Origin of the sequence: Microcoleus sp. B7-D4, from assembly GCF_036705125.1 — a bacterium.
Lineage (GTDB): Bacteria > Cyanobacteriota > Cyanobacteriia > Cyanobacteriales > Microcoleaceae > Microcoleus.
Genome location: NZ_JAUBTT010000055.1, coordinates 1 through 57,671, shown reverse-complemented (window position 1 = coordinate 57,671; position 57,671 = coordinate 1). Strand labels below are relative to the sequence as shown.

Here is a 57,671-nt window from a genome sequence, read left to right as displayed (position 1 = left end):
CAAAGTTTGACAGCGACTGCGTTCAAAAATCTTTGGGCCAAAACTGGCAAAAATAGACTTATAGCGGTTCTCAAGCGTGGTGAGGTATGCCCTATGCCCTATGCCCACGGAGGCCTATGCCCTATGCCCACGGAGGCCTATGCCCTATGCCCATGAGTACCTCATATGAGAGCTCGAAAGGCTATAAGTCTATTTTTGCCTTTGATATCATTCTCGGCGGGCGACTTGGCAGGCGTTTTTGTAAAGTTTGTATAAAGCTAGCCTTTTGTTAACCATAATATTTGGTAAAGGTGGATCTGCTAGGACAGAATAGGCTAAAGACATCAGCTTGAAATTTGAAACCAGGACTTCATGGTCAGTCAAACCCCAGAGGCAGATTTTCGGGTAACGTACTCGGACGAGATTCCCTCAGTTCACATACCCGTGCGCTTGAGCGTACTTGAAGCCGTAAACTTCAAGACAACCTGCCAGCAACTTTTTTCGGGAAGCACCGTTCCCAGCAAGATTGTCCTAGACTTTAGTCAGACGACATTCATCGACAGTAGCGGGATCGGTGCTTTAGTCAGCAATCTGAAATTTGCCAAACAGCGTGGCAGCGACTTGGTGCTCCGAAGTCTCAAGCCACAGGTGATGGCAGTATTTGCTCTCACCAGCCTAGATCAAGTGCTGACGATCGAGCAGCCCTCTGCAACCTCAACTCCCACAGAGACCAACCCCTCGGACAATCACCTACCGATGACCCACCCTTCAGTGCAATCGTGGGTGAAGCGGCTGATAGACATTGTTGGGGCAATCGTCGGTTTGGTGATTACAGGAATTTTGCTTGTACCCATAGCTGCAGCCATCACTATCAACGATCCAGGCCCGATATTTTTCGGTCAAACCCGCTGTGGCTGGATGGGCAGACAATTTCGGATTTGGAAATTTCGATCGATGTGTACCAACGCCGAAGCCATGAAAGACCAAATCAAAAACCAAGCTTCTGGCGCATTTTTCAAAAATGACAACGACCCGCGGATTACCAAAGTCGGGCGCATCTTACGCAAAACCAGCCTCGACGAACTGCCGCAGTTTTGGAACGTGCTCAAAGGCGAAATGAGTCTAGTCGGCACTAGACCGCCTACCCCAGACGAAGTTGAGCGCTACGAAGTCCCTCAGTGGCAGCGTTTGGATGTCAAACCCGGGATGACCGGGGAATGGCAAGTCAACGGTCGCTCTCAAGTCCGCGATTTTGAAGATGTCATCCGTTTAGATTTAAAATACCAACAAAACTGGAGCCTGGTGTATGACTTGAAACTAATTGTTAAAACTGTAACAGTCCTTTTTAACAAAAATAGTGGCGCTGTGTAGGAGCCCTCAACAACCCAGCCCTGAACTTTCAGGTGCTGTTGCCGACGGGCGGCGGGAACTCAAACTTGATACTTAGTCAAGCAGACGATCGCTAGCAATACCTACGTTAGCATTAAGTGTTAAAATTCACACGCCCAGAAAATGCACAGCTAGTTGCCAGCTCTGCAATCAGAGCATTAATAATTAGCAATTAGCCAGTTCCAGTCATACTCAAATGCTCCCAGCATGATTTTCGAGGACGAGAAGAACTCACCTGTGTTTAGAAAAGTAGCGACTGCTAACACGGTCGAAGCTTAAATCACTGCCTCGCAAGCTGACTCGGAAATTTTCCCTATTTAAACGCCCTACCGAGGCGGCTTACAGTATCGGAAGTCTCTCATTTGCTGTGCGAGTAAATGGTGCGAAAGGAATGCTCACCTTGAGGCAAAACGGGCTTCTTCAACTCAAGCTTGACTTAACTAATATGTTGCCAAGACCTTGCCCTCCTTTTTCTCTCCCTCCGGCGCTGAGTACAGCGGTGGTGGGGGCCGACCTGGGGGAAGAAAGATGAAAGACAAGCAACCAAAGGCCGAGTGGCACCTGCAGGTTGAAACAGACCTGAATGCTTTAACATCCGTTTTGGAATGGTTGGAGAATATCGTTTTGCCAATGATACCAGCGGATTTCTGGTGGCAGTGTCGGCTGATAATCAACGAAGGCTTTACAAACGCTGTCCGCCACGCTCACCAGAACTTGCCCCCCACGACGCCCATAGACATTGAGGTAAAAGTGTTTGCCGATTACTTAGAAATTAGGATTTGGGACAGGGGTCAACCCTTCAACTTAGAAGCAAAGCTGCACTCGATCATGCAAGAGCAGCGCGATCCTTTGGACAGAGACGGAGAAAGGGGACTGGTGTTCATGTACAAGCTCACAGACGAGCTTCGGTATATCCGTACCGACGATCGCCGCAACTGCCTGGTAATGCGAAAAAACATTAGCTGAGGGCGCGATACCCGCCCGGTAAGGGCGGCTTCTTTCCCAAGCAGTGAAAGATCCCTCGCCCCTTATTGTCCTACCCGGAACCCAACCACATCCTCTGCAATTCTGCGGGTGCAGGCTCGATGCAAGCGGCTGCAGGACAATTTGCTTCAAAATAAATATTATGCGTATTCTAATTTATTCCTATAACTATTATCCAGAGCCGATCGGCATTGCCCCCCTGATGACAGAACTAGCGCAAGGCCTAGTCAAGCGCGGGCACCAAGTCCGAGTCGTCACAGGAATGCCCAACTATCCCCAGCGCCGGATTTATCCGCCATATGAGGGCCAATTTTACCTTACCGAAGAACACAACGGCGTCACAATTCAGCGCAGCTATCTGCGCGTCAACGGCCCCCACCCCAGCCTCCTAGACCGACTTGTGCTAGACGGCAGTTTTGTTGTCTCCAGCGCCGTCCAAGCCTTCAGAGGCTGGCGTCCCGACGTGATTTTCTCGACAATGCCCCCTTTACCGATTTGCGTCCCAGTCGCCTTTTACGGCTGGATTCGCGCTTGCCCGATCGTCCTCAACGTTCAGGATATCGTCTCAGAAGCAGCCGTGCGCGTCGGCTTGGTCAAAAAAAACGGACTGCTAGTTCGCATTGCTGACGCTTTGGAAAAATTGGCATACTGCACAGCCAGCCAAGTCAGCGTCATCGACAGCGGTTTTGTCAAAAAATTGCACTCTCAGGGAGTACCCCCGGAAAAAATAGTTTGCGTTCCCAATTGGGTTGATGTCAATTTCATTCGGCCGTTACCCAAGGAAAGTAACTCATTTCGAGAAACTCACAAACTCAAGGGCAAATTTGTCGTTCTCTATGCTGGCAATATTGCCCTAACTCAAGGCTTGCAAACAGTTGTCCAAGCAGCGGCTCGTTTGAAACACATACCCGAAATCGCTTTTGTAATTGTGGGGGAATCAACAGCCTTGGCGCGCTTGCAACAAGATTGCGAAACTTACAAAGCTAATAATGTAATGCTGCTACCATTTGAACCGCGAGAAAAATTGCCAGAATTGTTAGCTGCTGCTGATGTTAGTTTAGTTGTACAAAAGCGCCGCGTTACTAACTTCAATATGCCTTCAAAAATTCAAGTAATTCTCGCCAGCGGCAGGGCTATTTTGGCGTCGGTTCCCGAAACTGGTACTGCCCACAAAGCTGTGCAGCAAAGCGGTGGCGGGGTGGTGGTAGCGCCGGAAGATCCGGAGGCTTTGGCGGAGGCTGTTGAGGATTTGTACCTGCACCCTGCTAAGGTGGATGCGTTGGGCGAACAAGGCAGAAGTTATGCTGTAGAGAATTACGGATTTGAGGAAGCTTTGAATCATTATGAAGCTTTATTTGCGGCGGTTGCAGCAAGTCATGGTGATAAGCTGTTGCAGCCTTTGCCGAAATAATAAGCTCATTAGGTTAGTGAGTACCGACCTTTATTTGTTTCTTGGTGAAACCGAATCTTAAGAGTTATAATGTATTTACTGTATTTAAAGAGCGAGTAATATTTAACTATTTTTACAATGCCTGCCAAAGACACCTATCACAATGCAGTTAAAAATGCCCTGCTAAAAGATGGTTGGATAATTACGGCTGACCCGTACTTCATCAAATATGAGGATGCGGAGTTGTATGCCGATATATAGCAATCCTAAATCAGTTGTAAAAATATGTAGGGGTAGTGCTACCCCTACTCCCCGTGCCTACCCCACCCAAGGCGGGGCAACCACGGGGGGTTTGCCCCTACAATAATTACACAAATCATTTAGGATTGCTATAGCAGCAGAAAAGCCGATCGCCGCAGAACGCCAAGGACAAAAAATAGTTGTTGAAATTAAAAGCTTTATTGGGCGATCGCTAATGTATGATTTTCACGGGGCACTCGGTCAATACATTGTCTACCGAAATCTGATTCAACTCACGGCTCCAGAATACAGGCTCTATTTGGCAATTGATGATATTGTATACCAAGATTTTTTTAAACGCAAGTCTATCCAAGTAATTACTAATGAAAATCAGGTTTTGTTAATGGTAGTTGAAATGGCAAAGGAGGAAATTCTGGAATGGATAAATTAGAATACTATCGCAATACAATTAAACAAATATTGACTGGATATTATGAAATGACAGTCAAAGGGGCGATCGCACTAGATGAATTAGAGCCAGAGCATCGTCTAGCATTTGACGAAGAACGAGATCACTATCTATGGTTTCATTCGGGCTGGGATGGCAAAAAACGGCTCCGCCACATTACCATGTATCTTCGGATTAAAGATGGTAAAATTTGGGTGGAAGAAGATTGGACGGATTTGTGCGTAGTTGATGATTTACTAGCAGCAGGAATTTCTAATGGCGATATTGTTTTGGGGTTTCATCATCCTAGCAAAAGACCTTTGACAGAATTTGCCACAGTTTGATGAAAGACAAAAATTTATAGCCTCATTTCACTCCCCCTGGCAAATGAGGGTAGTTAAGAGATGTTAAATAGTCATGCTTTAATGCAGTCGAGGTGGGATAATAATGCTCAGCATTAATGAGAGCGGGATACCTTGTCCTAATTCAAATTGAGTGTAAAGGCTATGGGCCCTAATGAAGCTGATACTTGTCGCAAATATGTTCTGCCAAAACTTCAAGAATGGGATACACAACCTCACTTTTTGACAGAACAATACTATATTGATGCAGGGCGAATTTTGACTACAGGAGGAAAAGTCCGCCGTCGCAAACGGAAATTTGCCGATTATCTTCTGTGTTACACTCGCGACTTCCCTCTAGCTGTTGTTGAAGCCAAACGTAAATATAAACACGCTCAAGACGGGCTTCAACAAGCTAAAGATTACGCCGAACTTTTAGGACTAAAGTTTGCTTATTCGACGAATGGGCAAAGCATTTATGAATTTGACTATACGACTGGGTTAATTACTCAAATGGACTCATTTCCCAGTCCTAATGAGTTATGGGTAAGGTTGAAACAATTCGAGGGATTGAGCGATGAAGTAGCAGAGGAACTGCTGACACCCTTTGATTTTACGGGTGGGAAAATCCCTCGTTATTACCAGCGCACCGCCATTCACCGAGCCCTCAAAGCTATCCTCAGCCGCCAAAAACGCTTGCTGCTAACCCTCGCCACTGGAACGGGCAAAACTACTGTTGCATTTCAAATCTGCCAAATGTTGTGGAATCTTGGCTGGAATGCAACCGACGAACACCGCAAACCCAGGATTCTATTTTTAGCAGACCGGAATATTCTAGTAGATGACCCGATGCTCAAAGACTTCTCGGCTTTTCCAGAGGATATTATTCATAAAATCCAAGGGGAAGCCGTCAAAAGCCGCGAAATTTATTTTGCTATTTACCAGGCAATTGCTAAAGATAAAAATCACCCTGGTTTGTATCGAGAATATAGCTCAGGTTTCTTTGATTTTATTGTGGTTGATGAGTGTCACCGGGGCAGTGCGCGGGATGATAGCAACTGGCGAGAAATTCTTGAATATTTCCAACCGGCTTACCAGTTAGGGCTAACTGCTACACCCTTACGCGATGACAATGTTGATACTTACCAATATTTCAGCAATCCACTTTATACATACTCCTTAGCCCAAGGTATTGAAGATGGATTTTTAGCACCTTATCGGGTGCATCGTGTAAGTACCAGTTACGATGCTTTGGGGTGGCGACCTAACCCTGACGACATTGACCGCTACGGGCGTGCTATTCCAGATGAAGAGTACCAGACGGGAGATTTTGAGCGGGCCGTTTCTCTTAAAGTCAGGACAGGGGCGATCGCGCGACACATTACAGACTTCCTTAAGAAAACTGACCGTTTTGGCAAAACAATTGTGTTTTGTGTGGATGAAGAGCACGTTTTGGAAATGGTGGCAACGCTTAACAACCTCAACGCTGACTTGACGAAGCAATATCCTGATTACGTTTGCCGCGTCACTTCCGCCGCTGGGGATACGGGGAAATCGCAACTCTACAAATTTAAAGACGTACTCACCCAGACACCTGCGATCGCAGTGACTTCCCGGCTACTGACAACTGGTGTAGACATTCCCACCTGCAAAAACGTTGTCCTGGCGCGCGTCATTCGATCGATGACTGACTTTAAACAGGTCGTTGGGCGCGGCACCCGTGTAGATGAGGACAATGGCAAACTGTTCTTCAACATCCTTGACTACACCCATAGCACCCGCTTGTTTGCCGATCCAGGCTTTGACGGCGAACCCGCTTTGATTGAAACCGAAGCAATGAATGATCAAGGGCAAACAATTGAAGGTAGCCAGCAAGTCATAGAACCCGAAGTGGATGAAGTTGAATCTCTTGAAGGTGATGCCCCTCGCGGCTTTACTGGTGTGCCTGATGATGACGATAGACCACCACGCAAATACTACTTTGATGGGGGTCAGTGCGAAGTCATCGGCGAAGTAGTTTATGAACTCGACCCCAACGGTAATCGGCTTCGTTCCTTCAAGCTGGTAGACTATACCAAAGAACAAGTCCGTATCCTCTACCGATCTGCCCTGGAAATTCAGCAGCGGTGGGTAAATCCAGAGGAGCGATCGCAGATTATTGACCAGTTAGCAGACCGAGGCATTGACTTTGAGGACTTGAAAACCGTTACCAATCAGCCCGACGCAGACCCCTTTGATTTACTGTGTCACATTGCGTTTAATGCCCCGGTGATGACTTGCCAGCAACGAGCAGAACGGCTAAAACGTCAGAAAAAAGACTTTTTTGACCAATACAGCGCTGATGCTAAGGCAATCCTGGAAATTTTGCTTGACGGTTACGCTCAAGGTGGGCCGCAGCAGTTGGTAATGCCAGCATCTCTGAAGGTGAAAGCGGTTGAGAAGTATGGCAATGTGCGGGAAATTGCCGCTAAATTTGGGGGGGCAGATAAATTGAAGCAGGCAGTCGAGCAGTTACAAACTTTGTTATACACAGCTTAATTATTCATGGTCAAACGCACAAAAACAAACGGTGACAGTAAACCCGTTACCACTGCTCAACGTCTGGGGAGCGTGATTAAGTCTGCACGAGATATCATGCGGAAAGATAAGGGAATGAATGGGGAGTTAGACCGTTTGCCCCAATTTACTTGGATTCTTTTTCTTAAACTATTAGATGATGCCGAAAAAGTCAGAGAAGAAGAAGCCTTTTTAGAGGGAAAAGTTGATAAGTACAAACCGCTGATTGAATCGCCTTACCGCTGGCGAGATTGGGCTGCTGATGATGAAGGGATGAGCGGCGATGATTTGCTCAAATTCATTAACAATGATGAGGTAACGCTGCGGGACGGGACAAAAAGCCCTGGTTTGTTCGCTTATTTGCGGAGTCTTCAAAGCGCGACGGGGCGCGATCGCAAAGATGTTATTCGCCAAGTTTTTAACGATGTCACCAACCGCATGATTAGTGGTGCATTGCTGCGAGATGTGGTCAACAAGGTTAATGATATTCACTTCGATAACTCAGAAGAAGTGAACATCCTCAGCAACCTCTACGAGTCGATGCTCAAGGAGATGCGGGACGCTGCGGGCGATTCCGGCGAGTTTTACACACCCCGCCCCGTAGTGCGGTTTATGGTGAAAGTGCTTAACCCGCAACTGGGTGAAACCATCCATGACCCGGCTTGTGGCACGGCTGGGTTTTTGGTGGAAGCTTACGAACATCTCAAGGCACAATGTCAACCTAAAGATTGGGAGATTCTGCAATCAACTTTATCTGGAATTGAAGCCAAGCCCTTGCCATTTATGCTGGCTCAAATGAATTTACTATTGCACGGCGTTGAGTATCCAGACGTTGAGCGAAAAAATAGTTTAGCCAGAGCTATCAACCAGATTGGGGTTAAAGACCAAGTTGATATCATCCTGACTAATCCGCCCTTTGGTGGTGAAGAAGAGGAGACAATTAAAAAGAATTTCCCCCCGGAATTGCAGACATCGGAGACGACTCTGCTGTTCATTCAGTTAATTATGCGCTTGCTTAAGCAAAAACAGAAATCGGGACGGGCGGGAATCGTAGTCCCAAACGGTACTCTATTCGGGGATGGGATTTGTGCCAAAGTTAAGGAAAGGTTGCTAACTGATTTTAACCTGCACACGATTGTTAGATTACCAAATGGAGTCTTTGCACCTTATACGGGCATCCCAACCAATTTGTTATTTTTTGATGCTTCAGGGACGACAGAAGACATTTGGTATTATGAGTTAACTCTCGCAGACGGTCGCAAGAATTACAGCAAAACCAAACCAATTCAAGATGATGAGTTTAACGAGTGCTTAGGGTGGTGGAACAATCGCCAAGAAAGCGATCGCGCCTGGAAGTACAACTTTAGGGAAACTTACGACAAAGCCAAGACTGAAGCGCAGCCCCATTGGGATGCTGCTAGAGAATCTGAGACGATCGCCAACCAGTGCGCCAAAAAAGTCAAGGAGTTAGACGGGCAAATCCAAACGCTCAACGCCTCTATTCTTGACTTTGCTCCACCTGACCACATTAAAGCTCAGAAAGTACAAATTAAACTACTTAAGGACAAGCAAGCCGAAACGCGACAAGAGGAACAGCAGCAGCGCCAAATTTCTAAGGATTTTCAGGCTAAGGGTGATGCAATTTACTGGGCTATTTTCAACCTAGACAAGAAAAACCCTAAGGTTCTAGATGATTTTGAGCATTTACCGCCAGAGCAATTAGTTGCCGATATCTGGGTCAAAGAACAGCGGATTTTGGAGTTGCTTGCAGAAGTTCGTAAAGAGTTACAGAGAGGTTTAAAATGAAACAGTTGAGTGCATCTAAGGAACGAGCACTTAAAAATGCAGTGATTTTGGCAGCACAGTCTTTCGTCTTCCAAGCACTTACGCAGCATTATGGTCTTAGCCATCAACTCTTTAAATTTTGTACCAAAATAGGGAGTGGATCTACACCTAAAGGAGGGAAAGCTATTTATGTTTCTGATGGGATACCGTTTATAAGAAGCCTCAACGTTCGCCACTATGAGTTTAACGAGGAAAATTTGGCAAGAATTCCTCCTGAAATAAAAGAAGCAATGTCAGGAACGTGTGTTTTACCTGGTGACGTTTACTTAAATATTACTGGAGCCTCAATAGGTCGTTCTTGCTGTGCTCCAGAAAAACAATGTCCTGCAAATGTCAGCCAGCACGTCTGTATTATACGTCCAATTAAAGAGCTTTTAGACTCTCGCTTTTTGATGTACTGGCTCAATGACAGTGCTACTCAAGAAGAAATTAATACGATTCAGAAAGGCGCAACTCGACAAGCTCTTACAAAACGGCAAATTGAAAACTTTAGACTTCCTGCAGTTCCCCTTAGCGAACAAAAAGAAGTAGCCGCGTTTCTTGAAGCCGTGAGACTCAGAAAAAATTATCGTGAAATTAAGCTGCCATTGCATCTTCAGCATATTGCCCCTGCTATCGCACGGATAGAGGAACTAGCAGCTAAGGTAGAGGAGGCGCGGGGGTTGCGGCGGCAGAGTGCTGAGGAGGCTGATGGTCTACTTAAAACAACCATTTCTAATCTTTTTTTGAAGGGGGCAAAAGAGGGCTGGACGGGAGGAAGGCTCGGAGATTATGTCTTAGATGATTGCTATGGCACTTCTGAGAGAACAACTGAGGATGAATCCGGAACGCCTATTCTAAGAATGGGGAACATTCAAAATGGCTGCTTAGACTTACGCGATTTAAAATATTTTCATTTAGCCGAAAAGGAACGCCAAAAGTTATTACTTAAAAAAGGTGATATTTTAGTAAATAGGACGAATAGTGCTGAACTTGTCGGAAAATGCGCTGTTTTTGATATTGAAGGTGAATATGCTTTTGCTTCTTACATTATTCGTCTGCGTCTTGATCTTGAACGAGCCGATCCCAGACTGGTTGCTGCATACATCAATTCCCCCGCTGGACGTACCTACAGCAATTTCCAGGTTTATGGAGTACGGTTGCAAGGGTTTGTCAACCAGTTTGGTAAGTGCTTGGGATTAAGGTGTACTTTATTTGCCTGGAATCTGCTGTATATGTTTAGCGAACGCAAACAAATGACTGGTCAAGCTAACGTTAATGCTACTCAATTAAAAGCTTTACCAATTGCTCTCCCCCCCCTTTCCGAACAACGTCGCATCGTCGCCTACCTCAACAACCTGCAATCAAAAGTAAACTCCCTCAAGCGTCTGCAAACCGAAACTGCTGCCGAACTGGATGCCCTGCTGCCATCTATCCTCGACAAAGCATTTAAGGGGGAACTGTGAAACTAGCTAGCAGTGAAGGTTTATTGATACGATCGCCCCTTGCAGATCCAATTACTTCAATAAAAGGCAGATTCAACAGCATTAATATCAAATTAGCCTAATCCGATATAAACGCCTCAGTATCTACCACCACTGCTGCATGAGTTGGGCCTTCTCATAATTCAACCAAATTAACTAAATTTCGGTTGTTGTCGATCGATAGTCTACCTACTTAACTATTTTGCTTCAAAAGAGCCGATCGCAACCCCGAACAACAGCACCGCAGTACCTACCAATATCGCCGGCCTCGGCACTTCCCCAAGCACCAAATAACCCATACAAGCAGCCGATCGAAACAAAACGCTAAAATAGTAGCTCATACAATTTCGGAGTTAATATTTGACACTTGCACCCGCGCGCGAAAACGTCCTAGCTTGGCTCTCTGAGCGCGTTCCTGCTGCCCGCATCAAACACATCCTCGGAGTCGAACAGGTAGCAGGTGACTTGGCTCGCCATTACGGTCTCGACGAAGCAAAAGCCCGATCGGCCGGTTTGTTGCACGATTTGGCAAAATACTTCAAACCTCAACTGCTGCTGCAAATGGCCCAGAAGGAAGGTTTAGAGTTAGACTCAGTGTTGGAAGCACACCCGCATTTGCTGCACGCAGACGCGAGCGCGATCGTCGCCAGAGACGAATTCGGGGTGGTCGATCGAGAAATTTTGGACGCAATCGCCAATCACACCCTCGGCAGACCAAACATGAGCCAGCTCAGTTGTACCGTATTCATAGCAGATACCATAGAGCCAAGCCGCGGCAACACAGCCCAACTAGAAGCACTGCGCGAGGCAAGCTTGCAAAATCTTTATGCAGCCGTGTGGCAAACTAGCGATTATTCTCTTAAATATTTGCTAGAAACTCGCTGCTACATCCACCCCCGCACCGTACTTACGCGGAATTGGGCGCTGCAAATGGCCCGCGAATCGCCGGAAACAGGAAATTCGACGGAGAAGTCGATCGAACAAATCACAAGTTAAAAGTAAAATTTACCAGAAATCCTGTCCTTACTTTTGGCTTCAACCTAACTCCTATTTCCCGTCTCAAACTGCCAACAACCGATCGCGAAAACGCACCGATTCCCCCTTACCCTATCAATTAGGAAATTAAACACTTAATGTCTGATCTAACTCAACTCCAATACTCCAGGGCCCAGTCTACAACAACCGACGGCACCTCCTCAGACGAAGCTCGTGGCCTGATCATGACCGTTGCCCAAGCAGCCGATGACCGCAAAGCAGTAGATATTGTATTGCTCCGCGTGTCAGAAGTATGCTTTTTGGCAGACTACTTTGCGATCGTCACCGGATTTTCCAACGTGCAGGTACGAGCCATCTGCCAAGCGATAGCAGACCAAGTTGAAGAAGAGTGGCAACGCTTGCCACTGCGTACACAAGGGCTATCAGACGCTAGTTGGGTCGTCATGGACTACGGCGACGCGATCGTTCACATTTTGAAGCCTCAAGAGCGGGAGTTCTACAATTTAGAAGCGTTCTGGGGACACGCCGAACGCATTGACTTTTCCCCCACGCCGTGAGGATGGCTAATGTGAAAAACGTTTCAGCTTCTATTTGTCCCGTTCCGCAAGAACAGCGACCGATAAATGAATACCAAGAACTTAAAGAATCCTGGTTTTTTAGCTGGGTAACACTCAATTGGCCCGGATACCTGGCAAAACTAGCTTGGGTGTGGGCTTGGAGTTGCTTGGTATCGGTGCCGATAGCTGCTTCTAGCTTTGCTCCTGTCAAGTATCCAGCTCAGTTTGTCCTGTGCGGTGCCGCAGGTGCCGGTTTTATTCTAGGATTAGCTTTGCTGCGACTCTACTTGGGTTGGTTCTACGTGCGATCGCGCCTTTCAAATCCCACGGTCGTCTACGAAGAGTCTGGCTGGTACGATTGTCAATCTTGGCCTAAAACTCCCGAAGTTTTGCTTCAAGACCAGTTGATTGTCAACTACCAACTAGAACCAATTCTCAGGCGTCTGCGGCAGACATTTTATGGTTTGACAGTGTTGCTGGTTGCCGGGGGACTAACTTGGAGTTGTTTGTAATCGGGAAGGGAAGGGAGTTTTGAGTTTTGAGATTGCCGCCCACAGCCAACGCCGGCACACTCCCGTGCATGAGTCAGAAACGATCGCAGAAAGATTAACTTTATAACTCGTAACTGGCAGCTCGCAACTCAAAACTTCCACCGGCCTCAATCTAAAATCTAAAATCTAAAATCTAAAATTGATATGACAAGGGGAAAACGAACCCAAGCTCCCGAACTGGAAGTCACACTGCTGCGCGAAGGTATTGTGGAATCGAGGCACCGCGCCCAGGCCGCTGTCTGCGATAACCGCGGGCGCGTTCTGTCCGTTGCTGGTAACTCCGAAACGGCCTCATTTGTCCGTTCTTCACTCAAGCCTTTTCAAGCTTTGGCGGTGACGGGGACTGGCACTTTAGAACGCTACGAATTGACCGATCGAGATTTAGCGATTATTTGCAGTTCCCATCAAGGTACGATCGAGCAATCGCGCCAGGTATTTAACGTCCTGTGGCGCTGCGACATTGACCCCTCTAAACTTCAATGCCCCATTCCCGAAGGCAAAAAGAGCGCCCTGCAATACAATTGCTCCGGGAAACACGCCGGAATGCTGGCTGTCTGTCAGCAACTGCACTGGCCTCTGGACACTTATTTACGCCGCAAACATCCTGTCCAGCAGCTTATTTTAGGCAAAGTGGCTGACTTGCTGGCAATGCCTGCCGAAGAGTTTATCAGCGCTCGTGACGACTGCGGCGCTCCTACCTATCTGTTGCAGTTGGGGCAAATGGCGTCTTTGTACGCTCAGTTAGCCTCCGGCAACAATGTGGATATGGAGCGGATTGTCCGCGCTATGACTCATCACCCGATGATGGTTGCGGGTGAGGGCAAATTTGACACGGAACTGATGCGCTTGACTCAAGGGGAATTGGTGAGCAAGTCCGGCGCCGAAGGGGTGCAGTGCATTGGCCGCGTTGGTGAAGGCATGGGCTTGGCAATTAAGGTGACGGATGGAGGAAAGCGTGCTCAATTTGCTGTGGCGATTCACTTGCTCAAGCAGTTGGGGTGGATTACTCCGACGATCGCCGAAACTCTGGCGGAGACTTACCTCACTCTCAGTGAGTTCAAGCGCTTGGAGGTAATCGGGGAAGTTTCGATGCTTTAGGGCGATCGAGACTCGCTCGCCGATTTCAGCAACCCCTCCCACAATCTAAAAAGTTTTTTTGATGGAGGGGTTGCAATTTTCAGAAAGATATGTTTATATTAGTAAAGAGACAAAAAGCGACGCGGGATAGAGCAGCCTGGTAGCTCGTCGGGCTCATAACCCGAAGGTCAGTGGTTCAAATCCACTTCCCGCCACCAAATTCAAGCGAACCCTGTAATCGTTAAGGTTTCAGGGTTTTGTTTTTGGAAACCACTAAAGAGAGATAAAGCGACGCGGGATAGAGCAGCCTGGTAGCTCGTCGGGCTCATAACCCGAAGGTCAGTGGTTCAAATCCACTTCCCGCCACCAACTTAAATAAGACAAGCCCCGGCATCCTAAAAGTTGCTGGGGTTTGTTTTATGCCGTCTGTTTGATGCCGTCTGCGATCGCATCTTCGACAGATTGAAAGCAGTTTATTTTAGGCGGCAACAAAAATGAGGACACAGCAGTGCTGTGTCCCTACTGTATATTTGTATTTTTCTAATTGAGACAAAATAAGACCAACCCTCAACCTAAACACTCAACCCTATACTTTCCGACGACCGTTTGTGCAAGCTTTATTTGTTAAAAAATTGCAATCCGATATCCATATTTTTTAACTCAGGATTGTGAACTACCAGACGCTGACCACTTAAGTGGTACAGCGCTGGCTTCCTGATTCAACGGGGCGGGGCGTCCCACAAAACCGAAGTTTTACCAGATCGACTTACATCCCCTCCACAGGCAGAAGCGCTAGTTCCTAACGCCAAAATCCGCAAGGCTTCATTTCTAATATTGGTTGCCGCGTTTACGTCACGATCGTGGTGAGTACCACAATGCTGACAACTCCATGCTCTAATATCAAGAGTGAGATTCTCAACTCGATTTAGACATACATGGCAAGTTTTAGAACTCGGAAACCATCTATCGATTTCGACATATTGCTTTCCTTCGCTCTGGGACTTGTACTTGAGCATGGTACAAAACATACCCCAGCCAGCATCACTAATAGCTTTGGCTAGATTATGATTCTTTACCATGCCTTTGATGTTGAGATTTTCCACTGCAATAACTTGGTTTTCGTTAACTATCTTGCGGGATAGCTTTTGTAGAAAATCTTCCCGGCATCGGGCAATCTTGGAGTGAACTTTTGCCACCGCCCGTCTTGCCTTTTTCCTGTTTTGACTGCCTTTCTTTTTGCGAGAAAGCTTTTGCTGCTTACGTTTTAGGTTCCGCTGACGTTTAACAAAATGCTTGGGATTGCCAAACTTAGAACCATCACTGGTAATCGCAAAATGAGTCAACCCGACATCAATGCCAATAGCTTTACCTGCTGGGACGGATTCAGGCTTTTCTTTCCCGTCGTCAGTCAAAACAGAAATAAAGTGTTTGCCGTCTGGGTTACGAGACACGGTAACGGTCTTGATGTCGCCCTCGAAATCACGGTGCCGCCGACAGAAAACTAAACCAATTTTAGGTAAATTAATATAGTCACCGTCAAATTTGACATTTTGAGGATAACTGATCGACTGCCTGTCGTGCTTGGCTTTGAATTTGGGTGGCATCGCCCTCTTGTCAAAGAAGTTTTTGTAGGCAGTAGATAAATTCAATGCAACGACCTGCAAGCATTGAGAATAGGGTTCTTTCAACCATTCGTATTCTTTCTTGAGTGCAGGGAGCAAACCTTGTATGTATGCTCTCGATAGTCCTTTCCCGGTATTCTTGTAAGTTTCTTGACACAGATTCAAAGCATAATTCCAGAACCATCTCGCACAGCCAAAAGACTTTGCCAGCAAGACATCTTGCTCATCTGTGGGATAAATTCTGTACTTGTAAGCTTTATACATTTATCAGGAGTGCAGAATACCGGTAAAAATATCATACGCGCACAAAAACGATATTGATTCGCTGTCGCTCAATTTATTTTCTGACTCATTTTCATCCCGACGCTCACCTTCGGTAGAGCGCGGGACTTCCCATTCGCATTAGTTAAATTGCTAAGTTGGCTGAGCTTCCATCCAATCAAAAATCAGGTTTAATTGTTCCAGTGTTACTAACCCGTACTGCCACAGAACCATCGGCAGTTCGCTGGCATCTTGTTCACCGTGTCGGAGAGCAACGGCGATCGCAGAATTCGATATTGCCAACTCTCCCCGCAAATAATCGATCAGTTGAGCCTTTCTCATCACCTTCACCGCCTGTTTTATGCGCTATTGTAAAGATATGTAGCTAATCAGTCTGTATCGGAAGTTTAATTGGTCTAATCTTAGGTTCACAAAAAAGAACCCAGTGTGATGGAAACCGCACAAAACTTGTGATAAAACTCAGATAAAAAAGCGATCCCAGTCACAAGAACTGGGAGAATCAAAAATAGGGTTCCGCGATCGCTCGCTTCAAATGAATTCATTTAAAATTGCTAAAGTCCTAGCAGAAGCTGAACTCCCGCTTCTGTACCGCTGTCGGTTTGTTTTGGAGGTAAAGGATTTCCTTGACGCTGGGCGTCCGAAGGAGTAGTAATAAATTCCAATGGGCCCTCGATTTTGAGGCGAAATGTGTCGCCCAAGCTTCTTTCCCTTCTAGCAGAATTAGCCGCCGTTTCTGGTTCACTAATCAAGTTTTGGTAGTCCGAGTCTAAGGTTCTGTCCTCCACAGTCCTCAACGAGTCGCCTGATAAAGTCGTTTCCGAATATTGGGGCGCTGGTTGCAGTCTTTGTTGCGCGAGAACCGCCGGCGTCAAACCGATAAAAATTGAGCTCAGTCCGAGAGCAGTGCCAAGAGTAGCAATAACTGCGTTCATCATCCATGCCTCCGCTAGTTGCATCCTACTATGCTGATTGTACCCAGTCGCAATTAAGTTGTACTCTATCAAAAGTAGCTGCTTGTGGAGATATCAATTGCAGTTGCTGTGAAAACTTATAACTTTGGATACCGTTATCGGAAAAATAAAACTGACGCAGCCACCGGGTTGAAACGCCAAAATACGTCATTTCAGGCACGAGTCAACCAAAAACTCGATTGGTTTGATTAGCGCGCGTCAGGAGTGGAAAAATAGTTAGTGCTGGACGCACGGGCGGCGATCCATCGGTTGTTTTTCACGAAAATAGTTCGTTGCAGACCGCCAAAACGCTAAAAAAACCTGGTTTGAGATACCTGTTCAAAAAAAAATGCAACGGCCGGCAAATTCTAAACCCTTACAGAACCAGTCTTTCTGAATTCTTTAATTCTGGAATCTCAAATCTATAATAGTATGAGCGTGTAGAGTGAGTCCAGGATTGATACGCATTCATCTCGATTGCCCCTGTTCTCAAAGCGGACGATCGCGCTAAGATGGCGGTGGCAGTCGTTAAAAATTCAGTTGCCAGCGACCAATTCCGAACTCTTAACAGCACTTGGCCTACTAAAACCATCTCAACTTCAAAACCGGCGCTCATCAGGCTGTACTTTACCGAAATGTTCGGGGTTCGTAATATTTCTGCTTCATCATGCCAATCAGATATTTGACCGACCAAATTTTAAAAATGTCAGGCAAAGTGCCAATTCGCATCGTCCTTGTTGTGCCTTTTGCCCTCCAGACTTTCGCGGCGGTAGGGTTGACGGGGTGGCTGTCGCTGCGGAACGGGCGCATAGCCGTCAACGATGTGGCCGCACAACTGCGGACAGAAGTCACATCGCGTATCCAGCAACATATTAATAGTTATATTGAAACGCCACACCAAATCAATCAGCTCAATCTCGATGCCATCCGTCTCGGCATTGTGAACCTGCAGGATAGTGAGAGTTTGCAACGCTACTTCTACAAACAAATCAAAATTTTTGATAAAATTAGCTACATTCAATTCGCATCCGAAGAAAAAGATTTTATTGGAGTTGAACGCCTCGACGACGGCAAGTTGCAAGTTCAGATTTCTAATCCATCTACTGGCTATAATTTGCATAGCTACGCGCTGTCCGAGTTCGAGGAACCAACCAAGCTATTAAAAACTACTCTCAACTACGACCCCCGTGTCCGACCTTGGTACATAGCTCCGGTGCGCGCAGGCAAACCGACTTGGAGTAAAATCTATAATTTTTTTGACGCTCCAAAACTAGCGATTACGGCTGCTCAACCAGTTTATGGCGATGATGGTAAACTGATTGGCATCCTGGGTTCTGACTTGGCCCTTGCCAAGCTCAATCAATTCTTGGAAACTCTAAAAATTGGGAAATCAGGACAGACTTTTATTGTAGAAAGGTCTGGGCAATTGGTGGCAAATTCTACTAGGGAACCGCCATTTATTGTTAGCAATGGTGTTGCGAAACGGATTGTGGCAACGAGCAGCAAGAATGTTCTCATTCGATCGACCGCCCGCTATTTGACAGAACACTTCGGGGATTTGCACAAAATTGACAGATCTCGCCAGTTAGATTTTACGATCGACGGTCAACGGCAATTTCTACAGGTGACGCCGCTTTTAGACAGCAGGGGCCTCGACTGGTTGATTGTGGTGACGGTTCCTGAAGCCGATTTTATGGAAAGGATTCATGCCAACACTCGGTATACTGTGGTGATGTGTCTGGGTGCTTTGGTGCTGGCAACGGCGATTGGCGCTCTGACTTCTAGGTGGATTGTTGTACCGATTCGGCGTCTGAGCAAGGCTGCGGAGGCTTTGTCCCGGGGAGAATGGGACGGGATGGTGGTAGATTCCCGGTTGATGGCGTCTGTAAACCGGGAGGATGAGGTGGGTGTCCTGGCTCGCTCTTTTAATATGATGGCCGCTCAATTGGAAGAGTCGTTTACTACTCTCGAAGATCGGGTACAATCTGCGATCGCCGACAAAAATGAATTAATTATTTCTCTGAAAAACTCGCAGCAAAAACTGGCTCTCCATCTTCACCAAACTCCTTTGGGAGCGATTGAATGGAATCTAAACTTTGAAGTAGCGGAATGGAATTTGTCAGCGGAAAGAATTTTTGGATACAACCGCTTGGAAGCAATGGGATGCCACGGAGTCGATCTCATAGTTCCTGAAAGTGCTAAGGAGTATGTCAGGCAACTATCTATAACTTTGCTGACTAATACAGGAGGAGTTACCAGCCTTAACGAGAACATCAGAAAAGACGGCAAAATAATTCTGTGCGAGTGGTACAATACGACTTTGGTTGATGCTGACGGCAGCATCATTGGGGTGGCATCGCTGATTCAGGATGTGACTGAATTTCACAGTGCTGTGGAGAAGTTGCGGGCTAGCGAGGAGCGGTTTCGCCAGTTGGCAGAAAATATTCATGAGGTATTTTGGATTAGAGAACCCAATCAAAAACAGCTAGTTTATGTGAGCCCTGCTTGCGAAAAAATATGGAATTTGAGCTGTCAGAGTTTGCAGTCAGAACCGGAGGCTTTTTGGGATGCTATTCACCCGGAGGATGTCGATCGCGTCAAGGCTGCTTTTGAGAAACAGGTGCGGGGCGATTATGATGAGGAGTATCGGGTAGTGCGATCCCCTACGGGGGCTACGCCAACGGACGGTTCAGTTTGCTGGGTGCGCGATCGGGCTTTTCCAGTCCGCAGCCAAACCGGAGAAATTTACCGCATTGTCGGTATTGCTGAAGATATTACCCAGCGAAAATTAGCAGAAGAATTCCAAAAAGTAGCTCAAACTGCTCAAGCAGCAAACCAAGCCAAAAGCGCCTTTTTAGCTAATATGAGCCACGAATTGCGAACTCCCCTCAACGCGATTATTGGTTACAGCGATATGCTCAAAGAAGACGCCGAGGATTTAGGCTGCGAAGATTTTATTCCCGACTTACAAAAAATTCAAACAGCGGGGAAACACTTGCTATCTTTAATTAGCGACATTCTAGATATTTCTAAGATTGAAGCGGGGCGGATGGAACTTTACTTAGAAACTTTCAACCCGGTTAATTTAATTGACGAGGTAGTTTCTACTGTCAAACCCTTGGTAGATAAAAATTCTAATAAGTTTGAAGTTGATTGTGCTGACGACTTGGGAATGATGTATGCGGACATTACCAAAACTCGTCAAATATTGCTCAACCTGCTGAGCAATGCAGCCAAATTTACGGAACATGGCACTATTAGCCTCTGTATTGAAAGAGTTAAACATGACAGCTTAACCACTCAAGAAATAGGAGAACCTTCCGACTCAATAATTTTCCGGGTAGCTGATACGGGCATTGGGATTCCCCCCGAACAATTGCAGCATTTATTTCAAGCATTTATGCAGGGCGACGCATCAACTACCCGCAAGTATGGCGGCACGGGTTTGGGATTGACTATTAGTCGTCACTTTTGCGTGATGATGGGTGGCGATATGCACGTTGAAAGCGAGTTAGGTTGCGGTTCGGTTTTTACTGTGTGCTTGCCGGCCCGCGTTGAATTATTGGTCAGCAGTTAGTCTTGCTATCCGGGACGCAATTGTTATATCATTTCCGGTAACACCGGAATGATGTTGACAGTTGACAGTTGACTGTTGACGCCGTGAACAGTCAACTGTCAACGCCGTGAACACTGAACTCGAATTTACTATTCCGATGCTAACGGATTTGATCTTACACAAGAAACCAGGTTTATTGACAAAAAACCTACGCTTTTAGATAATTTATGAGCAATAAACCAAGGTGATGATAGGATGCAGCCTCAGTCTTATTCTAGTTAATTCGCCGTTTCTGCCGCCCCAAAAGTTGAGCTGTTAATACGCCGCCGACAAAGCCAAAGAAATGCGCTTGCCAGGAAACTCCCGGCTGCGACGGCAAAACTCCCCAAATTAAACTGCCGTAGAAGAAACCGACAATTAAAGATACCAAAATAGATGTAAAGCTGCGTTCAAAATAGCCCCGTAGCAGCAAGAAGCCGAAGTAACCAAAGATTAATCCGCTGGCACCAATGTGAACGGAATTAGGCGCGCCAGTCAGCCAAACTCCGAATCCGCTGACTAGCACAGTGACGGCACTCACAATAAAAAAGTCGCTCATTTCTCGCAGCATTATCAACCAACCCAATGTCACAAAAGGGAGGGTATTGGCGGCTAAGTGAGCAAAACTGCCATGCAGAAAAGGCATCAACAGGATGCCTTGAAGTCCGTCGAGGCTGCGGGGGCGGACTCCGTAGGCATTCAGCCTGCCTCGGAACAGGAATACATCGACAATTTCGATAATCCAGAGGAGGGAGACGAAGCCGCCGAGAATGGCGGCGTGGCTTTGCAATTCGCGGGTGATAGCTTTGGTTTCTGGGTTGCTCATGGGTGGTGAGGGCGGTGATACCGATTATTTCTAATTGTATGAGTTTCTGGGCGATCGCGAGCAAAGATTGTTGGGTCAAGGTTTCAGGGTTTTTTGCAGCAGAGCTTATTTAGAAATATTATAAGTTTTATTAAAAGTTCCGCATTTTCACGTATAGGATAATTCACCTGGATGCGTCACAATTGTAATTGAACTACAAAAGGAGAGTCAACCGAAGGTTGAAGCTAAAACGTAGAAGACAGAATTTTTACCCTATCAATCAATTGTTGGGCTTGAAATGAGGACACTTTTTAGAGCGCACACCGTCTTTTAAAAAATCAGGAACTACTTTTCTCGCCCTAAGTCATAAATTTAAGAAGTTCAATCCGGTAAAGCAAAACGAGATGCTGTAGATACTGATTGTAGATAATATCGCACAAGCTCTACAGAGAGTTCTTGGCACCTCGTTATAAAAGAGGAAGAGAGCAAAATGAACGTATTTGAGCATACAGTCTCCTACCGAACTCTGCCACATTGGGTAGGATTTGGCAAACAAGAAACCGCCGTTAATGTCGCTACAATTTCTCAACCTTACGGTCAAAATCCACACTTTGACCCCTTGCATCCGCTAAAACAATGGCTTGATAACACTGCAATTAAAAGTCAAAAGTTGGCTCGGTTGCTGTGTAAGTTTATTCCCAGCCAGTGTCCGTTTGAGCGAGAAGTCAAAATTGGCGATCGCACTTTATTATCCATTCCGCCGCTGTGCAAGTTAAATCCGCTTTACGAGCAAGTGGTTGGGCTGCGCTTTCGAGCTTTGTGTTATTTGGCGGACGAGTGTGGCGAAGATGTAACTCCTTATTGTTAATTCTGCAAAAACTTAAATTTTTCACTGTCTTTTCACCCTCCCTTCTCCTTGTTGGGGAGGGTTTTTGTTTTGTGCAGGCTTTCCGGGATAAAAAGTGCGCTCAATTTCTTGATCGTCGAGTAAATCAGCTTTAAATCCCTTCTTTTTTTATTGATATTTACCTCAAGGGTAGTTGTTTGGGAGGTTTTGGTGGTTCGCCTCTTGCGTAACTTTATTGGGTAATCTCCCAAAAGATGTACGGTTCTGCCCCCGCCACAGCGCTATGAGCTAGATACCATTAGAAAAGTGTCAATCGATTTTAGATTTTAGATTTTAGATTTTAGAGGCGACCCCAGGGATAAATGCGGGGGCTTGAGGATTTTCGATTTTCGATTTTGGATTGGTTCCACGGATAAATCACGTGGCGGGTACCACCTTTGAAATTCTTGGTCAAGGACATCACCAATCTATGTAGGTTGAGCAGTGGAGTGGGGCAACCCACAATTAAAGTTCAGGTTTACTCCCCACATTTTTTACAAAATTGATATATTAGTAATTTGGGCAAATATTTAAGCGATTTCAAGAATATAACTAACACTAAATGTCAAAATCACGAACTCGGTAATTACCGGGTACAATTTATCAAATATTTCAAGAATATAACTAATACAAAGTGTTGAAAAAAACGTTTTTTGCCGTAATTATTGCGCTTTTATCTTTTATGGTTGCACTCATCCTATCAGCTCAAAGTTCTGAGGCTGTCAATGAACTATATGTATTTGGGGACAGCCTTTCGGATATGGGAATGGTGTTTCGATCGAGCGGGGGTCAATATCCGCCTCGTTCGACTTACTTTCAAGGGCGTTACTCGAATGGTAAAGTTTGGGTAGAGTATCTTGCCGATCGCCTAAAGTTGCCGCCTGAACGAGTCACTAATTTAGCCTATGGAGGTGCAACAACGGGGAGCGATCGCAATAGCCTTGTCCCTGGTGTGTTAGCTCAAGTTCAGTCATGGACTAAATCCCAAAAACAGGCAAATCCTCATGCGCTGTATGTACTGTGGGCGGGTGCAAATGACTATTTGCAGGGGGTAAATAATGCGAATGTTCCCGTTGAAAATGTGGGGAGGGCGATCGCGTCTCTTGCTGATGTGGGTGCCAAAAATATCCTGCTGGCAAATTTACCAGATTTGGGGCAGTTACCGGCGACGCGAACAGGCGCTAATTCTGCAAGGCTGACTGCATTAACACAAGCACACAATCAGGGTTTGAGGCGAACAGTTAAGGTATTAAGTCAACAGCATTCTGACTTAAAGATTGCGACTCTGGATGCTAATGCGCTTTATCGGGAAGCGATCGCAAACCCGGCTAAATATGGCTTGACTAATGTGACGAGTGCGTGTTTATCGGGTGGAGGTGTTTGTGGTAGTCCCGATCGATTTTTGTTTTGGGACGGCATTCATCCGACGACTGCCGCACACAAAATTTTGGGGGAAGCAGCATCCGCAATTGTGCAGGAGAGCGGGATGATTAAATCTGGATTGGGGACGCTTCGGTAAACCATTTTAAGGCTCGACGGGCGCCACAAGACCGGGATGCTCCCTTGGAGTAGAGGTTGACATGATTTTTTGCATGAGAGCAAGATTGGCTCATCTGATATTGTAGAAATTTCTCTCGTGGGCGATCGCACTTTATTATCCATTCCGCCACTGTGCAAGTTAAATCCGCTTTACGAGCAAGTGGTTGGGCTGCGCTTTCGAGCTTTGTGTTATTTGGCTGACGAGTGCGGCGAAGATGTAACTCCTTATTGTTAATTCTGCAAAAACTTAAGTTTCTCACTGTCATTTCACCCTCCCTTCTCCTTGTTGGGGAGGTTTTTTTTATTTTGAGATTATTCGGCGGTTGAAACCTGTTATATCAATTCCGGTTGCACCGGAATTATTGTTGACTGTTGACTGTTGACTGTTGACTGTTGACTGTGAGTCGAAAAACTGAATGGTTGAGTGTTAACTGTTGACTCGATTTTATTATTCCGATGCAACCGGAAACGATATTAACCTCAAACTCAAATGTGGCGAAGCGCCGGTCATTTGAGATCGAGGTTAAATTAGACAAACTTTCGTCTGCCTCAGCAGACAAGCCAGATATTCTGTTAGAGCCCCGGCTTTTTGAAAAAGTCGGGGCTCTAAAGCCCGATCGCATTTAAATACTAAAGGGAGCGAATCACTCGTTGTTCGAGAATGCGTTTGCCTTTGTTATAAATACTAAGGCTAGCTCCTGTAACGATGTAATCGTAGGCACCATTTGTGGCCACGTAACCAGTCCCCTCTTCAGTACGAGCACGCAGGGCGATTGTGCTGCCGTTACTCTTTTTAACGCCGTAGTAATATAGTTGATTGGCGTGGTTATAGCACAGATAAATCCGAAAGTTGCTGGTCTCGAAATAGTTTGCCAGTGTCTGTCTTTTGCGAGCACAAAAATCTCTAACCTGTTTTTGGGGAGTGGATACATTAGCTATTTGTATGGTTTCAATCGGAGACTGAGTGCGAGACGCTGTTGGTGCAGTGCTTGTGTTCGATTGTCCTAAAGCTAAGGTTGCCGCTGGATTGCTGGCAAATAGCATTAAACCGAGTAAGCTGGTTTGTGTGAGTCTTGCTGTGAAGTTCATAAGTCATTCCTTTAAAATATGTTGATGCGTCTAATCTAGGTAAGTTGGATTGATGAGGGCGAGCGAACAGTACAGTTTTCACAATTGGCCTCAAGGAGGAAATCCTGGGATGCAATTTCCGTTTCCCCTGAGAGATGGCACTATTCTCAATAAGCTTTTAGGGGCAGGCTAGAAGCCCGCCCCACAATAGGATTGAATGTATAGTCGAAAGCTGGTTACTGAGAATGATATTTTTATGGGAGTTTCCCTGCAACTGAGTAGCCGGCGGACAATTAAATAACTGGCACTTTCGATTGCTGATAGGACTTATGCACTAACAGGCGATCGCGAGGACAAAGCAGAGAATGATTTTAAATATTGGGCGCCAACTGCGGGCGCTGATGCTAGTTTTCATCAATTTCGATAAGTGCGATCGCGCGACACGCCCCCGTAACCCACGAGGGAACTGTTTACGTGTCGCTTTTGGGATCTTCAGGCCCAGAGGGTACTTCTCCCCTTTGTTGGGCTTCCAATAAAGCCGTTTCCACGAGAAAGGCTATCAGGTTAGCCGTGGATCTGCCTTGCTTGTCAGCCCATCGATCCAAAGCTTCATATACGTAATCAGGAAAGGTAACGTGAACGCGCTTGCTCAATGTAAATGTTTGTTTGTTTGCCAACGCTCTTAATGGTACAAGCTTACGCTCCCGATCGTGTTGTTACCCTATTCTTAAAAATCTACTGACACATATTTGGGCTTATTATGTTACAATTCCTCTAATCCCATCAAGGCTCAGTCAAAAGCCAGTCCGATGCTTTCCGAGGGCTCAGGACTGGCTATGGCTCCAATTAACAAGGAGATACACCTATTATGCCGTATGAGAAACGTCTCAAGCCGTGGATCGTGGTTCGTTTGCTTCCAAATCTACAAAGGGTCGTTATCGGTCGCTTTCGCAGTTGGTCAGATGCAGAGGGTCATTTGCGAGTTCTCCAACAACTGCTTCCCGCGGCTCGATTGACCTTAGTTTTCGATCCAATCGATTAATTTTGGTTGCGAGTTGATAAGCGTGCGATCGCCCTTAGTTGAAAGAGGGCGATCGTAGATGTTGGAATCTTATCAAAAACAGGCTTTCCGGCCTGTTCCCCAAAGAATGGTTTTTGTTGTGGGGTGTAGGGGTTGGGCAGGAGAGCCCGCCTCTACTTTCGGGCAATGTTAAACTGGACGCAAAATATCAATTGAGTTGGGAAAAAAACCGTGACAGCTATTCTACAAGCAACAGAACAGCCAACAGCACAGCGCTACTTCACTCCCGAAGAATATCTAGCCCTGGAAGAAGCAGCAGAGTATAAAAGTGAATATCGCGACGGAGTAATTATTCCTATGACAGGTGGAACTACGAATCACAATCAAATCGCTGGAAATATTTATATCGCATTAAGTCTTGGCCTCAAAAAACAGGACTATAGAGTGTTTTTCGGCGACGTGCGTCTGTGGCTGCCGAAAAAGCGAACTTATACTTATCCCGATGTGATGGTAATTCCGGGGACACCTGAGTATTTCAATAATCGCCAGGATACGGTGATGAATCCTCAAGTGATTGTGGAAGTTTTATCGAAATCTACGAAAGCTTACGATCGCAGCGATAAGTTTAAGTTTTATCAAACGCTGCCGACATTTCAAGAGTATATTCTGATTGACCAATCTCAGGTTTATGTAGAACAGTATTGTAAGTTGGCAAACAAGCGGTGGTCGTATAGTCAGTACGATGAGGAGGATGCGGCGCTAGTTTTGAATTTCTTTCAAGTTGAAGTAGCGCTGGCTGATGTCTATGAGAAGGTGGATTTTGAGGCGGAAAATGAGCCAGAAGAAAGCGGGGAGGAATAAGGGCGATCGCTTTCTTGGAAATGCGGGTTATCATTTAAGTGAGCGATTCCCTACCCTGCGGGAACGCTTCGCGAACGGGATAGCTTCGCACGCGCGTACTCAAAAGAAATATTTGTTCAACATCCTTGCGGGAGAACATCAACATGACAGGCACTTTGCAAACAACCGAGCAACGTTACTGCACAGAAGAGCAATATTTAGCACTGGAAGAAACAGCAGAGTACAAAAGCGAATATCTCGACGGCGAAATTATTCCTATGACAGGCGGATCTACGAATCACAATCGGATCGCAGGAAACGTTTACATTGCTTTAAATTTCGCTCTTCCAGAACAAGAGTATGATGTCTTCATCGGTGACGTGCGTCTGTGGATACCAAAAGTGCGACTGTACACTTATCCCGATGTAATGGTAATTTTTGGGCTACCTGAGTACCGCAACAATCGCACAGACACGATTACCAACCCTCAAGTTATTGTGGAAGTTTTATCAAAGTCTACTAAAAACTACGATCGAGTTGACAAGTTTACATTTTACAAAACTATTCCTTCTTTTCGAGAATACATTCTGATTGACCAAACAAAAATCAAAATCGAGCAGTATTCTAAGACCGAGAATAAAAGATGGTTGTATAGCGAGTATGATGAGGAAGATACGGCATTAGTGTTTAATTCCTTTCAGCTAGAAGTTCCTCTATCTGCTATTTATAAGAAAGTGAGTTTTGAGCAAGTTGAGCAAGAAGATAGTCAAAATGAGGAGTGAGAGCGATTCCCTACCCTACCCTACGGGGAACGCTTCGCGAACGGGATAGCTTCGCACGCGTACTTGGTTTGAAAAGGGCGATCGCTCATGCCTGGTGTTAATACCAATTCTCCAAACTCTTGCAACAATTATGAGTTTTTGGTTTGTTTACGCTCACGCTTCAGGTAAGGTGCGTCGCTTGGAGATTGTCGCTCTTTTTTAGGATTGGCAGGTGGCGACGCACCCTACAGCTACTGTTGCATGAGTTTTGAGAATTAGTATAAACTGAATCTAGCGGTAGTGTTAAGCAAGGAAAAAATAGCCGTGATACCTATTCAAGAACAAATTGTTGACAAACTGAAAAATTTCTCTGAAATCGAACTGCAAGAAATCCTCAACTTTGCTGATTTTTTGTTATGGCAACGGAGGAAGCAGGAAGTATCTTCACCACGCGAGGAAACTGGCAACAGCAAACCAGCAAATATGGATGAAGAGTGCGAAGTTCATTATGTTGGTGGAGTTTTAGTCGTCAAAGCATCATCAGTAAAAACTGAATAGCTTTCATTCGTAATTACCAAGTAAATCAGCTTTCAATTGTTCTAGAGTACCGCGCTTGGCATTCCCGGCTTTGAACGCGGTTAGGGTTTCTCTAGCATTTCTAGCAATTTGTTCGCGACGATTTTTAATTATTATAGCAAATTTTGTCGTGGGCGATCGCACTTTTATTTCCCTGCCTCTAAACACTATCTAAACATTCATGTTTCCCGGACTCAAACTCCCGCCGCTTTCTACGCTGCAACAGCGCATCTATGGCTGGATTGATCGTTTCCTGAACTTCTCCATTTTCACCGTGAATTACCACATCAAGCCATTGAGCTTTTGCAGAACCCACTGCATATTTAAACGCTGCTTCCTGAGTGGGAAATACCTTTTGACTTGACTCTACATTTTCCTCTGTCACCGCCCACCCATTGGGATGAGGTGTTACGTGCAGTTTGCGGTTCAATTCCTTCAATACCCGCTGGCGCAACCCAATTAAAGTAATGCCGACAATAGTTTCACTATCCTCATGATAGCGGGCGATCGCGCCATCGCTAATGTCCACAGCTACAGCTTCGCGCGGTTCTCCCAGCGAGAGATATAGAACATCCGCTTCTTTATCGTAGAAACCCGTAATAGTTGTGGAATCTTCGAGAATCTTTACTGTTTTATCCATATAATTCGCTTATTTGATGATGGCTGTTTTCTCAGGTAAGCTGTTGTGATAAATCCATCATAGATACCGTAGGGTGCGTCGCTATCTAACATCTCCGAACTCAATCGAAAATCTTATAGCGACGCACCATACCAGAACTCTCAAAATACCATTTTTTACCCTCAATCAACCGCAATCCCACTCGTAGATAACATCGCTAAAATCCAATTTTTGTAATGCTGATTCTTTGACAAAAAAGTTACCTACGCCACCATCGCCCCACATAATATCTATTACCTCATTTCCATCGGTATCCATTTGAAATAAAAGGGTATACGGATCGCTTTCGCAATCTGGTCTAGGATCGTTTGATTGAAAAGAATCATGATAGCCACCAATTTTATGACCGTGAGGAGCACATAGATTTAGATAATTCTCCCAAACTTCCTCGTCTTCTCTAAATAATTCATAAAATTTTTCTCCTAAAAATTTTGTAAACCCATCGTCGCAATCGGTAATTGGCGCATACTTTTTAGTAAATTGCACACTGCAACTTCCCCAAATAGGCCCGCGTTCAAATTTGGGCAAAAAATCATAATTGGTGATGATATTATCAAGGTTGAGATCTGGTTCAGGAAAATATAAAATATTAAAAATATCTTCACCCGAGTCTAAAGATAAGCCATATAGTTCATCATCTGGAAGATAAAACTGCAAAATTCCTCGATCGGGAAAACCTTCAAGATGCGGTACTTCAGAAAAGTTGATTTGGGCCAGCAAAAAAAACCAATTGCCATCAGGGGTTTTAGGATACTCGAATCCTTTAGGTAAATAGGGCAATCCGCCAAATTTACTTTGCCACCAGTTCGCGGGTGAGCTATTTTCAATTGTAATTTCAATATAGGGTTTGATAGTTGATTCGATTCGATCGCGATACTTTTCTAGTTTGGGAGATAGCGGCACATCAAGTTTGTAGTTCATAAACCAATCGCAACTTATGTTAAATCCCAAACAAAACTTTGCAAGGCGGGCATTTGCCCGCCCAACAAATCATTAAGCGCCGACAGATTCCTTGGCTGCGTAAAGCACCTCAACGGTAATCTTATCAATCCCCCGATCGCGCGCAAACTTCTCAGTATTCCGCTTCACCTTACCCCGCACAAAACCAGGGATTTTGTTCAATTCTGCCTGTCCATCCTTCGTCCAACCCATATCAGAATCAGCCGAAATACCCTTCGTAATCACTTCCTTGGTATCGTGGCCGCCGAAGATTTCCAGCAAGTGGTCTTCCATTCCCAAAGTGAAGGAATTGTACACCAAATCTACGCACTGATTCGTGCCTTCATAACCCAAAAATGGCTTGTAGCCGATCGGGAAATTTTGGACGTGAATCGGTGCAGCAATTACGCCGCAGGGAATATCCAACCGCTTACCTACGTGGCGTTCCATTTGGGTGCCGAAAATTGCCGAAGGTTCCGCTTTGGCGATCGCATCCCCGATCGCCCCGTGATCGTCCGTGACGAGCACTTCATCGCAATACTCGCTTACCTGTTCCCGGAACCAGTCAGCGTCGTGTTTGCAGTATGTTCCAGCCCACACAACGTGGATTCCCATCTCGCGAGCCAAAATCTTCGTCATCGCCGCAGCGTGCGTATTATCGCCAAATACGACGGCTTTTTTGCCCGTTAAGTTTTGGCAGTCGATCGATCGCGAAAACCAAGCAGCCTGCGACACAAACCGCGTTTGTTGGTCAATAAAATTTTCGTAATCAACATCCGCACCTTGAGCATTCAAAACTTGCTGAATCTTGCGGATACAGCGCGCAGTTTCTACCACACCCATCGGCGTAATATCCACCATCGGCGTACCGAATTCTTTTTGCAAATACTCCCCGGTCATCATCCCCAATTCCCGATAAGGAACCAAGTTAAACCAAGCGCGGGGCAGTCTTTTTAAGTTGTGAACCGAAGCACCTTCGGGAATAACTTCGTTGACTTCAATGCCCAAATCTGCCATCAAACGTTTCAACTCGGTGCAGTCGTGCTGGTTGTGGAAACCCAGGGTAGACATACCGATAATGTTGACAGATGGTTTTTCGCTTTTGGCTTCTACTAAATCGCCTTTTTTGCGGGCTTTGTTAATGTAAAATTGGACGATTTGATCCAAAGTGCGATCGGCTGCTTGCAGTTCGTTGACGCGGTAATGGTTAACATCCGCCAGCAATACATCGCCTTTAGCATCCAATTGAGCTCGTTCCACGAAGTTTTCCAAGTCTTCTTGCAGAATGCTGGAGGTGCAAGTCGGGGTGAGCACGATTAAATCTGGGTGTTCTTCTCTGTCTTTGCGGGTGATGTTGTCCACCACCCGTTCTTGCGAACCCCGCGCCAGTACGTGTCTGTCAACGACGCTGGTAGTCACCGGGGTGAAATCCCGTTCCCTCTCCAGCATGGAACGCATGACGTTGAAATAGTCGTCTCCAATCGGTGCGTGCATGATTGCATGGACGTTTTTGAAGGAAGTGGCGACGCGCAAGGTGCCGATGTGGGCTGGGCCTGCGTACATCCAATAAGCCAATTTCATAGTTTTTTTCCTGGTGCTGGTTGAGAATTGCCCGATCGGGCGATTACTGCTAAATTTTAAGGTTGTTTCTGATTTTCTCACCGGATGAATCCTTGAGAAATACTAAGTTTCTGAGGATTTACACATTTGGGAAATGCTCAAACGCTTTGCCTGCTTGGCATTTGACTCGCAATTCAAACAAATTTACCTGGGTTTTATGGCAATAATTCTTAATCTTTCCTAAAATTTTCTTAAGAGTTAGGCAAATTTGATTAATGTAGGGTTCGCTGCCGTGTACCAGACAAGTTGCAATAATTCTGCATTTTTTGTGAAATTTACTCTGCTCAAACGGTCAATCGATTTTAGATTTTAGATTTTAGATTTTAGATTAAAGAATTGAAGCATTGACCCCACGGATAAATTGGGGGGGCAAGTTTCATCGGATACAGGTTTTTTATTTCTGGGTCCTGAGTCTGCGAAGGAATGAATTCGGGGGCTTGTCTCCTGGATGCTTTCGGTCAATCGATTGCGCGATTTGAGATTTTCGATTAAAGATTAAAGAATTGAAGCCTTGACCCAGCCCAAAAACGGATACGCTGCCACGTACAGGAGTCGTGGAAAGATAAAAATTGTAGACCCTAGTTCAAGCTCCCAGATTTATCTGTGGGGTAAATCTAAAATCTAAAATCTAAAATCTAAAATCGACTGACCCCACGGATAAATTCGGGGGTTCCTTTATCGGATACAGGTTTTTTATTTCTCCACCCATGAAGCCGGGGGCTTGTATCCTAGATGCTTTCGGTCAGTTAGCTAAACAGACGGGAATCCCCGCACTATATCGCTTCGATTAGTGTGGGATGAAAGGCGCGTGAGGTGAGGATTCCACCCGTCTAGCAATTCAAAACTATGTTTTGAATTGCTAGACGGGTGGATGACGAAACAAACAAACTCTTTGTTTAACGAGTCTATTTTGTACTTCAATATACTTTACTCATGCACTTGACAGTAAATAAAGTATTCTGGTACAGTAACACTAATTGATATGTACCGACCACGCCAAAGGAATGAGAAGCTCTTACCAATATCGATTACGTCCAACAAAGTTACAAGCCATTGAAATCGACAGATGGCTGTCGATGCTATGGGCTCAATACAATTACTTGTTGGCTGATAGATTCAATTGGTACGAGCAAAACCGTTCTCCCATCAATGCGTGTCCGCTAGTTTGCCATTTACCCGAACTGCGGGATAATCCCGAATATTACAGTCAGAAAAAAACGTTACCTCAACTCAAGAAAACTCATCCTTGGTATGCTGAGATTTACTCTCAAGTTCTTCAAGATGTAGTTAAGCGAGTTAAGGTATCTTTTGATCGTTTCCTAAAAGGTGATAGCAACGGAAAGCGTAGTGGCAGACCGAGATTTAAACCACGCAGTCGTTATCGCACGTTCACTTATCCTCAAGTTAAAGACGGTTGTTTACAAAATAACTTAATTAACTTGCCGATGCTTGGAAAAGTTAAGGTTGTTTTACACCGTTCCATACCTAATGGATTCAAAATCAAAACCGTCTCTATCACTAAAAAGGCTGATGGGTACTATCTTACGCTCTCCCTAGAAGATTCAACAGTTCCTACGATTAAACCAGATTTTAATCCTCAAAAGATTACTGGAATTGATGTTGGGCTAAAGAATTTCTTGACAACCTCTGAGGGCGAAACAGTTGCAATTCCTCAACATTACCGCAAAGCCGGGAAACGTCTGCGAACTATTCAGAAGCGAGTATCGCGTCGTAAAAAAGGTAGCAACCGGAGACAGAAAGCAGTTAAGCAACTGGGAAAATGTCACAAGAAAGTAGCAGAGAAGCGTAAAGACTTTCATTTTAAGACGGCTAACGAGCTGTTGAAAAAATATGATGTTGTTGCGGTTGAAAATTTGAATATTAAAGGACTGGCTCGTACAAAATTAGCTAAATCTGTGTTGGATGCTGGGTGGTCAAGCTTTCTGTCGATTCTAACAAATAAAGCCGTAAATGCTGGTGTGTTGGTAATCCCAGTAAGTGCCTACAATACTTCACAAGATTGCTCTAGTTGTGGCGAAAAAGTACCAAAAAAGCTGCATATTCGTTGGCATGACTGCCCTCACTGTGGGTGTAGTCTAGACCGCGATCATAATGCAGCAATAGGAATCAAAAATAGGGCGGTGGGTCATCCCGTGCTTAAAGCTCAGTCAATGTCCGAAGCAATAGCTGGAGTCACTGAGAAGCCTACACCAATGGTGACAGCTTGTGTTGGTGTAGGAGTATGTCACTATTGTTAATCGATGGTCAAAATAGATAGAACTGAAGGAACTTGCAGCTTCCGAAGCAACACTTAACTCCCTCCGCGCCTCGGTCGCCAATTATAGTTAAGATTTGCATCGGCCGTTGTTTTGAAGCACCCCAAATTCGTGCCCGATCGCCGGAAAAAATAAATCTTTCAGCACTTGCGTATTTTCACGAGATGTGGTGACGCTCCACTAAAGTCAAGCGATTGCTTGGAATCTGAGATGATTTAGTTGTCAACATGGCGATCGAGCATTAAAGTAAATGCTTGCACAAATCCTGTATTTGTGATTTTGTTTACCTAACTGCTGAGGTGACGAAAGCCCCAGCGTGCTTTTGTCAGCAGTAGCTCATTCCTGTCAAGGCCTGCTTTCCCACACATCCCAAAAGATAGCTCTTGAGCGATAATGAAGAATAACATAGGATTTAGGATAATAAACCCGATTTACCCGAAAAAATCTTGGGTTTGTCAACGACTAGCAACGAAGAAACCGGGTTTCTAGCCCGCCGCGCGTCAGTCCTGTAACATTGACCAAGCACACCTAATTTGAGAGAACCCAACTATGATGGCAATTCCCGGCGTTGCAGTTCTCGCTCTCATTTATGAAAGCAGCACTTCCCTGGTTTACCGCGGCCACAACGAGCAGAACAACCAACCTGTTATTATCAAACTTATCAAAGAAGACTATCCGACTCCTGAAGAACTGAATAGATACAAGCGCGAATATGAGATCACTGCCAACTTAAGCCTGTTGGACGGAGTTGTGAAAGTGTATAAGTTGCAACAGGTTAGAAATAGTCTGGCAATGATTTTAGAAGATTTTGGCGGGGAATCTTTAAAAATTTTTATGGGATCCCAAAAATTTACCCTTTTAGGATTTCTGACTACTGCCATCAAAGTTGCTGAAACTTTGGGAGAGATTCACGGAAAAAATGTAATTCATAAAGATATAAATCCCTCTAATATAGTTTTTAATCCTGCTACAGGACAAGTGAAACTAATAGATTTCAGCATTTCAACTGCATCCAACCTGGAAAATATCCCCAGTAAAAATCCCAATTTTTTAGAAGGCACTTTAGCCTATATGTCGCCCGAACAAACCGGCAGAATGAACCGGGTAGTCGATTACCGCACCGACTTTTATTCCCTCGGCGTGACCTTCTATGAAATCCTGGCAGGACAACTCCCTTTTGCCACTACCGATCCTATGGAGTTAGTTCACTGTCACATCGCCAAACAGCCAGTACCTCTCGCTGAAATAGCCCCAGAAATTCCTAAAGCTGTTTCAGATATTGTGATGAAATTGTTAGCAAAAACCGCTGAGGAGCGCTATCAAAGTGCTTGGGGACTAAAAGCAGATTTGGAATCCTGCCTGTTTCAGTGGCAAACATCTGGGTTTGTTTCCGATTTTCCTCTCGGTCGCCAAGATATTTCCGACAAATTTCAAATACCTCAAAAACTTTACGGCAGACAGCGAGAAGTTGAAACTCTTTTAGCGGCATTTGAACGGGTAGCAGCAACAAATAATCGAGGCTACCGCACCGACGATTCTCAAATTTCAGTCATCAAAAAAGAGTTCAAATCGAAAAAAGAAATTCCCTTGTCAGTCCTAGCGAGAGGACAGCATAAATCCCGCAGCGAGATGATGCTGATTGCCGGTTATTCCGGCATTGGCAAATCTGCAATGGTGAAGATTTTAGACAAACCTATTACCCGCAGGCGCGGCTATTTTATTTGGGGAAAGTTTGACCAGTACAAGCGGACTATTCCTTACTCTGCCGTTGTCAGCGCTTTTTCGGAATTGGTGCGGCAACTCTTAACTGAAAGCGAAGCTCAATTAGCAGTTTGGCGCGAAAAACTCCGCACTTCCTTCGGTCAAAACGGACAAATTATTATTGATGTCATTCCCGAAGTTGAACTAATTGTCGGAGCTCAGTCTCCTGTAGCTGAATTGGGGCCGACGGAATCTCTGAACCGCTTTAATTTAGTATTTCAAAATTTCATTCGCGTATTTTGCCAGCCAGAACATCCGCTGGTCATTTTTCTCGACGATTTGCAGTGGGCTGATTCTGCTACTCTCAAATTGATCGAATTGATGATGACAGATGAAGCTACGCAATATCTGTTTTTAATTGGTGCTTATCGGGATAATGAAGTTAGTCCCACTCATCCTTTAATGATGACTTTGGAGACGCTGCGAAATCAGGAAGCTATCATTAATCAGATTGCTTTGTCGCCGCTGGGGGTGGAAAACATAACTCATTTGATTGCCGAGACTTTGCATAGCGATCGCGAATCTGTCAAACCGTTAGCTGAATTGGTAATCAGCAAAACCGACGGCAATCCTTTTTTTGTCAATCAATTCCTACAAACATTGTATCAGGAAAACCTGCTAGTTTTTCACCCGCCACAGTCGGGGAGCAAGGGCGGCTGGCATTGGGATATGACTCAAATTGAGCAGTGCGCTATCACTGACAATGTAGTAGATTTGATGGTACAAAAACTGAGAAAACTGCCAAGTTCAACGCAGCAAGTTTTGCGTTTGGTGGCTTGTTTGGGCAACGAATTTGACTTAAATACTCTTTCTTTAATTAATGAAAAAGAAGCCTCGGAAACTTTTTCTCACCTGTTGCCCGCGATTAAGTCGGGACTGATTCTGCCAACTTCGGAATTGGAAAGCAAGTCATTAGATTACGTGCTGTTTCCGCTATTAATTCTGAATTATAAATTTTTGCACGATCGCGTACAGCAAGCAGCTTACGCTCTGATCGACGACTCGCAAAAAAAGGCAGTTCACCTGAAAATAGGCAGGCAAATCCTAGAAAACACCCCGGCTGAATATCGCGCTGACAGAATTTTTGAATTAGTCGATCACTTGAATGTGGCTCGATCGCTAATTAAAGACGATCGAGAATTAATTGAACTGGCAACACTGAATTTAGACGCGGCCCGCAGAGCCAAAGATGCCACTGCTTATGTTGCTGCCTTGCAGTATTTAACCGCAGGCATGGACGGTTTGAGCGCCGATATTTGGGATGCCCACTACGATTTAGCCTTTGCCTTGCACATGGAGCGGGCAAATGTTGAGTATTTAAACGGTTATTTCGAGAAGTCTGAAGAATTTATTAATATAACTCTGGAAAAAGCGCGATCGCCCTTAGAAAAGGTAGAAATTTACAACCTGCTGATCGTGCAGTACACCCTGCGGGCGAAGTACGAAGAAGCCGTTAAAGCCGGAATCAAAGCTTTGGACTTACTAGGCATTGACTTGCCACTAGACGGGCTACAAAAAGTCATATCCGAAGAATTTGCAGCAGCCACAAATATTTTAGCAGGTAGAGAAATAGCTTCCCTGATTGACGCCCCCGAAATGACTGTACCCGACAAAAAAGTGGCAGTCAAATTAATTACAAACTTGCTGACATCGGCGTACCTCAAAAATCCCGACTTGTGGAAAGTCAGCGTTTTAAAAGGAGTCAATCTTTCTCTACAATATGGTTTAGTACCCGAAGCTTCTCTTTGCTATGCTGGCTACGGTATGTTCTTAAACGCAGTTTCTGGAGATTACAAAGCTGCGTATCAATTCGGCTTGCTATCGCTGAATCTCAGCGAAAAATCTGGCAATATTGGCTTGAAGTGCAGAGCTTGTTCATCCCTGGTCAGTATTTTTTATTACTGGTTCAACCACATCAAAGATTCCCACGCGATCAGCAATGAAGGATATCAAGCAGCTTTAGAATCAGGAGATTTAGAGTATGCGGGTTATATCCTGTCCAACCGCATAGCTAACTCATTTTTTCAAGGTAAAGAAATCTCGCAAATTCTGGTAGACACGAGCAGGTATTTGCAGTTCAGCCAAAAAACCAAAAATCAGCTCGTAACCGATATCTTATTAGGAGTAGAGTTAATCCTGCGTAACTTGAGCAAACTAACTCCTGAAAAGTTTGTATTTGAAAGCGAAGATATCAGCGAAGCTGAATATGTACACAACTGCCAAGCTCATCAAAATTTGTACTCGCTCTGCCTTTATCAGATTCGCAAATGCCAGGTAATGTACTGGTACGGCAACTTCAACGAAGCGCTACAACTAGCTTTTGAAGTAGAAAAACAGCTATCTTTTATTACCGGAGCCATACCCGCTACCGAATGGAATTTTTTCTTTTCTCTAACTTTAGCCGCCGTTTTCCCAAATGTTTCAGAAGAGAAGCAAAAGGAATATTTGGAAAAGTTAGAGGAAAACCAAAAACAGATGAAAATTTGGGCAGACAACTGTGCCGAAAATTTTCTGCACAAGTACCTTTTAGTACAAGCAGAAATAGCCAGAATTTCCAAGAAAGATTCAGAAGCTGTAGAACTGTACGATTTCTCTATAAATTTAGCCCAAGACAATGAGTTTGTCCAAAATGAAGCGCTAGCTAATGAACTAGCAGCTAAGTTTTGGTTGAGTAAAGGCAAGTATCAATATGCCAAAATTCACTTGCGCGAAGCTCACTCGTGCTACTTGCGCTGGGGTGCAGTTCGCAAAGTAGAAGATTTAGAACAGAAGTATCCGCAGTTGCGGGAAATGACGCCAATCAACGGAAGTTTTAACAACAATCAAACTACCACAACTATTCATACTTCTACGGGCAGCGATGCGAGAGTGCTGGATTTAGCAACGGTAATGAAAGCATCTCTGGCGATTTCTAGCGAAATTGTCCTCGATAAGTTGCTGGCTTCTTTGATGAGAATCTCCTTAGAAAATGCGGGTGCTCAGTTAGGTTTTCTGATTTTAGTCAGAGATGGTCAACTGTTGATTTCAGCTAAAGCGTCAGTATTTGCTGAAGATGTAGCTGTGCTGCAATTTACGCCTGTTGAAGGCTATCAGGATTTACCTGTGACGGTGATTAATTATGTGGAAAGGACTCGCTCGGATTTGGTGTTGAGCAATGCGGCGGCTGAGGGACTATTTACAGCAGATCCTTACGTTGCCAAACACAAACTCCAATCTATTTTGTGTACTCCTATCATCAATCAAGGCAAACTAATCGGCATTCTTTATTTAGAAAACAATTTGACTGTCGGAGCATTTACTCCCCACAGATTGGAAGTTTTAAGGTTGCTTTCTTCCCAAGTTGCTATTTCTTTGGAAAATGCTCTACTTTACAATTCTGTGGAACAGAAAGTGCAAGAGCGGACGCAGGAGTTAAATGAAAAGAACGAGCGTTTAGAACAAACTTTGCGCGAACTTAAACTAACTCAAGCTCAATTAATCCAAACGGAAAAGATGTCTAGTTTGGGGCAAATGGTGGCTGGTGTAGCTCACGAAATTAATAATCCTGTAAGTTTCATCTACGGCAATCTTAATCCGGCTAGCGAATACGTTAAAGACTTGCTAAAATTGATTGAGCTTTACCAGCAGCACTATCCGGAACCTGCTGATGAAATTCTCGAAGAAATAGAAACAATTGAGCTGGAATTCTTGAGCGAGGATTTGCAAAAGCTGCTGGATTCCATGAAAGTAGGAGCGGAAAGAATCCGGGATATTGTGCTAAGCTTGCGGAATTTCTCGCGCCTCGACGAAGCGCAAATGAAGTCGGTAGATATCCATCAAGGCATCGACAGTACGGTGATGTTGCTGCAACCGCGCCTGAGAAAAGAGGGCGGGCGTTTGGGAATTGAGGTGATTAAAAATTACAGCACGCTACCCCTAATTACTTGTTATGCGTCTCAGTTGAATCAGGTATTTATGAATATTTTGACAAATGCGATCGATGCTCTCCTCGTAGCAAGAGATTGCCCGGAAAATTCTCATAAACAGCCTACTATTACAATTTCTACAGAGGTGACAGACAGGAATTCTGCCATAATTAGAATTGCCGACAGCGGGCCGGGGATGAGCACTGAGGTGCTGCACAAGATATTCGATCCATTTTTTACAACTAAGCCTGTGGGTTCGGGTACTGGTTTGGGATTGTCTATTTCTCACTCGATTGTTGTCAGTTCTCATGGCGGAAAATTGACTTGCGTTTCTGCACCCGGAGAGGGTAGCGAGTTTATTATTGAAATTCCGATCGCCCCCAGGCAAGTTTTGTAACCGTTTCTGGATCATTACCAACCCTGGCAGTATTCCAACGATGTCATATCAAATCTGTTAGCATCGGAATTATTCAGATCTCTATTCTTTTCATCTGCGTGAATCCGCGTCCATCCATTGTCATCTGCGGTGAATACATTCTCTTTTTTTTACCGCAGATGAGGGCAGATAAACACAGATTAACGCAGATGAATTAGATATATTCGGGTGGCGCAGTTCGTGATTGTTGACACTGCTGCGAAGCTGAGTGGGCATCGTGGTTGCAGGAATTCATAAAATAAGTTAGTGATAAAGTTTCCAGCATTCTCGCGCAATCTCCCAATCCTCCTGTGTGTGAATTACCAAAATTTTCACGGCTGAATCCACTGCCGCAATATCTTGATCGATCGATGAATGTTGATTTTTCTCCTCATCCAATTTTAACCCGATAAATCCAAAAGCTTCGCAAGCGGCAGCCCGTACAAGAGCAGAATTTTCCCCAACTCCCGCCGTAAAAATTAAAGCATCCAACCCTCCTAAACTCGCCAGCATGGCACCAATTCCGGCACGCAAACGGTGGATGTAAATATCCAAAGCAAGTTGAGCTCTCTGATTACCTTGGGCGATCGCATCTCCTATCTGCCGCAGATCGCTAGACACGCCTGAAATCCCTTTTAAACCTGAATTTCGATTGAGAATACCATCAAGTTTCTCAGCAGTAAAATCGGATTGTTTTAACAGATGAATGAGAATGCCTGGATCGATCGAACCCGATCGACTTCCCATCATCAAACCTTCCAAAGGCGTAAATCCCATCGTCGTGTCAACACTCCAGCCACCGCGAATGGCCGCCAGAGAACATCCGTTGCCCAAATGACAGCTAACTAACCGCAAATCTGCCACATCTCGACCCAGAATGTCGGCGGTCCGACGCGCGCAATATTGATGGCTAATCCCGTGAAAACCGTAGCGCCGAATCCCATTTTCCAGCCATTCATAGGGGCCGGGATAAACAAAGGCTGCGGGCGGCAATTGTGCGTGAAAAGCTGTATCAAATACTGCTACTTGCGGCACATTTGGGAGGAATTTTTCAATCGCTTCGATACCTTCGAGGTTAACCGGATTGTGAACGGGGGCGAAAACAGATAAACGGGCGATCGCCTGTTTAACATCCGGCGAAATTAACGTACTTTGCTGATAATCTTGTCCGCCATGTACGACGCGGTGGCCGACAATATCAATCTCGTTTAAATCATTAATTGTTTGAGTTTTTCCCTTCCAAAGACTCTCCAGCATTCGAGAAATAGCATCTTGGCGAGACTCGGATGCAAATTCCTCCTCAAGTCGATCGCCTTTTGCTGTTTTGACTTTCAACTCTGCTATACCCTGCTGGTGAGTCCAATCAATTTGAGCTGACCAGAGGGGTTGCAAAGGTCGATCGGGGAGGACATCGTTTAACTCGTAAAGACAGCTCTTTTGACTGCTAGAACCCGCATTTAACACCAGTATTTTCATGCTTTATTATGTCCTGTTGATTCGTTCTTTCGATCGCTAGGCGATTGCAATCGCATCTTGTCAAACTTTCATCCGCCTGCACAGACGAAGAAACCTTGATATCCTGGGAAAATTTTTAAGAAATATGTCGAAAAATTAACTCTTAATGCAATGTGTAGCGAACAGTTGCATTTTTTTGATATATCTTCTATGCACATTTTCGTTTACTAAAGTTTAAGGAGTCGATCGATGTTTACACCAATTTTACTTGCCGTTGCCCCCAGAACCATAGAGTGGAGCCCCACGATCGGTTTGATTATGATTCTTTGCAATATTTTAGCTATTGCGATCGGCAAATCAACCATCCAAAAGCCTCACACAGGCCCAGCAATGCCCTCATCCAGTATGTTCGGCGGTTTGAGTTTGGGTGCAGTTGTGGGAACTATGGCCTTTGGTCATATTTTGGGAGCAGGTGCTATTTTAGGATTGTCTAACTTAGGCGCGATTTAGTTGCAGAATAGAGGGTACGCAGTACGCGCACCCTACCCGCAATTTCAAGTACCGGGTAAATTGCGGAGGTTTTCATCCATGTACGATCGATCGCCCAAAACCTCCAGCAACGGGCCGCGCACGTCAAACTTGACAATACTGACAGAAGCTGCTAAAGCGGCAATGCGATCGCGATAACGTCCCAAATCAATCCCCAACAGACTGCACAGAATAATCCTAATAGTTGCTTTGTGCGAGACAACCAACACATTTCCATTCTTATATTTTTCCTCAATTTCTGCAATAACTAAGGAAGCTCTACTGGCAATTTGCACCGAAGTCTCGCCGCCGTTTGGTGCATTCCAAGCAGGTTCAGTCAGCCAATTAATATAATCTTCTTCGTAGTCTTTTTTGACCTCTTCTACTGTTTTGCCTTCCCACTCACCGTACTTAATTTCCCTCAGTCCGTCGCGAAGCTGCATTTCAATTCCCACAGCATCGCACAAAGGTTTTGCAGTAGCAATTGTGCGTTTCATCGGACTGACATAAACAGCATTCCAAGGCAATTTTGCGTAAGTGGCGGCAAACTGTTCTGCCATTTGAGAACCTACGGGCGTTAATTCTGGATCGATAGCGCCGCAGAAGCCACCTGTTTGGCTGTAAGTCGTTTCACCGTGTCGTACAAAGTAGATTTTTAAGCTCATAGAGATATCTTATTTGATTGGTGAACAGGATTTTTTTTGATTAACCACAGAGGGCGCAGAGGGCGCAGAGTCAGATCAGAGAGAGATGAATAATTGCGATACCAACGGATTTGATATTAATTGTATGTGATTTTTACTATATTAGCAAAAGAGTTTAAAAAACTCCTTCAAATCATCGAGTGCAGGATTATCCCAATCCCAAATATCTTTTTTGTGTTCCATAACATAATCAAACCCCGACATACTGCATTTCTTTCCAGCTTGTTTCTGTTCCTGATTTGAGCAAGTATCATACCTGAGATAGATGCTCACCCAGAATTTATCAAAATCTTTCTGCTTGATTTCCTTTCCCTCCTTTTCTTTTATGCAACTTCTCCAGCTATCCAAACAATCAGCTTGAGGTGATTCTCTAGCCTTTATTGCCTTTAAAAGCGTTTCCAGTTCGCCTTTACCTCCAACATTTGTAAAGTAACAAGCCAATTTTGCATTTGTTCCATAATCTGTACAAATATCGATAAATTGTTTAGTGCTTGACAAGCTTTCAGCTTCAAACACTTGTTTTATACATCTATCTACGAATTTCAGCCGTTCTTGATCTGAACAATTATCAATATCTATAATAATTCCTATCTTTTCGATATCTTTTCGGTCAATCTTTCTTATTAAATTTTTTAAAGCTTTGATTAACTCTGTTTCGCTCAAGCCTTCCAAACTTTGATAATCATCTATATAAATAGGTGATGCTACCTGGATATCGCAGTTTAGTTTTTCAACCATTGCCTGCATGAAAATTTTATCATTTTTACTTTCTACTATGACAATATTACTCACCTCTCACTCCTTCTTGATGCTCAATGGCATAACTAAGAGTTTCCAAATCGAGCCGACTTCCGATTATTTGATTTGTTTTGAGTTTCCTTGCTAGTTCAAAATATGCGCTGCTGCATTCCTGATTTTGTTCTAAACCCACATCCGCAAATGCTTGAAGCATCTCTAAACTGTGCGTTGTAGCAAAAATCTGCGTATCCATTTCAACCGCCAACCGAAATAACACTCTCCAAAACTCCCGCTGACTTGTATGGTGTATGCCATTTTCTATCTCATCGATTAGCAAGATTTGGTATTGACTGTTTACCAGTTTAAGGATAATTTCTGCAACTCTGTTAATGGCATCTCCAAACAATGATAAAGGCAAACGCTTTTCACCTTTTCTTCTCAAGTAAAGCGTGGGTTCCCCAATCGAAAAACTCTCTACTGATTCTATTGTAGGGTCAAGAATTTGAAAAGCTTTCAAAACTTCGCTATCTTTGTCATCCAAACGCGCGTTATCATATGCTTCTGTGAGTTTTATTCCGGAAATCCTGATAAAGGACGGAATGATTGGTACTTCGCTAGTCGAAATGCGAAAATTCCTTAAATATCCGGCAGGAACCTTTGTGGATAACCAACTAGATAGGTCTTCTTGTTTCCTGGATTTAAAAATTAAACTAGATTTTAATGAATTAATTTCTACCTGCATTTCTACTCTAATGGTATGATTTTCTTTTTTGCCTATAATTACTATAGAGCTATCTTTTTTTAGTGCATAAAATAAGTTATCCCAGGTTCTATTAGCCATATATTCTATGGCTTCTAATGGCTCTCTTCTAAGCTCTCTTAGGATTGCTAGACTGCTCGCGTCTGGAACAACATTGATAAAAATTGCTTCTAGCAAGGCTGTCTTGCCCGCATTATTTTTACCGCCGATTAAATTTACTCTTTCAAACCCAGAAATTTTGATTTGCTCAAAACACCTAAAATTTTGGATTTCTATTTCTTTAAGCATTCCCGCCTCTTTTGAATGTACAAATCCTAAACCACCGTTGATTTATGCTAAGATGAATTCTATCTTAGTTGTTTTACTTCATCCGCAACAAGCGAGGAATGTCATGCAGACTATAGACCTCTTTGAAGTCATTGAACGCCATCCAAGCAAGGTAAGCGGTGCATGGGTATTTCGAGGCACGCGCGTACCTGTTGCTGCCTTTTTCGAGAACCTTAAAGATGGGGCCTCTATTGACCAGTTTCTCGAATGGTTTCCGGGAGTAACTCGCGCCCAAGTTGAGGTATTACTCGATCGCGCGCTAGCCTCGTTAACGCAGATGGTGGCATGAAGATATTGTTCGATCAAGGTACGCCAGTACCGTTGCGCCGATCGCTGCTGAGTCATACAGTAGATACTGCTTATGAACGTGGATGGTCAACATTAGCAAATGGCGATCTGCTCGACACTGCCGAACGCGAGGGGTATAATCTGCTGGTGACGACCGATCGCAACTTGCGTTATCAACAAAACCTGACAAACCGACAAATTGCTATTGTGGTTTTGCTGTCTACTTCTTGGCCTCGCATTCAAAAACATCAAGACGAGATTCGGAACGCGATCGACACGATTGTTCCGGGCGCATACCTCGAAATTGACATTGCTTGCTGAAGCTTTATTCTAATACAAATTGAATCCCGTAGGGACACGGCAATGCCGTGTCCTAATCCCCGATCCTGTGCCGGACACGGCATTGCCGTGTCCCTACCCAGAATATCGTTAGCCCGGTGCACCCGATCGCACGGTTTGATCTCCTGTCGTTGTCGGATCTTTCGTTTCCTTCGGCGCTTCCGGCGAAACCGGGCCCGCGTGGGGCCACTTCCAGTCACGGATTTCCGGCATATCATCGCCGTGTTCGTTGATATAGTGCCTGTGTTCGATCAGCTTGTCACGGATAGCTTGTTTGCCGTAAGCTGCTACAGAACTCAGTTTTGGAACGCGATCGAGTACATCTCCAACTAAATGGAATCGATCGAGGTCATTAATCACCACCATATCAAACGGCGTCGTAGTCGTTCCCTCTTCCTTGTAACCCCGAACGTGAATATTCGAGTGATTTGTCCGGCGATAAGTCAAGCGGTGAATCAGCCAAGGATAGCCGTGAAAAGCAAAAATCACCGGCTTATCTTTCGTGAACAAAGTATCAAAATCCTTGTCCGACAAACCGTGGGGATGTTCGCTAGCAGGTTGCAGCGTCATCAAATCCACCACATTCACCACCCGTACTTTTAAATCGGGATAATCTCGGCGGAGAATGTCAACCGCAGCCAAAGTTTCCAGCGTCGGAACATCACCCGCGCAAGCCATCACCACATCTGGTTCGCCACCTTTATCGTTGCTGGCCCACTCCCAAATGCCGATGCCGGCGGTACAGTGTTTAATCGCAGAATCCATATCCAAATACTGCAATGCCGGCTGCTTCCCTGCAATAATCACGTTGACATAGTGGCGACTGCGGAGACAGTGATCCGTTACTGACAGCAAAGTATTCGCATCGGGCGGCAAATAAATCCGCACCACTTCCGCTTTCTTGTTAATTACGTGGTCGATAAAACCTGGATCTTGGTGAGAAAAACCGTTGTGGTCTTGTCGCCAAACGTGAGAAGTTAGTAAGTAATTCAGAGATGCGATCGGTCGGCGCCAAGGAATGTGACGAGTAGTTTTCAACCACTTGGCGTGTTGGTTGAACATCGAATCGATGATGTGAATAAACGCCTCGTAGCAGGAGAAAAAGCCGTGGCGTCCCGTCAGCAAATAGCCTTCCAGCCATCCCTGACATAGATGTTCGCTGAGGACTTCCATCACCCGGCCATCGGGGGAGATGTGGTCGTCTTCGGGCAAAATTTCCCCCGCCCACACCCGGTTCGTCACTTCAAACACCGGATCGAGGCGGTTTGAGGCCGTCTCGTCAGGCCCGACAATGCGGAAATTGGCGTTTTCCTGATTCAGTGTCATCACGTCTCGCAGGAAGCGGCCGGAAACGCGGGTTGCTTCTGCCATTACAGTGCCCGGTTTTTGCACGTCAACGGCGTAGTCTTCAAATTTCGGCATTTTCAAGTCTCGCAGCAGCAGGCCGCCGTTAGCGTGGGGATTTGCCCCCATGCGTCGAGATCCCTTGGGTGCGAGTTCGGCCAATTCGGGAATTAATTTCCCGTTATCGTCGAAGAGTTCTTCCGGCTTATAGCTTTTCATCCAATCTTCGAGGAGTTGGACGTGTCCCGGCTTAGAAGCCATTTCCGAAAGTGGGACTTGGTGCGATCGCCAATAATCCTCAGTTTTCTTACCGTCAACATCCTTCGGCCCCGTCCAGCCTTTGGGAGTTTTCATCACAATCATCGGCCACTGCGGACGGCCGGAATAGCCCTCCGTCCGGGCTTTTTCCTGAATCGCCTTAATTTCGCCGATCGCGGTATCGAGAGTTGCAGCCATCAACTGGTGCATGGTTTCCGGGTCTGAACCTTCCACCCAATAAGGTTTGTAGCCATAACCGACCATCAAACTTTCCAATTCCTCCTGCGGAATGCGGGCCAACAGAGTTGGATTGGCAATTTTGTAGCCGTTCAAGTGCAAAATCGGCAACACAGCCCCGTCGCGAACCGGGTTGAGAAACTTGTTAGAATGCCAGCTAGCAGCCAAGGGGCCGCTTTCGGCTTCCCCGTCACCGACAACAGCCGCCACAATCAAATCGGGATTGTCGAAGACTGCACCGTAAGCGTGGACGAGGGCGTAGCCGAGTTCGCCGCCTTCGTGAATCGAACCGGGGGTTTCCGGGGCGACGTGGCTGGGGATACCGCCGGGAAAGGAGAACTGTTTGAACAGCCGTTTGATACCCTCTTCATCTTCGGAAATGTTCGAGTAATATTCGCTGTAAGTGCCTTCGAGATAGGTGTTGGCGACCAAGCCCGGCCCGCCGTGTCCGGGGCCTGCGATGTAGATGGTGTTGAGGTCTTGGGCTTTGATGATGCGGTTGAGGTGAACGTAGATGAAGTTTAAACCTGGAGTAGTGCCCCAATGTCCGAGGAGTCTCGGTTTGACGTGTTCGATTTTGAGGGGTTCTTTGAGTAGGGGGTTGTCGAGGAGATAGATTTGTCCGACGGATAGGTAGTTTGCCGCCCGCCAGTAGGCGTTCATTTTGTGTAGTTCTGAGTCGGAAAGCGGCTTTAATTGCGGGAGATCGGTTGTTCCTAGCATCATCAGCGATTGACTCCTAAGTTGTGGTTGTTTTGTAAAGTGCGATCGAGAAGTGCGATCGATATTAATTTGTTATAGCAGACTTTTTGTATTTAACCTCCATGTCTTCCACGCAAACTATTGAATTCTAGCTCCTTTATGCCTAAATAAAAGTTTAAATCAATGTTAATTTCTGGCTAAACATCGCACAGTTCTGCTCGAAGAAAGACGACGATTTTCGGGGATCAAGGAATTCAGCAATAGAAAATAGGATTTACACCAGATTTTGCGTAGAGTGTGCATTGCGAACCGATCCGTATATGTTGCGAGTGGTGCGATATGTTGTGCAAGTACCGAAAAATATACTTCTCAAGGTAGAAGTCATCATGATTTATACCTAAAGTTGATTGTACTTTGTGCCTGCCGATGGCTGATACCGGTTATCAAAAAAAATCCAACTGTAGGCAATATCCAAAGCTTTATGTCCTCAGTCATTCCCAATCTAAAATTTAAAATCTAAAATGGTATGACTTTTTTTATCTTAAAGTTTTTTGTGTTCGTTTAAGCTCAGGGTAAAAGGGTGAGCAATTTTTATAATTTAGAGCTTTATCAAGAAGTTAAAAAGATATATAGCCTTTTTCAGTAACATGAGGTGCTCTCGCGGGCATAGGCCTCCGTGGCCTCCGTGGCCTCCGTGGGCATCAGTTGCGAGCGGTGTGTACCTCATTTTATTGAGAACCGCTATAGCAAGGCTATTTCATTTGTAAACGGGCTTTTTTTTATGAATCGCAGAGGCGCAGAGGGCGTAGAGGAAGAGATCCGAGAGAAAGGAATTGCGTATAACAACCAATACATATTATCTAATTATTAACCCAAAATTTAGCTAAGCTGAGGCGCATCTAAATTTGACAATCAAATTCGAGCAAATTCTTGTGGGGATTAGGGGCCCTAGCGTTCCGCCCGCCCAAAAATACAATTTAGATGCGTAAAAGCTTAACACCTGGCAATGAATTAGCCAAACTCCCGGTGCCTGTGGCGGTGATGCTTGTAGGAGAAATACTCGCATTCTTGTTTGGGTACTGGAAAGTTTTCGTCGTTTGGGTATGAACAAGTCTCGACTCCTGGCGATCGCACTATAATAGCAAATACATACATATAGCCTTTCTCATTAACATGAGGTGCTCATAGGGCATAGGGTATGGGCATAGGAAGGAGCCCGCATACCTCACCACGCTTGAGAACCGCTATATTTCATAAGTACCAAAATTTCTATGACTATCAAAGAATTAGAAGCGCAACTTCTGGCTTTAACGCCAACCGAGAAAGCTCAAATCATCCAATTATTAACCCAGAACTTAGCCAACACCTGGCAAGGAATTAGCAAGACTCCCGGTGTCTGCGGCGGTGATGCTTGTATCAGAAACACTCGCATTCCTGTTTGGGTACTGGAAAGTTTTCGTCGCTTGGGTATGAACGAGTCTCGACTCTTAGATAACTATCCCACACTAACCGCTACTGATTTAGCAAATGCCTGGACTTATGCGGCAGCTTTTCCCGATGAAATTGAAATAGCTATCCGCGAAAATGACGAGGATTGAAATGATGGCGCGTCTTTATGGTGACGAACAATTTCCCCGAGAGGTTGTAGAATTGCTGCGCCAGATGGGGCACAATATTCTGACAGTGCAAGAAGCCGGAAAAGATAACCAAAAAATTCCTGACGAAGAAGTGTTAGCTTTTGCAGTCAATGAAAATCGAGCTGTTTTAACTCTCAATCGCCGTCATTTTATTAGACTGCACAGCTCACAGCCTGACCATGCTGGTATTATTGTCTGTAAGGCAGATGATGACTTAGCAAGAATGGCGACTAACATTAATGAAGCTATTTCCTCACTTGCAACATTAACAGGTCAATTGATTCGCGTCTATCGTTCTGGGTCGCCATCTATATCTTAAGCGATCGCCACAAAGTAAACTCAAGCAATCTCAATCCGAAAATCCCTGCATCGGTTTGATTGCTGGCTAGAGGCCATCGCCGATATTTCCCGCTGAAAAAACCTAGGAGGCGACTAAAACAGGGCACTCTGAAATCCGGCAAACATTGGACACAGTTGGCTGGTGGGAAACGACTCGCACTTCGTGGGAATAGCGGGGACGCGGGTCATTTTCTAACCAGATGGGCGGTACCATCATCACTTCATAGTAAGCGATCTTATGCAAAACCCCGGGCTGGGACTTCAACTCCACTGTCAAGCCCGCTCTGTACTCAAATGCTTCTTCCCAGTCTAGGTTTTCATTCATACCCATAGCGATCGCGCCTCTTAATCTTGTTTCTTTTGTCCATTGTAGAGCGGTACATAAAAGATTGGGTACTTTCTGTTGCTTATGATACAATTTTTAACCTTATATGTTCGATCCCTGACAATTTAGCAGAGAGGAGCAATTGTCAATAAGTAAATAGGATGATTTTGCTGACGGGTGACAAGTAAGCAGAAAAGCTAGGCTTGACAAGAGTTGGAGTTGAGATGTCTCAAAAAAAATAGGGGCGATGGAACCCCGCAGACGTTTATGAGACAAAGGAAGAGAATTTTAAGGACGGAAGTACAAACCAACTTTTGCCAGCTTGTCTAGTATTTTATAAATAAAGAAACTCCGTTTTTTTAATAAACCGGGTTTCTGGATGAGTGAAAACTCAACTAATTTCACTTAGTTTTCTTCTTTGTCGCTGTCGCCGTATTTTTAGCAAGCGAGATCCTGCTTCATTTCTTTTTGGCAGATGTCTAATACTCAAAGTAAAATATGGCATAATATAAATATTAGTTTCATAGCTTTGCACCTATGACCGCCCAAATCACCCTAAATCTGCCAGATGAAGTCTATCACCAAGCAGAATTGCTAGCGCAGCAACGCCACCGCACCGTGAGTGAGATTCTAGTAGAAACTCTGGAAAATTTTCTCTTACCAACCGCTAAACCAGTATCAGCACTGTCTGATTCAGAAGTAATAACTCAGACTCAACTCCGGCTGCAACCACTCCAAGAACAACGATTGAGTGAATTGCTAGACCGCCAACAATCCGGTACGATCGCATCTGTAGAACTGGATGAATTGCAGGGCTTAATCCACATATATGAAACTCGACTATTGCGACAAGCTCAAGCCTTAAATGAAGCTGTGCGGCGCGGCTTGCTGGAACCATTAAAAGGATAAGCAAAATGGCGATTTCCGAACAAGTTCGAGCCAGAGTTCGCGCACAAGCTCAAAACCGATGCGGTTATTGTCGCAGTTTACAAATGTATGTTTTGGGAATACTGGAAATTGACCATATTATTCCTAAAGCGATTGGCGGTACTGACGAGGAAGAAAATCTTTGGCTTGCTTGTAGTCTGTGCAATAATTACAAAGGAACCCAAACAGACGCATTCGATCAGGTCACGCAAAAGCACGTTAAGTTGTTTAATCCGCGCACTCAACAATGGTCACAAAATTTTGCTTGGAGTGAAGATGCTACAGAAATTATTGGACTTACAGATTGCGGTCGCGCAACAGTAACAGCACTACAACTAAACAATCCTATTGCTGTTACTGTCAGGCGTCAGTGGGTTAGTGCTGGATGGCATCCGCCCACAGACATTTCTCCTTAAAAGGTTTGAGATTCACAAAAGGTCGATCGCACATATCGCCTTTTTGGCGACTGAGGAGATTTTAGACCAGCGCGAGGTGAGGCATATGGGGTTTGGGCGGCGTTGGGGGCGCGAGCTCAGCATATTTAGCATTTTACATCTTCAATATTTTCTTGAATTCCTCCAAAGTTGGCGTTGGCTTAATTCGATGGATCATGCGATGACAGTTGGAGCAAAGAACCGTAAAGTCTTGTATTGGATCTAATTTAATTTTCGCCTTGCTCAAGCTTGATATTGGAACAGTATGATGCGCCTCTATAAATTGCTTGCCTACTTCTCCATATCGAGCTTCAAAGTTGAAATCGCAAGCTTTGCATATATAACCTTGCAACTGCTTGACTTTTTTAGATAAACTTTGGTTTCTTTCAGTAAGTCTATGTATTCTATATTTTGTCAAATCTTCAAACCAGTCGTCTTTTTTTGGCTCGGAGTTCTGAATATCATTTATTAAAAAAACTTTTTCAAAAAGAGTAAAGTAAATTTCTAGGATTTTATTGAGGTCGTCAGTCAATACCTCATCATCAGGTATCTCATTTCTAGGGTAAAATTTGGATGCAATGTTACCTGCTTCATAAGCCTGCCCCAATCTTCTAGCGTCTTTTTTAGAAATGAAAGTTAGCTTTAAGTCTAGTGAATCAGAAAAATCTTTAATCGCTTCTTCTCCAAGGGTATCTCTAAAAAATATTGCTTGATTTCTCACCATATTTCTTGATCCAGGAAGCCCACACTCATCGCGTATATCTGCAATACCCTGATTTAAAGAAAGATAAACACCAGAGCCATCCACAGGGAAAAAGTAAACACAGTAAAATCCTGAAGTTACAGTCTCAGTGACTAATTTATTAAATATTGCAATCCAAGGAACTTTAGCCCAAGCACCGTTACCGGCCGAAGCTTTAATGCTGTACATATCGGGGAGATGTAAGAATGACTCTATAGATTTTGGGATCGTCTTTCTGAAATAGCTAGCAAATTGGTGTCCTGTAAAGCTATCTTTGCTAGCTTCTGGATACTCAAGAACTACTTTCTCCAGGCAATGTTTAAGCACCATATGATACGGCCTCAATATTGATAGTGAGATTGATTGGTTGGCCTCCAGAAGATCGAGGAATTCTTAGGTCAAAGGACATGAACTCATTTGTATATTTTTCCATATATTCCCGAAATGGAGTCCTGTTTTTTTACGATAAAATTCCATTATAATATGGTAGCGGATCGAGTAGGGTGCGTCCCCAGAGAAACTTTAATTACTGCATTCTCCATCGAAAGGGACGCACCCTACAAGCCACTAAATTTCTAGTAGCGCGGTTTACGGACATGAGGCTGCTATAACTTTAGCGTTAATTAAGGTAAAAATCCGATCTAGTTCTAGTAAGCTTGCTAATTCTACAACCTCTTCTGAAGTTAAAAGATTAGCCTTTTTTCTGTCGGCTAGTTCTTCTAATCTAGTTTGCAGGTTTTCCGTAAATTTGAATAAGTAAAGATTTCTGACTTTCTCAATCGAAATCTCACGATCGATCCAGTAGGAAGGTTGTACCATAAGTTCAGCTATCATGGTGATTCAATTACTCCAATTACTACATGGATAGTTTTGATTATATCATGAGAACGAAAGGATTACTTTAGAAAGAGCCGACCTACTTACGCACGGCGCGATCGAAGAAACCGGGTTTTTTACCGAATCTGTCTGCTAAAACAAATTATTGCAAAAAACCCGGTTTCTGACCGTACAGTGCGTAAATCCTGCTAACTTGACTTAGTTGTTTTCTTGGCTGTTGTGGCAGTCGCCGTCTTCTTAGCAGTGGTTTTCTTCGCCGCAGTCTCCGTCTTTTTAGCAGTTGTTTTCTTCGCCGCAGTTTCTGACTTCGCCGCAGTGGTTTTCTTCGCAGTAGTTGTTTTCTTCGCCGCAGTCTCCGATTTCGCCGCCGCAGTCTTAGTTGACTTCTTCGACTTGCTGCTAGATTTTCCGCCGCCCGCTGCTTCCTTCGCTGCTAACAAATCCAGTGCTTTTTGTAAGGTGAAATTCTCCACAGATTCATCCTTCGCCAAAGAAGCATTGATATCGCCGTGTTTGACGTAGGGCCCATAACGGCCGTCGTAAACATTGATAAGTTCTCCCGATTCTGGATGCGCGCCCAATTCCTTCAAAGGTTTAGCTGTTTTGCTGCTGCCGCGGGCGGCTTTCGGTTGCGATAACAATTCTAATGCCCGATCGAGCTCGATCGTCAAAACATCATCCGGCGGTTTGATCGATCGATAATCTTTCCCCACCTTACCCTGGTCATGCACCACATAAGGCCCGTACATCCCCAAATTAGCTTGCACCTTCGCCCCCGTCTCCGGGTGAGTGCCCAACAACCGAGGTAAAGTCAACAAACTCACCGCCATATCCACCGTCACGCTATCCTTATCCGTCCCCTTCGGTAAAGAAGCCCGCTTCGGTTTCTTGTTCGTTTCCGAAACATCCCCTAACTGAACGTATGGCCCATAACTGCCAATCAGCACATAAATCGGTTCCCCGGTTTCTGGGTGAAGACCCAATTTTTCCGGGCCTTCCATTTTTTGCTTTAACAGAAACTCCACTTGTTCCGGGTCTAAATCTGCCGGCGTCAAATCTTGGGGAATCGATGCTTTTACCAGGCCTTCTTCGCTTTCAGATTCCAGGTATGCGCCGAATTTGCCGATGCAGACTTTAGCAGAAATATTCTCCAGTACCACAGTTCGGGCAACTTTCGCATCAATCTGACTTTCCTGTTCTTTAACTTGGGTTGCGAGTCCGGTTTCCCCTGTATAAAACTTTTGCAAATACGGCAACCATTTCGCCTCGCCGGTGGCAATTTCATCGAGGGTTTGTTCCATTCGGGAAGTAAAACCGGTGTCTACTAAATCGGGAAAATGTGTTTCCAATAAAGTCGTGACGGCGAAAGCGGTGAATGTCGGAATTAGGGCGTTAGCTATTAATTTCGCATATCCCCGATCGACAATTGTACCGATAATACTCGCGTAGGTACTCGGACGGCCCACACCTTCGCTTTCAAGCATTTTCACCAGAGAAGCTTCCGTGTAGCGGGCGGGAGGTTGAGTTTCGTGCCCGATCGCCCCTAAATCCTTACAATTAGGTTTATCCCCCACCTTCAGCGCCGGCAAAATCACCTCCTGGTCTTCCAACGCCGCATTCGGATCGTCGGAACCTTCCACGTAGGCGCGCAAAAAGCCTGGAAAATCAATGCGTTTCCCGCTGGAACGGAAACCGGCATCTTCTACCTGAGTTAATACAGTGACGTGAGTTTGGCGGGAATCGGCCATTTGAGAAGCGACAGTCCGCTTCCAAATCAAATCATAGAGGCGGAAATCAATCCCATCCAATCCCGTTTGCTGCGGAGTCCGAAAAGTGCTGCCGGCGGGACGAATAGCTTCGTGGGCTTCCTGGGCGCCTTTGCTTTTCGTGGTGTATTTGCGCGGTTGGGGGCTGAGGTATTCGCTACCGTAAAGTTCTTGCACGCAACTGCGCGCCGCTTCGATCGCCTGTTCGGACAAATGCACCGAATCCGTCCGCATATAGGTGATAAAACCGCGTTCGTACAGACTTTGGGCAATTCGCATGGTTTCCCGCGCACCCAGCCTCAGTTTGCGGTTAGCTTCCTGCTGCAAAGTCGAGGTCGTAAACGGCGGCGAAGGTTTGCGGGTGACTGGCCGTTCTTCAATATTCCCGACAGTCCAAGGTTTGTTTTGAATGCGTGAGAGTAAAGCCCGCGCCTGTTCTTCGTTGAGCAAAAGTACACGGCGGCCTGCGATAATTTGCCCGGTATTTTCATCAAAATCGCTGCCGTTTGCAACTTTCACATTGCCGACAGTCACGAGTTTGGCATCAAAGGAAATCTTGCCCTTTTCCAAAAGGGCTTTTAAATCCCAGTAACTACCTTGGCGGAAAGCGCGGCGTTCCCGTTCCCGCCGCACCAACAGGCGTACAGCGACTGACTGCACTCTACCGGCGGACAAACCCCAAGCGATTTTTTTCCACAGTAGCGGAGAGAGTGTGTAACCGACGAGTCTGTCGAGAATTCGGCGAGTTTCTTGGGCTTGTACAACTCGATTGTCGATATCGCGGCAGTGAGTCAAAGCATCGCGGATTGCTTCGCGGGTGATTTCGTGAAACACCATCCGCTTGATGGGAACTTTGGGTTTGAGGATTTGCAGCAAATGCCAGGAAATGCTTTCGCCTTCCCGGTCTTCGTCAGTGGCTAGAATCAGTTCTGTGGCGTCTTTGAGGGCGTCTTTGAGTTCTTTAACAATTTTCTTTTTATCTTTCGGGATGACGTAGAGGGGTTCAAAGTCTGCTTCCACGTTTACGCCCAGTTGCGCCCATTTTTCTCCTTTAACGGCTTCTGGTATTTCTTCGGCGGAGGATGGTAGGTCGCGGACATGGCCCATCGATGCCTCTACACGGTAGGTGGAGGGCAGGAAGTTGCGGATGGTGCGGGCTTTGGTAGGAGATTCGACGATGACTAAGGTTGACATGGCATCTTTTAAATATGGATGGCAGCGCAGCTAGAGGGTCTAAGTTAGAGAGTTTAGGTCAGATGTCAAGGTTTCTTTCAACTTTGGGCGATTATTTTCAAACTACCTTAATTTTTAACTTACTGCCGATCGGGTGGCAGGTGACAATGTGATGGGATTTTACTGCTTTGGGGGCAGAGGCTGCGAATCGCCTCTCTACAAGATGCACGGGATGATGACCTGACTCTAGCAGAATTGTCGCTAACTGGATGTTGAGACTGCAGGATGCGGGCGGATGGTTCCTCAATCTGGTTGTAACTTGAAGGCTGGGGCGATCGATTGCGCGATTTTAGATTTTAGATTTTAGATTTTAGATTTTAGATTGGGAAAGATTTACTGAGTAGAGGTTTGGGATTATCGATCGGGCGATTTTAGATTTTAGATTTTAGATTTTAGATTTTAGATTGGGAAAGATTTACTGAGTAGAGGTTTGGGACTACCGATTTTAGATTTTAGATTTTAGATTTTAGATTGGGAAGAAAGATTTAAAGCAATCACAGAGGATTAAAATTAATTGAGCGATCGCTCAATTCTATGAACAATGCTATGACATTTGAATTCGACCATCTTTTCATCTTTACTGATATTGGTGCTTCCGAAGCTAATCGTTTATCATCCTTTGGTTTAGTTGAGGGTGCATCTCGCATTCATCGCGGACAAGGTACAGCCAATCGCTCTTTCTTTTTCCATAACGCAATGTTGGAATTGTTATGGATTCACGATCCAGAAGAGGCGAAGTCTGAGCCAATTCATCGGACTCGTCTTTGGGAGCGATCGACAAATCGGAATAATGGTGCGTGTCCATTTGGCATCTGTTTGCGTCCCGCCAAAGGTTCTGAGGACACAGTTGCATTTTCTAGTTGGGCATATCGTCCACCTTATTTATCTGAAACGATGAGTATCGCAGTAGGAACAAATAGTGATGTTTTGACTGAGCCGATGCTTTTCCAAATTTCCTTTGGTAAACGTCCAGATCAATACTTTGCTGATAAGTCACAGCCTTTGGATCATGGTGTTGGTTTCCGCGAAATTACTCGTGTAGAATTAGTCAGTCCTGCTGCCAATAATCCGTCACCTGAACTTCAAGCAGTGCTTGAGACAAATCAGCTAAAGTTACGGATAGGAACCGAGTATTTTGTGGAGCTTGGTTTTGATGGAGAAGTGCAGGGACAACAGGTAGATTTTCGACCGGGATTGCCGCTTATTATCAGTTGGTAATCTAAAGCCGTAAAACAATTAATAAGATGGCTGCTGTATCGAAGGATCTGCGATCGTTCGTACAGAAGGCGGACTGACAAGTGCAGGAACATTAGAGGCCATTGAGAATTTTCCAAGTTTGCTGAGTAAACTAGATATATAGTAACCCCCAATTTATTGAGGACTGGAAAATGGAGAGAATTACTGACCTGCCTGGGTATCGCATAACAGAACAACTCTATGCAGGGTCTCGCACTCTAGTTTATCGCGGTGTTCGGGAGTGCGATCGGACTCCAGTCGTCATCAAACTGCTGCGAAACGAATACCCCAGCTTCAGCGAACTGCTGCAATTCCGCAACCAATATACCATCGCCAAAAATCTACGTCTACCTGGAGTGGTTGAACCCCTCGATTTAACACCTTACAAAAACGCCTATGCTTTGATAATGGAGGACTTTGGAGGAGTGTCCCTGTCTACTTATGCCGAGGTAGCAATTGATAAAAACCAACCCGATAAATCTCTATCTTTAGAAAACTTTCTCACCCTAGCCAGGGAACTAGCAAATATTCTCCACTCTCTCTACCAAAACCGAGTTATTCATAAAGATATCAAACCAGCCAATATTCTGATTAACCCACATAGCAAACAAATTAAACTCATTGACTTCAGTATTTCTTCCCTGCTGCTGAGAGAAACCCAAGAAATCCAGAATCCCAACACCATCGAAGGAACCTTAGCTTATCTCTCCCCAGAAAAGACAGGAAGAATGAATCGAGGCATTGACTATCGGAGTGACTTTTATTCGCTGGGTGTCACCTTCTATGAATTGTTGACAAAACAGTTACCCTTCGACTCAGACGACCCAATGGAGTTAGTGCATTGTCATCTAGCCAAACAGCCGATTCCCGTACATCAAATCAACCCCGAAGTCCCCCTAATTTTATCCCAAATTGTTAGTAAACTGATGGCCAAGGATGCGGAAAATCGCTATCAGAGTGCATTAGGACTGAAACACGATTTAGAGATTTGTCTGGCTCAATTACAAAACACGGGTAAAATTGAGACGTTTGCATTGGCAACGCGGGATATTACAGACCATTTCCTCATCCCCGAAAAGCTCTACGGCAGAGAAACAGAAGTTGAAACCTTATTAGCAGCCTTTGAGCGAGTCAGCAGAGGCAGCACCGAAATGATGCT

At 45.0% G+C, this 57,671-nt stretch carries 52 protein-coding genes, 2 tRNA genes and 1 pseudogene; 34 read left to right on the top strand and 21 right to left on the bottom strand.

Going from position 1 to position 57,671, the window contains the following annotated elements; translation table 11 throughout:
* Nucleotides 1-351: 351 nt before the first annotated feature.
* The 9 genes from QUB12_RS21915 (at nt 352) to QUB12_RS21875 (ending at nt 10,617) form a co-directional block, all read left to right on the top strand.
* Nucleotides 352-1,350 carry a sugar transferase gene (locus QUB12_RS21915; protein ID WP_333147316.1) on the top strand — a complete coding sequence of 333 codons (999 nt, stop codon included), beginning with the start codon at nt 352-354 and terminating at the stop codon, nt 1,348-1,350.
* Between the two features lie 546 nt (nt 1,351-1,896).
* Nucleotides 1,897-2,334, top strand: a complete 438-nt coding sequence (locus tag QUB12_RS21910; protein WP_333147319.1) for an ATP-binding protein — start codon at nt 1,897-1,899, stop codon at nt 2,332-2,334.
* Between the two features lie 160 nt (nt 2,335-2,494).
* Nucleotides 2,495-3,763, top strand: coding sequence for a glycosyltransferase family 4 protein (locus QUB12_RS21905; protein WP_333308394.1), 1,269 nt, complete (start codon nt 2,495-2,497; stop codon nt 3,761-3,763).
* Between the two features lie 117 nt (nt 3,764-3,880).
* On the top strand, nt 3,881-4,003 hold the full coding sequence (locus QUB12_RS21900) for an element excision factor XisH family protein (protein WP_333147323.1): 123 nt from the start codon (nt 3,881-3,883) through the stop codon (nt 4,001-4,003).
* Between the two features lie 124 nt (nt 4,004-4,127).
* Nucleotides 4,128-4,433 carry an element excision factor XisH family protein gene (locus tag QUB12_RS21895; RefSeq protein WP_333147332.1) on the top strand — a complete coding sequence of 102 codons (306 nt, stop codon included), beginning with the start codon at nt 4,128-4,130 and terminating at the stop codon, nt 4,431-4,433.
* Nucleotides 4,421-4,774 (top strand): XisI protein, encoded by a 354-nt coding sequence (locus tag QUB12_RS21890; RefSeq protein ID WP_333308392.1) that lies wholly within the window; start codon nt 4,421-4,423, stop codon nt 4,772-4,774. Before QUB12_RS21895 ends, QUB12_RS21890 begins: the two co-directional genes overlap by 13 nt.
* A gap of 162 nt (nt 4,775-4,936) precedes the next feature.
* Nucleotides 4,937-7,309 carry an EcoAI/FtnUII family type I restriction enzme subunit R gene (gene hsdR, locus QUB12_RS21885; RefSeq protein ID WP_333308391.1) on the top strand — a complete coding sequence of 791 codons (2,373 nt, stop codon included), beginning with the start codon at nt 4,937-4,939 and terminating at the stop codon, nt 7,307-7,309.
* Between the two features lie 6 nt (nt 7,310-7,315).
* Complete coding sequence (locus QUB12_RS21880; protein WP_333308389.1) at nt 7,316-9,133, top strand: class I SAM-dependent DNA methyltransferase; 1,818 nt, start codon at nt 7,316-7,318, stop codon at nt 9,131-9,133.
* Complete coding sequence (locus tag QUB12_RS21875; protein ID WP_333308387.1) at nt 9,130-10,617, top strand: restriction endonuclease subunit S; 1,488 nt, start codon at nt 9,130-9,132, stop codon at nt 10,615-10,617. Before QUB12_RS21880 ends, QUB12_RS21875 begins: the two co-directional genes overlap by 4 nt.
* A gap of 215 nt (nt 10,618-10,832) precedes the next feature.
* Here QUB12_RS21875 and QUB12_RS21870 read toward each other — a convergent pair whose 3' ends face one another.
* Complete coding sequence (locus tag QUB12_RS21870) at nt 10,833-10,976, bottom strand: hypothetical protein (protein ID WP_333308385.1); 144 nt, start codon at nt 10,974-10,976, stop codon at nt 10,833-10,835.
* Nucleotides 10,977-10,995: 19 nt separating this feature from the next.
* On the opposite strand from QUB12_RS21870, the gene yqeK reads away from it, so the two are divergent.
* From yqeK to QUB12_RS21840, 6 genes are all read left to right on the top strand, one after another.
* Nucleotides 10,996-11,631 (top strand): bis(5'-nucleosyl)-tetraphosphatase (symmetrical) YqeK, encoded by a 636-nt coding sequence (gene yqeK / locus QUB12_RS21865; protein ID WP_333308383.1) that lies wholly within the window; start codon nt 10,996-10,998, stop codon nt 11,629-11,631.
* A gap of 137 nt (nt 11,632-11,768) precedes the next feature.
* Nucleotides 11,769-12,188: a ribosome silencing factor gene (gene rsfS, locus QUB12_RS21860; RefSeq protein WP_333308381.1), complete on the top strand. Its 420-nt coding sequence runs from the start codon at nt 11,769-11,771 to the stop codon at nt 12,186-12,188.
* A 2-nt stretch (nt 12,189-12,190) separates the two neighbouring features.
* A complete protein-coding gene (locus tag QUB12_RS21855) occupies nt 12,191-12,700 on the top strand; it encodes a CGLD27 family protein (RefSeq protein WP_333308379.1) in 510 nt (169 codons plus the stop codon).
* Between the two features lie 183 nt (nt 12,701-12,883).
* Nucleotides 12,884-13,837 carry an asparaginase gene (locus QUB12_RS21850; protein ID WP_333144243.1) on the top strand — a complete coding sequence of 318 codons (954 nt, stop codon included), beginning with the start codon at nt 12,884-12,886 and terminating at the stop codon, nt 13,835-13,837.
* Nucleotides 13,838-13,957: 120 nt separating this feature from the next.
* Nucleotides 13,958-14,034 (top strand) — tRNA-Met (locus QUB12_RS21845).
* Between the two features lie 74 nt (nt 14,035-14,108).
* Nucleotides 14,109-14,185: transfer RNA gene (locus QUB12_RS21840), tRNA-Met, on the top strand.
* A 350-nt stretch (nt 14,186-14,535) separates the two neighbouring features.
* Here the strand turns inward: QUB12_RS21840 and QUB12_RS21835 are convergent.
* The 4 genes from QUB12_RS21835 to QUB12_RS21820 form a co-directional block, all read right to left on the bottom strand.
* A complete protein-coding gene (locus QUB12_RS21835; RefSeq protein WP_333144244.1) occupies nt 14,536-15,702 on the bottom strand; it encodes an RNA-guided endonuclease TnpB family protein in 1,167 nt (388 codons plus the stop codon).
* A gap of 150 nt (nt 15,703-15,852) precedes the next feature.
* A complete protein-coding gene (locus tag QUB12_RS21830; RefSeq protein ID WP_333056627.1) occupies nt 15,853-16,041 on the bottom strand; it encodes a DUF2949 domain-containing protein in 189 nt (62 codons plus the stop codon).
* Between the two features lie 230 nt (nt 16,042-16,271).
* The gene (locus QUB12_RS21825; RefSeq protein WP_333300828.1) at nt 16,272-16,655 is read right to left on the bottom strand and encodes a hypothetical protein; all 384 of its coding nucleotides are present in this window, start codon (nt 16,653-16,655) and stop codon (nt 16,272-16,274) included.
* Between the two features lie 391 nt (nt 16,656-17,046).
* On the bottom strand, nt 17,047-17,286 hold the full coding sequence (locus tag QUB12_RS21820) for a hypothetical protein (protein ID WP_333144246.1): 240 nt from the start codon (nt 17,284-17,286) through the stop codon (nt 17,047-17,049).
* Nucleotides 17,287-17,373: 87 nt separating this feature from the next.
* Between QUB12_RS21820 and QUB12_RS21815 the strand changes: the two genes are divergently transcribed.
* Nucleotides 17,374-20,247, top strand: coding sequence for a PAS domain S-box protein (locus QUB12_RS21815; protein ID WP_333308378.1), 2,874 nt, complete (start codon nt 17,374-17,376; stop codon nt 20,245-20,247).
* Between the two features lie 253 nt (nt 20,248-20,500).
* Here QUB12_RS21815 and QUB12_RS21810 read toward each other — a convergent pair whose 3' ends face one another.
* The gene (locus tag QUB12_RS21810; protein ID WP_333144248.1) at nt 20,501-21,091 is read right to left on the bottom strand and encodes a rhomboid family intramembrane serine protease; all 591 of its coding nucleotides are present in this window, start codon (nt 21,089-21,091) and stop codon (nt 20,501-20,503) included.
* A gap of 469 nt (nt 21,092-21,560) precedes the next feature.
* Here QUB12_RS21810 and QUB12_RS21805 point away from each other — a divergent pair, with 469 nt between their 5' ends.
* The 3 genes and pseudogenes from QUB12_RS21805 to QUB12_RS21795 all read left to right on the top strand — a co-directional run.
* Nucleotides 21,561-21,938 (top strand): Mo-dependent nitrogenase C-terminal domain-containing protein, encoded by a 378-nt coding sequence (locus QUB12_RS21805; RefSeq protein ID WP_333144249.1) that lies wholly within the window; start codon nt 21,561-21,563, stop codon nt 21,936-21,938.
* Between the two features lie 700 nt (nt 21,939-22,638).
* Nucleotides 22,639-23,475, top strand: a complete 837-nt coding sequence (locus tag QUB12_RS21800) for an SGNH/GDSL hydrolase family protein (RefSeq protein WP_333300832.1) — start codon at nt 22,639-22,641, stop codon at nt 23,473-23,475.
* A gap of 120 nt (nt 23,476-23,595) precedes the next feature.
* Nucleotides 23,596-23,730, top strand: a pseudogene (locus QUB12_RS21795) (Mo-dependent nitrogenase C-terminal domain-containing protein); the annotation flags it as partial.
* Between the two features lie 395 nt (nt 23,731-24,125).
* Here QUB12_RS21795 and QUB12_RS21790 read toward each other — a convergent pair.
* Together QUB12_RS21790 and QUB12_RS21785 are read right to left on the bottom strand one after the other, a co-directional pair.
* Complete coding sequence (locus QUB12_RS21790; protein WP_333144251.1) at nt 24,126-24,584, bottom strand: hypothetical protein; 459 nt, start codon at nt 24,582-24,584, stop codon at nt 24,126-24,128.
* Between the two features lie 449 nt (nt 24,585-25,033).
* Nucleotides 25,034-25,240, bottom strand: coding sequence for a ribbon-helix-helix domain-containing protein (locus QUB12_RS21785; RefSeq protein ID WP_333108327.1), 207 nt, complete (start codon nt 25,238-25,240; stop codon nt 25,034-25,036).
* Nucleotides 25,241-25,815: 575 nt separating this feature from the next.
* Between QUB12_RS21785 and QUB12_RS21780 the strand changes: the two genes are divergently transcribed.
* From QUB12_RS21780 to QUB12_RS21770, 3 genes are all read left to right on the top strand, one after another.
* Nucleotides 25,816-26,445: a Uma2 family endonuclease gene (locus tag QUB12_RS21780; RefSeq protein ID WP_333144253.1), complete on the top strand. Its 630-nt coding sequence runs from the start codon at nt 25,816-25,818 to the stop codon at nt 26,443-26,445.
* A 143-nt stretch (nt 26,446-26,588) separates the two neighbouring features.
* On the top strand, nt 26,589-27,206 hold the full coding sequence (locus QUB12_RS21775; RefSeq protein WP_333144254.1) for a Uma2 family endonuclease: 618 nt from the start codon (nt 26,589-26,591) through the stop codon (nt 27,204-27,206).
* 303 nt (nt 27,207-27,509) lie between these two features.
* Nucleotides 27,510-27,743, top strand: a complete 234-nt coding sequence (locus tag QUB12_RS21770; protein ID WP_333144255.1) for a hypothetical protein — start codon at nt 27,510-27,512, stop codon at nt 27,741-27,743.
* Nucleotides 27,744-27,746: 3 nt separating this feature from the next.
* On the opposite strand, the gene QUB12_RS21765 is transcribed toward QUB12_RS21770, so the two are convergent.
* The 4 genes from QUB12_RS21765 to bchB all read right to left on the bottom strand — a co-directional run bounded on the left by QUB12_RS21765 (nt 27,747) and on the right by bchB (nt 30,960).
* Nucleotides 27,747-27,929, bottom strand: a complete 183-nt coding sequence (locus tag QUB12_RS21765) for a hypothetical protein (protein WP_333308376.1) — start codon at nt 27,927-27,929, stop codon at nt 27,747-27,749.
* Nucleotides 27,922-28,401: a DUF2188 domain-containing protein gene (locus QUB12_RS21760; protein WP_333144257.1), complete on the bottom strand. Its 480-nt coding sequence runs from the start codon at nt 28,399-28,401 to the stop codon at nt 27,922-27,924. Before QUB12_RS21760 ends, QUB12_RS21765 begins: the two co-directional genes overlap by 8 nt.
* A gap of 165 nt (nt 28,402-28,566) precedes the next feature.
* Nucleotides 28,567-29,361 (bottom strand): DUF1963 domain-containing protein, encoded by a 795-nt coding sequence (locus QUB12_RS21755; protein ID WP_333308374.1) that lies wholly within the window; start codon nt 29,359-29,361, stop codon nt 28,567-28,569.
* Nucleotides 29,362-29,433: 72 nt separating this feature from the next.
* Nucleotides 29,434-30,960: a ferredoxin:protochlorophyllide reductase (ATP-dependent) subunit B gene (bchB, locus tag QUB12_RS21750; RefSeq protein ID WP_242723164.1), complete on the bottom strand. Its 1,527-nt coding sequence runs from the start codon at nt 30,958-30,960 to the stop codon at nt 29,434-29,436.
* Between the two features lie 1,043 nt (nt 30,961-32,003).
* Between bchB and QUB12_RS21745 the strand changes: the two genes are divergently transcribed.
* Nucleotides 32,004-33,257 (top strand): transposase, encoded by a 1,254-nt coding sequence (locus QUB12_RS21745; RefSeq protein ID WP_333056613.1) that lies wholly within the window; start codon nt 32,004-32,006, stop codon nt 33,255-33,257.
* A gap of 567 nt (nt 33,258-33,824) precedes the next feature.
* Nucleotides 33,825-39,338 carry an AAA family ATPase gene (locus tag QUB12_RS21740; RefSeq protein WP_333144259.1) on the top strand — a complete coding sequence of 1,838 codons (5,514 nt, stop codon included), beginning with the start codon at nt 33,825-33,827 and terminating at the stop codon, nt 39,336-39,338.
* 282 nt (nt 39,339-39,620) lie between these two features.
* Here the strand turns inward: QUB12_RS21740 and QUB12_RS21735 are convergent, their stop codons facing one another.
* Entirely contained in the window at nt 39,621-40,832 is a 1,212-nt protein-coding gene (locus tag QUB12_RS21735; protein ID WP_333308372.1) for an acetate kinase, read from the bottom strand.
* Between the two features lie 228 nt (nt 40,833-41,060).
* Between QUB12_RS21735 and psaK the strand changes: the two genes are divergently transcribed.
* Entirely contained in the window at nt 41,061-41,321 is a 261-nt protein-coding gene (gene psaK, locus QUB12_RS21730) for a photosystem I reaction center subunit PsaK (RefSeq protein WP_333200839.1), read from the top strand.
* Nucleotides 41,322-41,365: 44 nt separating this feature from the next.
* On the opposite strand, the gene QUB12_RS21725 is transcribed toward psaK, so the two are convergent.
* The 3 genes from QUB12_RS21725 to QUB12_RS21715 form a co-directional block, all read right to left on the bottom strand.
* Nucleotides 41,366-42,004: a histidine phosphatase family protein gene (locus QUB12_RS21725; RefSeq protein ID WP_333308370.1), complete on the bottom strand. Its 639-nt coding sequence runs from the start codon at nt 42,002-42,004 to the stop codon at nt 41,366-41,368.
* Between the two features lie 141 nt (nt 42,005-42,145).
* The gene (locus QUB12_RS21720) at nt 42,146-42,835 is read right to left on the bottom strand and encodes a DUF3226 domain-containing protein (protein ID WP_333144263.1); all 690 of its coding nucleotides are present in this window, start codon (nt 42,833-42,835) and stop codon (nt 42,146-42,148) included.
* Nucleotides 42,828-43,829 (bottom strand): AAA family ATPase, encoded by a 1,002-nt coding sequence (locus QUB12_RS21715; RefSeq protein ID WP_333308368.1) that lies wholly within the window; start codon nt 43,827-43,829, stop codon nt 42,828-42,830. The genes QUB12_RS21720 and QUB12_RS21715 overlap by 8 nt, the downstream gene beginning before the upstream one ends.
* Before the next feature lie 103 nt (nt 43,830-43,932).
* Between QUB12_RS21715 and QUB12_RS21710 the strand changes: the two genes are divergently transcribed.
* Nucleotides 43,933-44,157 carry a DUF433 domain-containing protein gene (locus tag QUB12_RS21710; RefSeq protein WP_333308366.1) on the top strand — a complete coding sequence of 75 codons (225 nt, stop codon included), beginning with the start codon at nt 43,933-43,935 and terminating at the stop codon, nt 44,155-44,157.
* The gene (locus tag QUB12_RS21705) at nt 44,154-44,477 is read left to right on the top strand and encodes a hypothetical protein (protein ID WP_333308364.1); all 324 of its coding nucleotides are present in this window, start codon (nt 44,154-44,156) and stop codon (nt 44,475-44,477) included. The genes QUB12_RS21710 and QUB12_RS21705 overlap by 4 nt, the downstream gene beginning before the upstream one ends.
* 108 nt (nt 44,478-44,585) lie before the next feature.
* Here the strand turns inward: QUB12_RS21705 and QUB12_RS21700 are convergent, their stop codons facing one another.
* On the bottom strand, nt 44,586-47,060 hold the full coding sequence (locus tag QUB12_RS21700; RefSeq protein ID WP_333308362.1) for a phosphoketolase family protein: 2,475 nt from the start codon (nt 47,058-47,060) through the stop codon (nt 44,586-44,588).
* Between the two features lie 986 nt (nt 47,061-48,046).
* On the opposite strand from QUB12_RS21700, the gene QUB12_RS21695 reads away from it, so the two are divergent.
* From QUB12_RS21695 to QUB12_RS21685, 3 genes are all read left to right on the top strand, one after another.
* Nucleotides 48,047-48,175 carry a DUF433 domain-containing protein gene (locus QUB12_RS21695; protein WP_333308398.1) on the top strand — a complete coding sequence of 43 codons (129 nt, stop codon included), beginning with the start codon at nt 48,047-48,049 and terminating at the stop codon, nt 48,173-48,175.
* A 132-nt stretch (nt 48,176-48,307) separates the two neighbouring features.
* A complete protein-coding gene (locus QUB12_RS21690) occupies nt 48,308-48,634 on the top strand; it encodes a DUF433 domain-containing protein (protein ID WP_333144268.1) in 327 nt (108 codons plus the stop codon).
* 4 nt (nt 48,635-48,638) lie between these two features.
* Nucleotides 48,639-48,992: a DUF5615 family PIN-like protein gene (locus QUB12_RS21685; RefSeq protein ID WP_333025693.1), complete on the top strand. Its 354-nt coding sequence runs from the start codon at nt 48,639-48,641 to the stop codon at nt 48,990-48,992.
* Between the two features lie 102 nt (nt 48,993-49,094).
* Here QUB12_RS21685 and QUB12_RS21680 read toward each other — a convergent pair whose 3' ends face one another.
* A complete protein-coding gene (locus QUB12_RS21680; protein ID WP_333300834.1) occupies nt 49,095-49,337 on the bottom strand; it encodes a hypothetical protein in 243 nt (80 codons plus the stop codon).
* A 537-nt stretch (nt 49,338-49,874) separates the two neighbouring features.
* On the opposite strand from QUB12_RS21680, the gene QUB12_RS21675 reads away from it, so the two are divergent.
* Together QUB12_RS21675 and QUB12_RS21670 are read left to right on the top strand one after the other, a co-directional pair.
* Nucleotides 49,875-50,246: a hypothetical protein gene (locus QUB12_RS21675; RefSeq protein WP_333308361.1), complete on the top strand. Its 372-nt coding sequence runs from the start codon at nt 49,875-49,877 to the stop codon at nt 50,244-50,246.
* Nucleotides 50,247-50,251: 5 nt separating this feature from the next.
* Nucleotides 50,252-50,680 (top strand): HNH endonuclease signature motif containing protein, encoded by a 429-nt coding sequence (locus QUB12_RS21670; protein WP_333308359.1) that lies wholly within the window; start codon nt 50,252-50,254, stop codon nt 50,678-50,680.
* A gap of 133 nt (nt 50,681-50,813) precedes the next feature.
* Here QUB12_RS21670 and QUB12_RS21665 read toward each other — a convergent pair whose 3' ends face one another.
* The 3 genes from QUB12_RS21665 to topA form a co-directional block, all read right to left on the bottom strand.
* Complete coding sequence (locus QUB12_RS21665) at nt 50,814-51,770, bottom strand: MrcB family domain-containing protein (RefSeq protein ID WP_333308357.1); 957 nt, start codon at nt 51,768-51,770, stop codon at nt 50,814-50,816.
* 258 nt (nt 51,771-52,028) lie between these two features.
* The gene (locus tag QUB12_RS21660) at nt 52,029-52,274 is read right to left on the bottom strand and encodes a hypothetical protein (RefSeq protein ID WP_333214705.1); all 246 of its coding nucleotides are present in this window, start codon (nt 52,272-52,274) and stop codon (nt 52,029-52,031) included.
* 191 nt (nt 52,275-52,465) lie between these two features.
* Nucleotides 52,466-55,237: a type I DNA topoisomerase gene (gene topA, locus QUB12_RS21655; protein ID WP_333308355.1), complete on the bottom strand. Its 2,772-nt coding sequence runs from the start codon at nt 55,235-55,237 to the stop codon at nt 52,466-52,468.
* Between the two features lie 585 nt (nt 55,238-55,822).
* On the opposite strand from topA, the gene QUB12_RS21650 reads away from it, so the two are divergent.
* Nucleotides 55,823-56,494 carry a hypothetical protein gene (locus QUB12_RS21650; RefSeq protein WP_333144275.1) on the top strand — a complete coding sequence of 224 codons (672 nt, stop codon included), beginning with the start codon at nt 55,823-55,825 and terminating at the stop codon, nt 56,492-56,494.
* Nucleotides 56,495-56,664: 170 nt separating this feature from the next.
* Nucleotides 56,665-57,671 (top strand): protein kinase domain-containing protein (locus tag QUB12_RS21645; RefSeq protein WP_333144276.1); only part of this gene is annotated, 1,007 nt, incomplete at its 3' end.

Coding starts and splice junctions, on each gene's coding strand:
- QUB12_RS21915 (WP_333147316.1), top strand. CDS start 352: ATGGTCAGTCAAACCCCAGAGGCAGATTTTCGGGTAACGTACTCGGAC.
- QUB12_RS21910 (WP_333147319.1), top strand. CDS start 1,897: ATGAAAGACAAGCAACCAAAGGCCGAGTGGCACCTGCAGGTTGAAACA.
- QUB12_RS21905 (WP_333308394.1), top strand. CDS start 2,495: ATGCGTATTCTAATTTATTCCTATAACTATTATCCAGAGCCGATCGGC.
- QUB12_RS21900 (WP_333147323.1), top strand. CDS start 3,881: ATGCCTGCCAAAGACACCTATCACAATGCAGTTAAAAATGCCCTGCTA.
- QUB12_RS21890 (WP_333308392.1), top strand. CDS start 4,421: ATGGATAAATTAGAATACTATCGCAATACAATTAAACAAATATTGACT.
- hsdR (WP_333308391.1), top strand. CDS start 4,937: ATGGGCCCTAATGAAGCTGATACTTGTCGCAAATATGTTCTGCCAAAA.
- QUB12_RS21880 (WP_333308389.1), top strand. CDS start 7,316: ATGGTCAAACGCACAAAAACAAACGGTGACAGTAAACCCGTTACCACT.
- QUB12_RS21875 (WP_333308387.1), top strand. CDS start 9,130: ATGAAACAGTTGAGTGCATCTAAGGAACGAGCACTTAAAAATGCAGTG.
- QUB12_RS21870 (WP_333308385.1), bottom strand. CDS start 10,976: ATGAGCTACTATTTTAGCGTTTTGTTTCGATCGGCTGCTTGTATGGGT.
- rsfS (WP_333308381.1), top strand. CDS start 11,769: ATGTCTGATCTAACTCAACTCCAATACTCCAGGGCCCAGTCTACAACA.
- QUB12_RS21855 (WP_333308379.1), top strand. CDS start 12,191: ATGGCTAATGTGAAAAACGTTTCAGCTTCTATTTGTCCCGTTCCGCAA.
- QUB12_RS21850 (WP_333144243.1), top strand. CDS start 12,884: ATGACAAGGGGAAAACGAACCCAAGCTCCCGAACTGGAAGTCACACTG.
- QUB12_RS21835 (WP_333144244.1), bottom strand. CDS start 15,702: ATGTATAAAGCTTACAAGTACAGAATTTATCCCACAGATGAGCAAGAT.
- QUB12_RS21830 (WP_333056627.1), bottom strand. CDS start 16,041: ATGAGAAAGGCTCAACTGATCGATTATTTGCGGGGAGAGTTGGCAATA.
- QUB12_RS21825 (WP_333300828.1), bottom strand. CDS start 16,655: ATGATGAACGCAGTTATTGCTACTCTTGGCACTGCTCTCGGACTGAGC.
- QUB12_RS21820 (WP_333144246.1), bottom strand. CDS start 17,286: ATGAGCGCCGGTTTTGAAGTTGAGATGGTTTTAGTAGGCCAAGTGCTG.
- QUB12_RS21815 (WP_333308378.1), top strand. CDS start 17,374: ATGTCAGGCAAAGTGCCAATTCGCATCGTCCTTGTTGTGCCTTTTGCC.
- QUB12_RS21810 (WP_333144248.1), bottom strand. CDS start 21,091: ATGAGCAACCCAGAAACCAAAGCTATCACCCGCGAATTGCAAAGCCAC.
- QUB12_RS21805 (WP_333144249.1), top strand. CDS start 21,561: ATGAACGTATTTGAGCATACAGTCTCCTACCGAACTCTGCCACATTGG.
- QUB12_RS21800 (WP_333300832.1), top strand. CDS start 22,639: ATGGTTGCACTCATCCTATCAGCTCAAAGTTCTGAGGCTGTCAATGAA.
- QUB12_RS21790 (WP_333144251.1), bottom strand. CDS start 24,584: ATGAACTTCACAGCAAGACTCACACAAACCAGCTTACTCGGTTTAATG.
- QUB12_RS21775 (WP_333144254.1), top strand. CDS start 26,589: ATGACAGGCACTTTGCAAACAACCGAGCAACGTTACTGCACAGAAGAG.
- QUB12_RS21760 (WP_333144257.1), bottom strand. CDS start 28,401: ATGGATAAAACAGTAAAGATTCTCGAAGATTCCACAACTATTACGGGT.
- QUB12_RS21755 (WP_333308374.1), bottom strand. CDS start 29,361: ATGAACTACAAACTTGATGTGCCGCTATCTCCCAAACTAGAAAAGTAT.
- bchB (WP_242723164.1), bottom strand. CDS start 30,960: ATGAAATTGGCTTATTGGATGTACGCAGGCCCAGCCCACATCGGCACC.
- QUB12_RS21745 (WP_333056613.1), top strand. CDS start 32,004: ATGAGAAGCTCTTACCAATATCGATTACGTCCAACAAAGTTACAAGCC.
- QUB12_RS21740 (WP_333144259.1), top strand. CDS start 33,825: ATGATGGCAATTCCCGGCGTTGCAGTTCTCGCTCTCATTTATGAAAGC.
- QUB12_RS21735 (WP_333308372.1), bottom strand. CDS start 40,832: ATGAAAATACTGGTGTTAAATGCGGGTTCTAGCAGTCAAAAGAGCTGT.
- psaK (WP_333200839.1), top strand. CDS start 41,061: ATGTTTACACCAATTTTACTTGCCGTTGCCCCCAGAACCATAGAGTGG.
- QUB12_RS21725 (WP_333308370.1), bottom strand. CDS start 42,004: ATGAGCTTAAAAATCTACTTTGTACGACACGGTGAAACGACTTACAGC.
- QUB12_RS21715 (WP_333308368.1), bottom strand. CDS start 43,829: ATGCTTAAAGAAATAGAAATCCAAAATTTTAGGTGTTTTGAGCAAATC.
- QUB12_RS21710 (WP_333308366.1), top strand. CDS start 43,933: ATGCAGACTATAGACCTCTTTGAAGTCATTGAACGCCATCCAAGCAAG.
- QUB12_RS21705 (WP_333308364.1), top strand. CDS start 44,154: ATGAAGATATTGTTCGATCAAGGTACGCCAGTACCGTTGCGCCGATCG.
- QUB12_RS21700 (WP_333308362.1), bottom strand. CDS start 47,060: ATGATGCTAGGAACAACCGATCTCCCGCAATTAAAGCCGCTTTCCGAC.
- QUB12_RS21690 (WP_333144268.1), top strand. CDS start 48,308: ATGACTATCAAAGAATTAGAAGCGCAACTTCTGGCTTTAACGCCAACC.
- QUB12_RS21685 (WP_333025693.1), top strand. CDS start 48,639: ATGGCGCGTCTTTATGGTGACGAACAATTTCCCCGAGAGGTTGTAGAA.
- QUB12_RS21680 (WP_333300834.1), bottom strand. CDS start 49,337: ATGAATGAAAACCTAGACTGGGAAGAAGCATTTGAGTACAGAGCGGGC.
- QUB12_RS21675 (WP_333308361.1), top strand. CDS start 49,875: ATGACCGCCCAAATCACCCTAAATCTGCCAGATGAAGTCTATCACCAA.
- QUB12_RS21670 (WP_333308359.1), top strand. CDS start 50,252: ATGGCGATTTCCGAACAAGTTCGAGCCAGAGTTCGCGCACAAGCTCAA.
- QUB12_RS21665 (WP_333308357.1), bottom strand. CDS start 51,770: ATGGTGCTTAAACATTGCCTGGAGAAAGTAGTTCTTGAGTATCCAGAA.
- QUB12_RS21660 (WP_333214705.1), bottom strand. CDS start 52,274: ATGATAGCTGAACTTATGGTACAACCTTCCTACTGGATCGATCGTGAG.
- topA (WP_333308355.1), bottom strand. CDS start 55,237: ATGTCAACCTTAGTCATCGTCGAATCTCCTACCAAAGCCCGCACCATC.
- QUB12_RS21650 (WP_333144275.1), top strand. CDS start 55,823: ATGACATTTGAATTCGACCATCTTTTCATCTTTACTGATATTGGTGCT.